Annotated in this window: 57 protein-coding genes and 1 rRNA gene (1 of these 58 running past the window's edge); 9 read left to right on the forward strand and 49 right to left on the reverse strand. The window is 28.5% G+C overall.

What is annotated here, in order from left to right; genetic code table 11:
* Positions 1-230, reverse strand: a 16S ribosomal RNA gene (locus tag CS899_RS06220); the annotation flags it as partial.
* 333 nt (positions 231-563) lie between these two features.
* Between CS899_RS06220 and CS899_RS06225 the strand changes: the two genes are divergently transcribed.
* The gene (locus CS899_RS06225) at positions 564-2,093 is read left to right on the forward strand and encodes an AbgT family transporter (RefSeq protein ID WP_100065321.1); all 1,530 of its coding nucleotides are present in this window, start codon (positions 564-566) and stop codon (positions 2,091-2,093) included.
* A gap of 50 nt (positions 2,094-2,143) precedes the next feature.
* On the opposite strand, the gene pta is transcribed toward CS899_RS06225, so the two are convergent.
* The 9 genes from pta to CS899_RS06270 all read right to left on the reverse strand — a co-directional run bounded on the left by pta (position 2,144) and on the right by CS899_RS06270 (position 10,890).
* Positions 2,144-3,121, reverse strand: coding sequence for a phosphate acetyltransferase (gene pta / locus CS899_RS06230; protein WP_100065322.1), 978 nt, complete (start codon positions 3,119-3,121; stop codon positions 2,144-2,146).
* A gap of 49 nt (positions 3,122-3,170) precedes the next feature.
* On the reverse strand, positions 3,171-3,674 hold the full coding sequence (locus CS899_RS06235) for a DUF4446 family protein (RefSeq protein WP_100065323.1): 504 nt from the start codon (positions 3,672-3,674) through the stop codon (positions 3,171-3,173).
* The gene (locus CS899_RS06240; protein WP_100065324.1) at positions 3,674-4,819 is read right to left on the reverse strand and encodes an aminotransferase class V-fold PLP-dependent enzyme; all 1,146 of its coding nucleotides are present in this window, start codon (positions 4,817-4,819) and stop codon (positions 3,674-3,676) included. The genes CS899_RS06235 and CS899_RS06240 overlap by 1 nt, the downstream gene beginning before the upstream one ends.
* Before the next feature lie 10 nt (positions 4,820-4,829).
* Positions 4,830-5,474 carry a cyclodeaminase/cyclohydrolase family protein gene (locus tag CS899_RS06245; RefSeq protein WP_100065325.1) on the reverse strand — a complete coding sequence of 215 codons (645 nt, stop codon included), beginning with the start codon at positions 5,472-5,474 and terminating at the stop codon, positions 4,830-4,832.
* A 5-nt stretch (positions 5,475-5,479) separates the two neighbouring features.
* The gene (locus CS899_RS06250) at positions 5,480-6,301 is read right to left on the reverse strand and encodes a ParB/RepB/Spo0J family partition protein (RefSeq protein ID WP_100065326.1); all 822 of its coding nucleotides are present in this window, start codon (positions 6,299-6,301) and stop codon (positions 5,480-5,482) included.
* An 8-nt stretch (positions 6,302-6,309) separates the two neighbouring features.
* Complete coding sequence (locus tag CS899_RS06255; RefSeq protein ID WP_100065327.1) at positions 6,310-7,068, reverse strand: AAA family ATPase; 759 nt, start codon at positions 7,066-7,068, stop codon at positions 6,310-6,312.
* Between the two features lie 57 nt (positions 7,069-7,125).
* Complete coding sequence (locus CS899_RS06260) at positions 7,126-7,815, reverse strand: class A sortase (protein ID WP_100065328.1); 690 nt, start codon at positions 7,813-7,815, stop codon at positions 7,126-7,128.
* A gap of 135 nt (positions 7,816-7,950) precedes the next feature.
* Positions 7,951-10,185 (reverse strand): HAMP domain-containing sensor histidine kinase, encoded by a 2,235-nt coding sequence (locus tag CS899_RS06265; protein WP_242491883.1) that lies wholly within the window; start codon positions 10,183-10,185, stop codon positions 7,951-7,953.
* Positions 10,186-10,197: 12 nt separating this feature from the next.
* Positions 10,198-10,890, reverse strand: coding sequence for a response regulator transcription factor (locus CS899_RS06270; protein WP_100065329.1), 693 nt, complete (start codon positions 10,888-10,890; stop codon positions 10,198-10,200).
* Between the two features lie 189 nt (positions 10,891-11,079).
* Between CS899_RS06270 and CS899_RS06275 the strand changes: the two genes are divergently transcribed.
* The gene (locus tag CS899_RS06275; RefSeq protein WP_100065330.1) at positions 11,080-11,694 is read left to right on the forward strand and encodes a DsbA family oxidoreductase; all 615 of its coding nucleotides are present in this window, start codon (positions 11,080-11,082) and stop codon (positions 11,692-11,694) included.
* A 36-nt stretch (positions 11,695-11,730) separates the two neighbouring features.
* Here CS899_RS06275 and CS899_RS06280 read toward each other — a convergent pair whose 3' ends face one another.
* From CS899_RS06280 to CS899_RS06290, 3 genes are all read right to left on the reverse strand, one after another.
* Positions 11,731-12,096, reverse strand: a complete 366-nt coding sequence (locus CS899_RS06280) for a GNAT family N-acetyltransferase (RefSeq protein WP_242491884.1) — start codon at positions 12,094-12,096, stop codon at positions 11,731-11,733.
* A gap of 87 nt (positions 12,097-12,183) precedes the next feature.
* On the reverse strand, positions 12,184-13,731 hold the full coding sequence (locus CS899_RS06285) for an ABC-F family ATP-binding cassette domain-containing protein (RefSeq protein ID WP_100065331.1): 1,548 nt from the start codon (positions 13,729-13,731) through the stop codon (positions 12,184-12,186).
* A 64-nt stretch (positions 13,732-13,795) separates the two neighbouring features.
* The gene (locus tag CS899_RS06290) at positions 13,796-15,610 is read right to left on the reverse strand and encodes a KAP family P-loop NTPase fold protein (protein WP_164995873.1); all 1,815 of its coding nucleotides are present in this window, start codon (positions 15,608-15,610) and stop codon (positions 13,796-13,798) included.
* A 147-nt stretch (positions 15,611-15,757) separates the two neighbouring features.
* Here CS899_RS06290 and CS899_RS06295 point away from each other — a divergent pair, with 147 nt between their 5' ends.
* Complete coding sequence (locus CS899_RS06295; RefSeq protein WP_100065333.1) at positions 15,758-17,413, forward strand: MutS-related protein; 1,656 nt, start codon at positions 15,758-15,760, stop codon at positions 17,411-17,413.
* Positions 17,414-17,444: 31 nt separating this feature from the next.
* Here the strand turns inward: CS899_RS06295 and CS899_RS06300 are convergent, their stop codons facing one another.
* The 24 genes from CS899_RS06300 to CS899_RS06415 all read right to left on the reverse strand — a co-directional run bounded on the left by CS899_RS06300 (position 17,445) and on the right by CS899_RS06415 (position 40,597).
* Positions 17,445-18,404, reverse strand: a complete 960-nt coding sequence (locus tag CS899_RS06300) for an ABC transporter ATP-binding protein (protein ID WP_100065334.1) — start codon at positions 18,402-18,404, stop codon at positions 17,445-17,447.
* Position 18,405: 1 nt separating this feature from the next.
* Complete coding sequence (locus CS899_RS06305) at positions 18,406-19,437, reverse strand: ABC transporter ATP-binding protein (RefSeq protein WP_100065335.1); 1,032 nt, start codon at positions 19,435-19,437, stop codon at positions 18,406-18,408.
* Between the two features lie 11 nt (positions 19,438-19,448).
* Entirely contained in the window at positions 19,449-20,369 is a 921-nt protein-coding gene (locus CS899_RS06310; protein ID WP_100065336.1) for an ABC transporter permease, read from the reverse strand.
* Between the two features lies 1 nt (position 20,370).
* Entirely contained in the window at positions 20,371-21,309 is a 939-nt protein-coding gene (locus tag CS899_RS06315) for an ABC transporter permease (RefSeq protein ID WP_100065337.1), read from the reverse strand.
* Positions 21,310-21,433: 124 nt separating this feature from the next.
* Entirely contained in the window at positions 21,434-23,077 is a 1,644-nt protein-coding gene (locus tag CS899_RS06320; RefSeq protein WP_100065338.1) for a peptide ABC transporter substrate-binding protein, read from the reverse strand.
* 185 nt (positions 23,078-23,262) lie between these two features.
* Complete coding sequence (locus CS899_RS06325) at positions 23,263-24,222, reverse strand: ABC transporter ATP-binding protein (protein ID WP_100065339.1); 960 nt, start codon at positions 24,220-24,222, stop codon at positions 23,263-23,265.
* A gap of 1 nt (position 24,223) precedes the next feature.
* The gene (locus CS899_RS06330) at positions 24,224-25,258 is read right to left on the reverse strand and encodes an ABC transporter ATP-binding protein (RefSeq protein ID WP_100065340.1); all 1,035 of its coding nucleotides are present in this window, start codon (positions 25,256-25,258) and stop codon (positions 24,224-24,226) included.
* Between the two features lie 5 nt (positions 25,259-25,263).
* Positions 25,264-26,136 (reverse strand): ABC transporter permease, encoded by an 873-nt coding sequence (locus CS899_RS06335; RefSeq protein ID WP_242491885.1) that lies wholly within the window; start codon positions 26,134-26,136, stop codon positions 25,264-25,266.
* A complete protein-coding gene (locus CS899_RS06340; protein ID WP_100065342.1) occupies positions 26,099-27,076 on the reverse strand; it encodes an ABC transporter permease in 978 nt (325 codons plus the stop codon). Before CS899_RS06340 ends, CS899_RS06335 begins: the two co-directional genes overlap by 38 nt.
* A 54-nt stretch (positions 27,077-27,130) precedes the next feature.
* On the reverse strand, positions 27,131-28,672 hold the full coding sequence (locus CS899_RS06345) for an ABC transporter substrate-binding protein (RefSeq protein ID WP_100065343.1): 1,542 nt from the start codon (positions 28,670-28,672) through the stop codon (positions 27,131-27,133).
* A 527-nt stretch (positions 28,673-29,199) separates the two neighbouring features.
* Positions 29,200-30,432 (reverse strand): peptidase T, encoded by a 1,233-nt coding sequence (pepT, locus tag CS899_RS06350; protein ID WP_100065344.1) that lies wholly within the window; start codon positions 30,430-30,432, stop codon positions 29,200-29,202.
* Between the two features lie 130 nt (positions 30,433-30,562).
* Positions 30,563-30,745, reverse strand: coding sequence for a hypothetical protein (locus CS899_RS06355; protein ID WP_100065345.1), 183 nt, complete (start codon positions 30,743-30,745; stop codon positions 30,563-30,565).
* Between the two features lie 98 nt (positions 30,746-30,843).
* Entirely contained in the window at positions 30,844-31,110 is a 267-nt protein-coding gene (locus tag CS899_RS06360; RefSeq protein WP_100065346.1) for a hypothetical protein, read from the reverse strand.
* 21 nt (positions 31,111-31,131) lie between these two features.
* Entirely contained in the window at positions 31,132-31,551 is a 420-nt protein-coding gene (locus tag CS899_RS06365) for a hypothetical protein (RefSeq protein WP_100065347.1), read from the reverse strand.
* A gap of 121 nt (positions 31,552-31,672) precedes the next feature.
* Positions 31,673-32,284 (reverse strand): hypothetical protein, encoded by a 612-nt coding sequence (locus CS899_RS06370; protein ID WP_100065348.1) that lies wholly within the window; start codon positions 32,282-32,284, stop codon positions 31,673-31,675.
* Positions 32,285-32,454: 170 nt separating this feature from the next.
* Positions 32,455-32,928, reverse strand: coding sequence for a GNAT family N-acetyltransferase (locus CS899_RS06375; RefSeq protein WP_100065349.1), 474 nt, complete (start codon positions 32,926-32,928; stop codon positions 32,455-32,457).
* 12 nt (positions 32,929-32,940) lie between these two features.
* Positions 32,941-34,242: a DUF1048 domain-containing protein gene (locus tag CS899_RS06380; protein ID WP_100065350.1), complete on the reverse strand. Its 1,302-nt coding sequence runs from the start codon at positions 34,240-34,242 to the stop codon at positions 32,941-32,943.
* A gap of 11 nt (positions 34,243-34,253) precedes the next feature.
* Entirely contained in the window at positions 34,254-34,925 is a 672-nt protein-coding gene (locus tag CS899_RS06385; RefSeq protein ID WP_100065351.1) for a DUF1048 domain-containing protein, read from the reverse strand.
* A gap of 28 nt (positions 34,926-34,953) precedes the next feature.
* Positions 34,954-35,277, reverse strand: coding sequence for a PadR family transcriptional regulator (locus CS899_RS06390; protein WP_100065352.1), 324 nt, complete (start codon positions 35,275-35,277; stop codon positions 34,954-34,956).
* Positions 35,278-35,395: 118 nt separating this feature from the next.
* Positions 35,396-36,076, reverse strand: coding sequence for a CPBP family intramembrane glutamic endopeptidase (locus CS899_RS06395; protein ID WP_100065353.1), 681 nt, complete (start codon positions 36,074-36,076; stop codon positions 35,396-35,398).
* 23 nt (positions 36,077-36,099) lie between these two features.
* Positions 36,100-37,716 carry a GNAT family N-acetyltransferase gene (locus tag CS899_RS06400; protein ID WP_100065354.1) on the reverse strand — a complete coding sequence of 539 codons (1,617 nt, stop codon included), beginning with the start codon at positions 37,714-37,716 and terminating at the stop codon, positions 36,100-36,102.
* 189 nt (positions 37,717-37,905) lie between these two features.
* Complete coding sequence (locus tag CS899_RS06405; RefSeq protein ID WP_100065355.1) at positions 37,906-38,904, reverse strand: S66 family peptidase; 999 nt, start codon at positions 38,902-38,904, stop codon at positions 37,906-37,908.
* A 78-nt stretch (positions 38,905-38,982) separates the two neighbouring features.
* Positions 38,983-39,468 (reverse strand): GNAT family N-acetyltransferase, encoded by a 486-nt coding sequence (locus CS899_RS06410; protein WP_100065356.1) that lies wholly within the window; start codon positions 39,466-39,468, stop codon positions 38,983-38,985.
* A complete protein-coding gene (locus CS899_RS06415) occupies positions 39,461-40,597 on the reverse strand; it encodes a VanZ family protein (RefSeq protein ID WP_164995875.1) in 1,137 nt (378 codons plus the stop codon). Before CS899_RS06415 ends, CS899_RS06410 begins: the two co-directional genes overlap by 8 nt.
* A 132-nt stretch (positions 40,598-40,729) precedes the next feature.
* Here CS899_RS06415 and CS899_RS06420 point away from each other — a divergent pair, with 132 nt between their 5' ends.
* Both CS899_RS06420 and CS899_RS06425 read left to right on the forward strand, forming a co-directional pair.
* The gene (locus tag CS899_RS06420) at positions 40,730-41,281 is read left to right on the forward strand and encodes a biotin transporter BioY (protein ID WP_100065358.1); all 552 of its coding nucleotides are present in this window, start codon (positions 40,730-40,732) and stop codon (positions 41,279-41,281) included.
* 10 nt (positions 41,282-41,291) lie between these two features.
* The gene (locus CS899_RS06425; RefSeq protein ID WP_100065359.1) at positions 41,292-42,278 is read left to right on the forward strand and encodes a biotin--[acetyl-CoA-carboxylase] ligase; all 987 of its coding nucleotides are present in this window, start codon (positions 41,292-41,294) and stop codon (positions 42,276-42,278) included.
* Between the two features lie 13 nt (positions 42,279-42,291).
* Here the strand turns inward: CS899_RS06425 and CS899_RS06430 are convergent, their stop codons facing one another.
* Together CS899_RS06430 and CS899_RS06435 are read right to left on the reverse strand one after the other, a co-directional pair.
* Positions 42,292-43,131 carry a patatin-like phospholipase family protein gene (locus CS899_RS06430; RefSeq protein WP_100065360.1) on the reverse strand — a complete coding sequence of 280 codons (840 nt, stop codon included), beginning with the start codon at positions 43,129-43,131 and terminating at the stop codon, positions 42,292-42,294.
* A gap of 102 nt (positions 43,132-43,233) precedes the next feature.
* Positions 43,234-43,731, reverse strand: a complete 498-nt coding sequence (locus tag CS899_RS06435; RefSeq protein WP_100065361.1) for a hypothetical protein — start codon at positions 43,729-43,731, stop codon at positions 43,234-43,236.
* Between the two features lie 129 nt (positions 43,732-43,860).
* On the opposite strand from CS899_RS06435, the gene CS899_RS06440 reads away from it, so the two are divergent.
* Positions 43,861-44,433, forward strand: a complete 573-nt coding sequence (locus tag CS899_RS06440; protein WP_100065362.1) for a manganese efflux pump MntP — start codon at positions 43,861-43,863, stop codon at positions 44,431-44,433.
* A gap of 69 nt (positions 44,434-44,502) precedes the next feature.
* On the opposite strand, the gene CS899_RS06445 is transcribed toward CS899_RS06440, so the two are convergent.
* The 10 genes from CS899_RS06445 to CS899_RS06490 all read right to left on the reverse strand — a co-directional run bounded on the left by CS899_RS06445 (position 44,503) and on the right by CS899_RS06490 (position 54,429).
* Complete coding sequence (locus CS899_RS06445) at positions 44,503-46,095, reverse strand: putative ABC exporter domain-containing protein (protein ID WP_100065363.1); 1,593 nt, start codon at positions 46,093-46,095, stop codon at positions 44,503-44,505.
* The gene (locus tag CS899_RS06450) at positions 46,088-46,786 is read right to left on the reverse strand and encodes an ABC transporter ATP-binding protein (RefSeq protein ID WP_100065364.1); all 699 of its coding nucleotides are present in this window, start codon (positions 46,784-46,786) and stop codon (positions 46,088-46,090) included. The genes CS899_RS06445 and CS899_RS06450 overlap by 8 nt, the downstream gene beginning before the upstream one ends.
* Before the next feature lie 96 nt (positions 46,787-46,882).
* Positions 46,883-47,710 carry a metallophosphoesterase gene (locus CS899_RS06455; RefSeq protein ID WP_164995876.1) on the reverse strand — a complete coding sequence of 276 codons (828 nt, stop codon included), beginning with the start codon at positions 47,708-47,710 and terminating at the stop codon, positions 46,883-46,885.
* On the reverse strand, positions 47,691-48,062 hold the full coding sequence (locus tag CS899_RS06460) for an ACT domain-containing protein (protein ID WP_100065366.1): 372 nt from the start codon (positions 48,060-48,062) through the stop codon (positions 47,691-47,693). The genes CS899_RS06455 and CS899_RS06460 overlap by 20 nt, the downstream gene beginning before the upstream one ends.
* Positions 48,052-48,516, reverse strand: a complete 465-nt coding sequence (locus CS899_RS06465; RefSeq protein ID WP_100065367.1) for a methylated-DNA--[protein]-cysteine S-methyltransferase — start codon at positions 48,514-48,516, stop codon at positions 48,052-48,054. Before CS899_RS06465 ends, CS899_RS06460 begins: the two co-directional genes overlap by 11 nt.
* Positions 48,517-48,584: 68 nt before the next feature.
* Complete coding sequence (locus CS899_RS06470) at positions 48,585-50,876, reverse strand: xanthine dehydrogenase family protein molybdopterin-binding subunit (RefSeq protein WP_100065368.1); 2,292 nt, start codon at positions 50,874-50,876, stop codon at positions 48,585-48,587.
* A gap of 1 nt (position 50,877) precedes the next feature.
* A complete protein-coding gene (locus CS899_RS06475) occupies positions 50,878-51,324 on the reverse strand; it encodes a (2Fe-2S)-binding protein (protein WP_100065369.1) in 447 nt (148 codons plus the stop codon).
* On the reverse strand, positions 51,302-52,129 hold the full coding sequence (locus CS899_RS06480) for an FAD binding domain-containing protein (protein ID WP_100065370.1): 828 nt from the start codon (positions 52,127-52,129) through the stop codon (positions 51,302-51,304). Before CS899_RS06480 ends, CS899_RS06475 begins: the two co-directional genes overlap by 23 nt.
* Positions 52,130-52,292: 163 nt before the next feature.
* On the reverse strand, positions 52,293-52,955 hold the full coding sequence (locus CS899_RS06485; protein ID WP_100065371.1) for a P-II family nitrogen regulator: 663 nt from the start codon (positions 52,953-52,955) through the stop codon (positions 52,293-52,295).
* The gene (locus tag CS899_RS06490) at positions 52,948-54,429 is read right to left on the reverse strand and encodes a DUF1538 domain-containing protein (RefSeq protein WP_100065372.1); all 1,482 of its coding nucleotides are present in this window, start codon (positions 54,427-54,429) and stop codon (positions 52,948-52,950) included. The genes CS899_RS06485 and CS899_RS06490 overlap by 8 nt, the downstream gene beginning before the upstream one ends.
* A 491-nt stretch (positions 54,430-54,920) precedes the next feature.
* On the opposite strand from CS899_RS06490, the gene CS899_RS06495 reads away from it, so the two are divergent.
* The 3 genes in view from CS899_RS06495 to CS899_RS06505 are tightly spaced (at most 41 nt apart) and all read left to right on the forward strand, a layout consistent with a single transcriptional unit that may run on beyond the window.
* Positions 54,921-55,994 (forward strand): ABC transporter substrate-binding protein, encoded by a 1,074-nt coding sequence (locus tag CS899_RS06495; protein WP_100065373.1) that lies wholly within the window; start codon positions 54,921-54,923, stop codon positions 55,992-55,994.
* A gap of 41 nt (positions 55,995-56,035) precedes the next feature.
* Positions 56,036-57,670 carry an ABC transporter permease gene (locus CS899_RS06500; protein WP_100065374.1) on the forward strand — a complete coding sequence of 545 codons (1,635 nt, stop codon included), beginning with the start codon at positions 56,036-56,038 and terminating at the stop codon, positions 57,668-57,670.
* A protein-coding gene (locus tag CS899_RS06505) for an ABC transporter ATP-binding protein (protein ID WP_100065375.1) crosses the window boundary here: on the forward strand, positions 57,654-57,671 show its start. It continues 927 nt past the right edge of the window; the window shows 18 of its 945 coding nt (coding positions 1-18); the start codon lies at positions 57,654-57,656; the stop codon falls past the right edge of the window. The genes CS899_RS06500 and CS899_RS06505 overlap by 17 nt, the downstream gene beginning before the upstream one ends.

Here is a 57,671-nt window from a genome sequence, read left to right on the forward strand (position 1 = left end):
AATCTTTAACCTCTTTATCATTCGATAATGGGGTCTCATATGGTATTAATCCCGGTTTCCCGAGGCTATCCCTTTGTGTAAGGCAGGTTGCTCACGCGTTACTCACCCGTTCGCCACTTTCCTCTATCAGTCTTCAATCGAAATATCAGTCTAATAGATTCTCGTTCGACTTGCATGTGTTAAGCACGCCGCCAGCGTTCGTCCTGAGCCAGGATCAAACTCTCAATTAAAATGTTTGATCAGCTCTTATCTGCTGACTTCTTTATTTTCTTTACACCGAAAATTATTGTTTGGTTGTACTTCTTTTCTCAAAGTTTTTTACACTTTTCTTTTGTCTAGGTTCTTTCGTTGCACTCTCCGTGACAACTCATTTAGTATACCATGGCTTCAAATATTATGTCAACACTTTTTTGAAATATTTTTCACTTTATTTTATGCTGTTGAAATTCCAACGTTTAACTCATGATGTTTATTTCATTTATTTTATTATGCTATACTATATAGGCTACGACCTATTGTTAGTATAGGTTTATAGCAATAAATGTTTAAGGAGGTTCTTTTTTATGAAGAAGGAAAAAAAAGATGCGCAAGGTTCTAAGTTTTTGAGACGTATCGAAAAAATAGGTAATGCTATGCCTCATCCTTTTATGATTTTCATAATAATGAGTATAGCTATTATGGTAATTTCTTATTTTCTACAAGGTACTTCTGTGGATTTTGTAAATGGTCGTACTGGAGAAAAAGAAGTTGTTGAAGTAGTAACTCTACTAAACAAAGATGGTATTAATTGGATGCTTAATAATATGGTTGACAACTTTGTATCATTTGCTCCTCTAGGCGTTGTTCTTGTAGCTATGCTTGGAGTAAGTATTTCTGAATGGTCTGGTTTAATAGAAACAGCATTAAAGAAGTTGCTTCTTGGTGCAAATCCAAAAATTTTAACTCCCATAATTATATTTTCTGGAGTAATGGCTAATGTTGCAGGAGATGTCGGCTATATAGTTGTTATCCCCCTAGGAGCTTTACTTTTCGCCGAAGCAGGTAGAAACCCTATAGCTGGACTTGCTGCTGCTTTTGCTGGAGTTTCTGCTGGTTTTAGTGCTAACTTATTATTTGGTGCTACAGATGCTCAATTGTCTGCAATTACTCAAACTGCTGCAGATGCCGTAGGTTTAGATGTTAGTATTACGGCAACATCAAATTGGTATTTCATGGCTGCATCAGCTTTTATGATTGTTATTATAGGTACTCTTATCACAGAAAAAATAACAGTTCCAACTTTAGGTAAGTATACTGGAGATTTTGTGGTTGAAAAGTCAGAAGTGACCCCTTTACAATCTAAAGGTCTTAGAAATGCTGGTATTGCCTTACTGTTAATTATTATTGTTATTGCTATTTGTGTTATACCTGAAAATGCATTATTTAAAACATTAGATGATAATGGCGATTTGAGCTTAAAAGCTTTTCTTAGTCAAGGTATTATCGGAATAATATTTTTTGTATTTTTAATTCCATCTATAGTATATGGAATTACTACTAAGAAAATTAAAACTACTAAAGATATGGCGGAAGGATTTACAGAAGGTATGAAGAGTATGGGTGGATTTATATTTTTAGCTTTCTTCGCTGCACAATTTGTTAAGTACTTTGAATACACACACATAGCTACGATAATTTCTGTAAAAGGTGCTCATTTCTTAGAAAGTGTTGGCTTTACTGGAATACCTTTAATTATAGCATTTATAATTTTATCTTCTTTCTTAAATCTATTTTTAGGTTCTGCAAGTGCAAAATGGGCTATAATGGCTCCAATATTTATACCTATGTTGTTCGGTGTCGGTTTAAGTCCTTCACTTGCTCAAGCAGCTTACAGAATTGGAGATTCTAGTACAAATATTATTACTCCTCTTATGAATTATTTTGCTATGATTGTTGTATTTGCTCAAAAATATGATAAAAAGAGCGGTGTAGGGACTATAATATCTACAATGTTGCCTTATTCCTTTATATTGTTAATATCATGGATAATACTTTTAATTATTTTCTATGTATTCAATATACCTTTAGGACCAGGTACATTCATACAAGTATAATTTTAACAAGCAACAAAAAAGCATTGGATTATATCCAATGCTTTTTTATATTATTTTTCTAATGCTTGTGCTGCTGTTATTAAAGAAAGTTTATATACATCTTCTTCGCTACATCCTCTTGAAAGATCAGATATAGGCATATTTAGCCCTTGCAATATAGGGCCTATAGCTTCATATCCACCTAATCTTTGGGCTATTTTATATCCTATGTTTCCAGCTTGCAAGTCTGGAAATATAAATACATTAGCTTTTCCAGCAACATCTGAACCTGGAGCTTTTTTCTCTCCTACTTCTGGTGCTATGGCTGCATCAAATTGCATTTCTCCGTCTATTGCCAACTCTGGAGCCAATTCTTTTGCTATTTTAGTAGCTTCTGCAACTCTTTCTGCTAGTTCGTGTTTTGCTGAACCTTTAGTTGAGAAACTTAACATAGCTACTTTAGGATCTATATCAAATATTTTAGCAGTCTTTGCAGATTCTACAGCAACTTCTGCTAACTCTTGTGGCTCTAGTGTAATGTTAATAGCAACATCTGAAAATAAATATTTGCCGCCTTTTTCTCCAAGCATTAACATGGCTCCACTAGTTCTTGAAACTCCTGGTTTTGTTTTTATAATTTGTAAAGCAGGTCTTACAGTATCTCCTGTTGAGTGAACAGCTCCACTTACAAGACCATCCGCTTTTCCTGTAAATACTAACATTGTACCAAAATAGTTAACATTTTTAAGTTGTTCTAAAGCATCTTCTTTAGTAGCTTTTCCCTTTCTTCTTTCTACAAAGGCATCTACTAAAGATTCGTATTCTTCGTATTTATCAATTTCTAATATGTTTAATCCGGATATATCTAATGAATTTTCTGAAGCAGTTTTCTTTATCTCTTCAAAATCTCCTAATATTATAGGTTCTATTAATCCATCATTTTTTAATTTTATAGCCGCTCCCAAAATTCTTTTATCTTCTCCTTCTGGAAATACTATTTTCATATTTTTACCTTTTACTTTATCTTTTATACTGTCAACTATATTCATTTAAGTCACTCCCATTAATATATTCACGGTAATACTATCATGAAATTTTTTACTTGTCCGTGCTCAACGCCCTATTTAATGCAATTTTTTCGTCGTCAGAAATATCCATTTTGGCTATTCCTTTTTCTATTCTCTTTGAAAAAGATAATGAATTTTCTCTGCCATAAATACTAGTAATCATTATTCCGTTGTCAAAACTATCTAATAACACCAACGTGTAAGATAGCTTGTTACTCAAGTCTGGAAATGCATCATATTTGTGAAAGCCTACTTTCTGTAGAGAATAAGCTAAGTTTTTATTAAGTCGAGTTTGTTCGCCAGATATTTTACCAAGGTCTCCTCTAATAGCTTCTATTTCTTCTGTATGTGCTAGTAGTACTTCTTCAATATTTAATTCCCCTCTACCATTTAGAATATTATCATATCTCTTTTTAAGTCTATTAACTTTTCTATTTACTTGCAAAATTTTAGAGAATGCAACTATCATTAGTATCGTTAATATGATAAATAAGAGAAAGCTAAATGTTTGAACTACTGATTTCAACGCCTCCATTAACGATTCTCCTTTACTATCTTCTTCAAAACTGCTATTGTTTTTTCAATTTCTTTTTCATTGTTAAAATATGAAAAACTAAATCTAGCCGCACCTTTTTCTTGTGTGCCTATTGTTTTATGTGCAAGTGGTGCACAATGAAAACCAGCTCTAACATATATATCATAACCCTCGTTAAGAATATAGGCTAACTCTGAAGAGTCTAATCCTTCAATATTCACTGATACAACAGGACCTTGTCTTTCATCTTTTGAACCATAAACTTTTATTTCTTTTATTTGTTCTAACTCATCTATAAAATAGTTTTTTAATATATTTTCATGGTCTCTTATATTTTTTAAACCTACTTCATTTATATACTCAACGCCTGCTCCAAGCCCAACTACTCCAACACCGTTAATAGTTCCAGACTCTAATCTATCAGGATAAATAGAAGGTTGATTCAATTCCATAGAAAAGCTCCCTGTTCCACCTTCCATGATAGTCTCTATATATTCTTTAGTATTTACATAAAGTCCTCCGGTTCCCATTGGTCCAAATAATGATTTATGTCCAGGAAAACAAAGTATATCTATATTGTCCTTTTTTACATCTATATCTAAATAACCTATAGCTTGAGCAGCATCTACTATATATTTAATATTTTTATCTTTTAAAATTTTGCCAATTTCTCTAGTATTTACTATTGTTCCCGTTAGATTACTCATAGCTGTGGTTACACAAAGATCTGTATTTTCTTTTATAGCATTTTTTATTTCTTTTGGATTTACAATCCCATCTATATTAGCATTAACTATTGTAAGCTCAATTAACTTTTGGCTTTCCAAATGTTTCAACGGTCTAAGTACAGAATTATGCTCCATACTTGTAGTAATCACGTGAGTTCCCTTTTTTACTAAACCTTTAATTGCAATATTTAAACTCTCTGTACAATTTTTTGTAAAAGCCAAGTTTAAAGGATTATCTCCTCCTATAAAGTCTGTTAATAAATTTCTAGTATTAAATATCTCCCTATCCATTTTAAGAGACAATTTATGCCCAGACCTTCCAGGATTTGCTCCAAATTCCTTCATAGCCTCCATAGTCTTTTCATAAACCATCTCCGGCTTTGGGAATGTTGTTGCGGCATTATCAAAATATATCAAAACAGTTCCTCTATTTCATTTCTTTTAATCTGTTGTAACAACTATCCATCATTTCTTTTTGAAGTTCTTTTATTTCGTTAGTATATTTTTCCAGCTTAACTTTTACCTCTTCTTTATAAGCTCCTTCTTCTATACTACTTAAATTAATAATAACGTTTAATAAAACAGCTTCTCCACTCGCTGCAAGCAATAAAGTTCCAGCGCCTTGGTCAGTTATAGCATAAATATTTCCATATTTAGCAAAAGATCTTTGATTTTTCATACAATCTATTATAAGTTCGCAAGTTTTTAGAGGAACGTCCATAGCAACTTTATATCCTTCTTGAATTTTTTGCTTTCTAAAAGTTTTTTCTTCCTCTGTTTCTTTTGGCAATTTATAAGCTTCTAAAACTCCATCAAAAGATTTTGCATCTGCATCAACCATTTTTTTAAGTTCTTCTATAAGGCTATCCATTGTTTCATAGTCTTTTTTAACTTCATTTTTAATAGACTCATCTAAAGATTCAAAAGATTTTTTTCCATAAGTCAAGTTAGCAACCATCATAGTTAAAGCTGCACCCAAAGCCCCTGTATAACCTACTACAGAACCTCCACCTGGCATTTCTTTACTTTTTGTTTTTTCTAAATACTCAACTAATCCCATTTCAATATACATTTTCTCTATCCTCCTATAATTTCTAAAATTCTTTCTAAATCATCGTTGCTCATATAAGTAATTTCTATTTTGCCGCCTCTTTTTTTAGGCTTTAAATCAACTTTTGTTCCTAGTCTTTCAACAAGTCTTTCTTCAAGTTCCTGCTGATATATGTCTTTTGACTTTCTTCTAAATGCAACTTTCTCTAAATCTCTAACATTAGATTGCTTTAAAAGTAATTTTTCAAGCATTTTAAATCTACTATTTTTATCTTCAATAGCAAGTAATGACCTCGCCTGAGTAGAAGTTATGTCTCCTTCTTTCAAATGTTCCAATATTTCTGGATCCAATTTTAACAGCCTTATTGTATTCGCTATGTAAGAACGACTTTTTCCTATTTTTTCACTTAACTCCTGTTGAGTATATCCGTACTCGTCCATCAATTCTTGGTATGCTGAAGCTTCCTCATAAGGATTCAAGTCTTCCCTTTGGATATTTTCAATAATAGAAATTTCTTTAATCTCTACATCGCCTATATCCATAATTCTAACTGGAACTTTTTCCAATTTCGCCAATTTAGCAGCTCTGTATCTTCTCTCTCCAGCTACTATTTCATATTTTTCGTTTTTCTTCCTAACAACAATAGGTTGTATAATACCATATTCCAATATTGAAGTTTTTAACTCTTCTAAAGATTCTTCTTCAAACTCTTTTCTTGGCTGATCTTCCCTTGGAAAAATTTCTTTAAGTTCAAGTTCCTCTATATTCTTTTTTTCTAAATCTTCATCTATAACATTTTGAGGAATTAATGCTTCTAATCCCTTGCCTAGTCCCTTTTTTTTAGCCATTTCATCACCTATTTATTATTCTTAATTATTTCTTTTGCAAGTTTTTCATATGCCACAGCTCCCTTAGACTTGCTATCATAATCAAAAATACTCTCTCCGTAACTAGGAGCTTCTGCTAAGCGAACATTCCTTGGAATAATACTTTTAAAAACTTTGTTTTTAAAATATTTCTTTACTTCTTCCACAACCTCCAAAGAAAGATTGTTTCTTCCATCAAACATACTAATTAATACGCCTTCAACTTCTAAATCCTTGTTTAAAGACTTTTTAACTAGATTTATAGTTTCAACTAACTGACTTACACCTTCTAAAGCATAATATTCACTTTGTATAGGAATTAATACCGAGTCTGCAGCAGTTAGTGCATTTATACTTAAAAACCCTAAAGAAGGAGGACAATCCATTATTATATAATCAAAATCCTCAAAACCCTCTAAAGCATTTTTTAAAACCGATTCTCTACTTGGTGTATTAATAAGTTCTACCTCCACACCAGATAAAGAAGTATTCGAAGGTATTATACTAACATTCTCAGCTTCTGTTTTATATATGATATCTTCTAATTTTACATCATTAATAAATAAATCATATACTGTATTCTCTAAGTTCATTTTATCCACTCCGAAACCAGAAGAACTATTACCTTGTGGATCTAAGTCCATAACCAACACTTTTTTTCCTTTTAGCCCTAAAGCTGCAGCTAAATTTACAACTGTTGTAGTTTTCCCTACTCCACCTTTTTGGTTGAACACACAAATCGCTTTCATAATACCCCCTTTCTCAAATTATTATAGCATATATTAACATTTCAAAATTATCTTTAATTAATTGATTCCTGAATTTATATCTGACTCGATATAATCTTTTACCGTTACTAAATCTCCAAAAACAAAGTATCTATCTCCCGTGTTTTTTCCATCTTTGTAATAACAATTCATAACAGTTACTATTGGGTTTCCTCTTTCTTCTGAAACAGTATCCTCTATTAAATTTACACTAGTTGGACTTACTCTTTGAGTATCATACACCTTATACTCATAAGTTTTAATCTTATCCGTTATTCTTATAATATCTCCTTTATTTACAGAAATTAAATTTCCAAGTAGAGTGTTGTTTTTTGCATAATGACCTGCAATAGAATAGTTTCCTCTACCCATAACCTGATCTTTTTTCATAGTTCCTACCCCTGCTAATAATTCATTATTGCTAAGTCCCTTAAACATCGTTAAATTAGCCTTTATGTTTGGTATAACCATTTGTCCAATAATTAAATCTTTGTTTATTTCTCCTGGATTTAAAATAACCTTGCTAGGAGATATTTCATCAAGATTATCAAAATTAAAATCTCCATCTCCATCTTTGTTCTTATTTAAATCTTCAGCAGATAATGTATTAAAGTCAGTCAAACTAGACTCGACTTTATTTTTAATATACAAATTCATAATTGGTGTAATAGCTAGCGCAAGAACACCTATAATTATTATTAACAATCCAAATACTTTTCTTTTCGACATTTTATAATTCTCCTAAATTTATTCTTTACTATTAATAATATCAAATTTTACTGCTTTTTTATATTATAAACTATATATCTAAATTGAATAAACAAAAAAGAACCTCGTATAGCAGGTTCTTTTCTATTTATATAGTTATTTCTTAAATTTAATACTTACTTTGAACAAATCTCCATCTATATCTATATTAAACTTTCCACCTTGACCTTCTATTAAAGAAGATGCTATTGAAAGTCCAAGACCTGAGCCATCTGTATTTCTTGACTTATCCCCTCTTGTAAATCTTTCCATAAGCTCCTCTGCACTAATATTTAACTCATAAGCTGAAATGTTTTTTATAGTTAACTTAATCTCTTCTTCATCATCTTTTAAATCTATATATACCCTAGTATTTCCTTGAGCATATTTGCAAATATTACCCATTAAATTATCAATAACTCTGTAAGTTCTACTACCATCTAGCATTAATACTACTGGATAATCTGGTTTATTAAATACTATCTCCAAATTCTTTTCTTCGAAATTATCTTTCCATTCTCCTATACCTTGTAAAACAAGTGCTGAAAAGTCTAATTTAGCATATTCAAATTCTATATTGTTACTTGTAGCTTTGCTAATTTGGAATAAGTCTTCTATTAAAACCTTTAATTTCAATGCTTTTTCATGAATTACTTGTGCATATTCTTCTTTTTCTTCTTTTGAAGATTCTTCATCTATTAATATTTTAGAGTAATTTATTATAGATGTTAAAGGTGTTTTTAAGTCATGACTTACATTTGTAATAAGCTCTGTCCTCATTCTTTCAGCCTTAACTTGTTCTTCAACAGCTGTGGTTAAATTATCTCCAATAGTGTTAAAATTATGTGCAATATTTTTAAAGTACGGCATACTTTCGTCTACTTTTACTTCATAATTTCCTTTAGCTATTTCTGCGCTTGTATCGTTTATATTCTTTATATTTTTTACTATATTGTAAATTACTGTATAAGTTAAAGCTATGGCTATTACTCCTAAAATAAACCAAGCTCCTTCTCCTTCAGCTCTAAAAATAATGCTAAAGAAGATTACTACCACTGCCATTGCTAAAGTAACTAATGCAGATCCTACAACGCCTAATGTTCCAACATCTTTAATGTTTCCTTCTATGGTATTTTTTATTTTTTTATAACCGCTAATTATCTTTTTAAATACCCAGAAAGTTAAAGTCTTGTTTTTAATTGTACTGACTATACCATTGTTAAATAAACCTTTTAATAATAGTATAAAGTAGGAAAATATCATTAAACTCATTACTGAAACCAATATAAGCATTATAATAAAAATACTATACTCTGTTCCTATAGAAAGGTAGTAATCAATATAGAATTGATCGGCTGGAATAGTTAGTCCTAGTAAAAATATTATCCCTAAACCAATTATAGAAACATCTATATACCATTTATCCATAAATTTAATATACTTAACTTGTTTCATATTTTCATATTCACTTAAACCATTAAATATTAAAAGTAAAACTATAGCTAAACCTACTCCTGGTAGAAAACCAGCTAGTAAAACTTTTTCTATATTTTCTGTACAGTAAGGATTGTTAACTATATCACTTTTATCTACTGTAAATACAAAATCTGCATTTTCAAGTTTATAAGTTTCTGTATTATATATAGTAACTCTACCCTTTGGATAAATGTATCCAATTCCTTCTTCTTCCAATGTTGATGAATCTTTTATTATATCTGTCTCATATTGAGACCTTATATCTTCCTCTGGTTCTCCTGGGTAAAATGTTCCATATTCATTTTTAGTATATCTAATGTCCGGGTCTTCTGAGTCAATAGAAAAAGTCTCTGCACTTCTCATTTTTTCCATATAATCTTTGTCTGTTGAATTTATAGTTTCAGAATTTTCTTTTTGCATCGTATTCTTCTTAAACCTAAAACCTAGTATTTCTTTCAAATCCGAAGTTACATAATCATCTTTTAAATTATTTTCTAGTAGTTCTACCCCTTCTTTTGTATACTTACCTTTTACAAATACTAAATTACCTTTGTCTTCCTTAATTTTTTCTATATTTTCAAATTTATTATCTGTATAATTTTCTTTAGTTTTTTTATTTTCATAAGTATATTTAATACCTAGGTTAACATTGTTAATCTTTCGATTTGCATGGTATTCTAGGCTTTCAGAAATTTCAAATACCAATCTATCCCTAATATAATCATCTGTTATTTCTTTTTCTGTTCTTTCTGGTTGCATAGAATATATTCCAAATCCTGTAGCTCCAGATATTAAAACTATTAATACAAATGTTAAAATTCTACCCCAACTTGTATATCTTAACTTGTAAAACCAGTTTTTATTTTCTTCTGTCATAATGCTCACCTTTTAATCCCCTTCAAATTTATAGCCTAAACCCCAGGCAACTTTTATATACATAGGGTTCTTTGGATCTATTTCAATTTTCTCTCTTATTCTTCTAATATGAACAGTTACTGTTTTTGAATCTAATGCAGGTTCGTTCCAAATCCTTTCATATATTTCATCTATTGAAAAAATTCTATTTGGATTTTTCATCAAAAGTTCTAAGATATTGTATTCTATAGATGTTAAATTAACCACTCTATCGTCAACAGTTGCAGTTTTCTCAAAAGTATTTAACTTAACCCCTCCAATTTCTATTACTTCATCATCCACTTTTTTTACTTGATAACTGTAAAATCTTCTTATAGCTGAGTTTACCCTTGCTATTAATTCCATAGAGTTAAAAGGTTTTGTAATATAGTCGTCTGCTCCTATATTAAGTCCTGTTATTTTATCCATGTCTTCAGATTTAGCAGATAGTATAATAATTGGAACATAGGTTTTTTCCCTTAACCTCATAATAGTTTCTTCACCTGAAAGATTTGGCATCATTAAATCCATAATTACAAGGTCTATCTTGTTTTCGTTAAATATCTTCAAACCTTCCAAACCATCATATGCTTTAAAAATATTGTAATTTTGATTTTTCAAAAATATCTCAATAGAATTTGATATTGCAATATCGTCTTCACAAACTAAAATATTATAGCTTTTCATATTAACTCTCCTTCTGTATGTATATAATAACAATTTGTTTTTACAAACTTATTTCTAAATTATTAAAAATTTATTAAGAATCTATTTATAGTATAGTACAAGTAATTTAAACTTTTAATTAAAATGTTATCTAAAGTAAAAATAGTGGTATAAATTGAATGTATGTAATTACAATAAGGAGATGACGTAATGAAAAATATTGAAATTCACGTAGATGTTGCATGCCCTTTCTCTTATGCAGGCGGAGAAAAAATGATACAATTTTTAGAAAAGAACAATGCACCTTTAACAAACATTAGATTTAGAAGTTTTCAACTTCAACCAGACGATGATAACACAAAAACAAATTATTTAATGAATCGATTTAAAACTTCTGGTATGAATAGTGTAGAAGAATATAAAGAGTTTTTTGCAAGACTAATAGGAGACCAGATAAAATCAATAGGACTAGACTATAATATAGAAACTGTCATTTCAAAGAATACAATTCACGCACATATGGGACTTCAATATGCAACCATGTTCGGAAAACAAGCAGAGTACTTTAGAAAAGTTACAAGAGGACATTTTGCAGAAGGAAAAGACTATTACGACTTTAATTACCTTGACGCTGTTTTAACTGAATTAGGTTTGGATGTAAAAGATTTTCATAGTAGAGAAGAAGAAATGAAAAACTTAGTAGCTGAAGATATGAAATTAGCTGCTGAAAGAGGAGTTAGGTCTGTACCTACTTTTTACCAAAATGGAATTGTACTAGCTGGAACTGGTAGCGTTGAAGAATTCGAAAAATTTATGTTAGATTAATAATAAAACAAAAAAACGACTTTAAAAGTCGTTTTTTTATTTTATTATATATTCGTAAAATCTCGAGCTTTCTCCCCAAGGATGGTATCCATCACAAATATATTTAAAACCATATTTTTCATAATATCCAATATGACTATTTGATAAGTATAAAGAATTATAACCTAGCTTTTTTGTATCTTCTATACATTTATCTATAATAATTTTCCCAAAAGAATTTCCTCTACTAGCTTCTTCTATATATAATGCACAAATCCAAGGATATAAGTCCATACAACTTATAAAATCATTAGTTATTATTCCACAACACCCAATAATCTCTCCCTTGTCCTCTAACAAATACCATAATGGTATAGGGCTACTAGCTTTTAAACTTCTCCTTAGACAATCATCATAAACCATTAAACTGTCTTTTGTAGCCCATTTATCTTGAAAATACTTACCCCATATCTATATATTCTGGTTCTTTTCTAATATTAATAATTCTCATTATTCTTTAAAATCATTCATATCCCATATTTCTGTAGCTATTTCTTCGTAAAATTCTTTCTCATGAGATACTAGAAATATTCCTCCCTTATACTCTTTTAACGCTCTTTTTAATTCTTCTTTTGCATCAACATCTAAATGATTAGTCGGCTCATCTAGTACAAGTATATTGGTTTCTCTATTTAATATTTTGGTAAGTCTAACTTTAGCCTGTTCCCCACCACTTAAAACGTGAATTTTAGATTCTATATGTTTTGTCATAAGACCAGACTTAGCAAGTGCCGCTCTAATAGCAAACTGCTCCCAACTTGGAAACTCATTCCACATTTCTTCAATACAGGTATTTTCATTTCCAAAATCTTCTTCTTGCTTAAAATATCCTATTTGTAAATTTTGTCCAAGCTCCACTTCTCCAGAAATAGGTTTTATCATACCCAAAATAGTCTTAATTAATGTAGTTTTTCCAAGACCATTTTCTCCAACAATAGCAATTCTGTTTCCTCTTTCCATTCTTAAATTTAAAGGCTTGGTAAGAGGTTTCTCGTATCCTATAACTAAATCTTTAGTCTCAAAAATAACTTTACCTGTTGCCGAATACTCTAAAAACTTAAACTCTGGTTTAACTTTATCTCTAATAAGCTCTATCTTTTCCATCTTATCTAGTTTCTTTTGTCTAGACATAGCCATGTTTCTAGTAGCAACTCTAGCTTTGTTTCTTGCAACAAAATCTTCTAAGTCAGCTATTTCTTGCTGTTGTTTCTTGTAAGCTGCCTCTAATTGTTTCTTCTTTATATCTCTTAACCTTTCAAACTCGTTGTAATCTCCAACATATCTATTTAATTCCATATTTTCAACATGGTAAATTAAATTAATTACAGAATTTAAGAATGGTATATCGTGTGAAATAAGTAAAAAAGCATTTTCGTAATTTTGTAAATACCTTCTTAACCATTCAATATGTTCTTCATCTAAGTAGTTAGTTGGCTCATCTAACATTAAAATATCTGGTTTTTCCAACAATAGTTTTGCTAGTAAAACCTTAGAACGTTGACCTCCTGAAAGGTCTGAAACTTTTTTGTCTAAACCAATTTTATTTATTCCCATACCGTTGGCAATTTCTTCAACTTTAGAATCTATTAGGTAAAAATCTTGATGTTCTAAAATCTCTTGAAGCTCTCCCACTTCTTCTAATAGTTTATTAATCTCGTCTTCAGAAGCAGTTGCCATTTTTTCGTAAGAATCATTTATCTCTTTTTCTATGTCATAAAGATATGAAAAAGCGTCTTGAAGTACATACCTTACAGTTTTATCCATATCTAGTGAAGCATGTTGGTCTAAATATCCAATTCTAACACGTTTAGCCCATTCAATATCCCCATCATCTGGAATAAGCTTACCAGTGACAATATTCATAAAAGAACTCTTACCTTCGCCATTTGGACCAACTAACCCAACATGTTCCCCTTTATTTAAAATAAAATTTACATTTTTTAATATATCTCTACCACCATAACTGTGGCTTAAATTTTTAACAGTTAATATACTCATAAAAAACCTCCAACCTATGAAATTCTATCATAGAGTTGGAGGTTTTAACAGTATTTAATTATGTTTATTCAACTATTAGTTTAATATCATTTTTGTCTATTTTTTCTTCAATATTTGTATCTTCTGATATTTTGTCAAGAATTCTAATAACCATATCTTTCATACTATTACTATTTAAATTTTTACTTAGCATAATTTTTTCATTTTCGTTAAATTTAACTTCAAATTTAGAATACTGCTTCCAAGCTTTTCTTCTGAGTTTTTCTTCTTCAGAGTATTTTTCTAAATCAAAATTCTCCACAAAGTATCTTGCAGGTATATTATTGTATATCTTGTCTTTATTTATAAAATCTTTGTTTTTTTCTGCTTCTTTCCTCAGAGCATCTTGTGAAAAATATTTCAAAATTGCTTTCTTTATTTCTTCTATTTTCCCTATCTCTTTCAAAAACCATATCACACCACTTGTGAAATTATTTTTATCTTCTTTGTCGATACTGTTCTCATTCTTATATTCAATGCCTAAAACTTTGTATCCTTTTATTTTCTCTTTTGCATACAATGAAATATAACCTTCAAATTTTTGTTTTTCCATATTTACTCCCACTATTGAAGAATATGATAAAATTTCATTTAATTTTTCTAAATTGCTTTTTATTTTATCCTCTCCATTTACGCTTAATAAATTAAGTAACATTTGAACATAACTTTTATATCTATTTGTTTTATTTTCATTACCTTTTATATCTATTTCCATTTTTTCTGCTAATTTTGATGTATAATCCTCATCTATTTTCCAAAAAGCAAATTCATTATCAGTACTTTCATTTTCCTCTTCATCAGTTTCTATATAATAATATATATTATCTTCATTTAACATATATGTATACAAATCAGGATATTCATTTTGTAAACATAAAACTGCCATCAATAAAGCTCTCTCATATTCTTTCTCAGTTGAGTTATCTATGTTGCTTATATATTTTAATAATTGAAAGGAATTTCCCATTCTTTTTATAGTTCTAGGATTATTTCCTATACTGGTAACAAAAATTTTTTCAACTATTTTTACTATCTTTTCGTCCTTTATATTAAATAAGTTTTCACTTTTTATAAATTCTGTAATCTTATATAATTCTATAGGCATTTTGAAAGGCACTTGAATTATTTTATCAAAATAATCTTTTGATTTACTTTCCCCAATATCTTCTCCATATTTAATTGCTACACCTTTAGAAACTATTTCATAGTCTATCGCTAAAACAAATATACAACCTTCAACATCCAAAAATAATTTTATTACTTCCAATAATTCTATTGCTTTTCCAGGATTAAGCCTATCTAAATCATCTATGAAAAAAACAACTCTATCACTATTATTCTTTTTTAAGACGCTTTGTATTAAATCTGAAAAGTTTTCTTTTAATTTTTCCATTTTTAAAAAACTATTTTCTTCGCTTAATATTTCATCTACGTCAATATTAATTTTACTTTCAATATAGTTTTTTGAAAGTTTTAGTAAAGTTTTTGTAAGCTCCCTTACCTTTTCTTTATCATTTGTAGTTTCTGATAATTTATATATTAAATTGTTCATAAATGTATACACCAAATCTTTTTCACCATCAAATTGCGAGTACTGCCAAGTATTGAAATCAACCTTAATGTATTTATCACCTAGTTCATTTTTTATTAAATTCATTATAGATGTTTTTCCAGAACCCCAATCTCCCTGTATAGCTAAAGACATTGGAGTATAACAGTTTTTTATAAATTTTGTTAAGCTTTCTACATAATTACCAATACCTAACATATCCTCTATTTTTATATTTTTATCTACTCTTTCACCAATAGGTACATCTACTATCCCAACTTTTTCAACCATATTACACCTCATATAATTTATAATATTATTTCTAATTACCTACTATTATATATCATATTAATTTTATTTAAATATCACTACTATATTAATATACTATGTCAGTTTGCTGTGATATACTATTTATAAATTATATTCCAAGGAGGTTCTATGTATAAATCATTATTTTTAGTAATTTTAATAATCGCAGGGTTTTCTATAGCTCTTTTTATTAAAAATCTAATAAACAAAAAGAGATTAATTAATTTATTCTTTAATGAATTTGGAAACTCTCCTATTAAAAAAGAATATCCTATTAAAGATGTTTCTAATTTTTTAAAATTGTATAACGAATATGAATATAACAATAATTATATTGACGATATTACTTGGAACGACTTAGATTTAGACGATTTGTATAAAGAAGTAAATATTTGCAAGTCTTCTATTGGCGGAGAATATCTTTACAAAGAACTACATAATACAAAGCCAGATTCTAATGTTTTTAATAATAGACAAACTTTAAAAAATCTTTTTAAAAATGAAAAATCACTTTCTGCAAAAGTACTATACTCTTTTAGCAACTTGGGAAAAATTTGGTACACTTCTTTTGCTGATTTTTACTATGGTGAAATTAATGATAATTTTGCAGTAAAAAAATATTATAATATTTTAGCTGTATCACCTTTGTTTTTACTAATATTATCTATTTTAATAAATAAATTATTTTTAATCCTATTTTTAATAAATGTTTTAATTAACGTATCAATATATTTATTAAATTTAAATAATATAGAAGGGTTGTCAGAATACTGCAGATACTTTATAAAAATAATTGTTACATATAGCAACTTAAAAAAATTAAACAATCCTGTTTTGAATAACTATCTTGATGAGTTTTCTGAAAATTTTAGTAAATTTCAAAAATTCAAGTATTTATCTGGAGCTTTGGAATCAAAATATATGACTCTTGAAGAATCTCTTGCAAAAATTTTTAATATGGTATTTTTAACAGGTATATTGACTATAAAATCTCTTTTAATTAAAATAAAAAATCATCAAGAAGCTTTTAGGAAAATCGTAGAGTGCATTGGAGAAGTAGAACTTTCTTTGTCTATTGCAAATTATGAACTTACTTTACCTTATATTTGTAAACCTAAAGTTTTAAATGAAGAAAAAATAGAATTTAAAGATATTTACCATCCTCTAGTTAAAAATGCTATACCTAACTCTTTAAATTTAGACAAAAACATAATTATAACAGGATCTAATGCATCCGGTAAATCTACTTTTATTAAAGCAATTGGCATAAATTTACTGTTTGCTCAAAATACAGGTACTGCATGTGCCAATTCATTTTCCTATAAACCAATATACATAATATCTTCTATGGCTATTAGGGACGATGTCTTAGAAGGCAATAGTTACTTTATGAAAGAGATTTTATCTCTCAAGAGAATTTTAAATAGGATTGAAAATACTTACAGTATTTGTTTAATAGACGAAATTTTAAGAGGTACTAATACTATTGAGAGAATTGCTGCATCTTCAACTATTCTCGAAAAAATATCAAATAATAATTCCTTTAAATTAATTGCTACACACGACATTGAACTTTCTGAACTCCTATCTAAAAATTACTCAAATTTCTACTTTTCTGAAAGTGAAATAGATGGCAAATTGGAATTTGACTATAAAATAAAAAAAGGGTCAGTTGCTACAACAAATGCCATTAGTTTACTTCAACAAGTAGGTTTTGAAAAAGATATAATTGAAAGTTCTAAAGAAAAAGTTAGCAAATACCTCAAAAATAGAAAATGGATATAAAAAAAGACCATTATAAAATGGTCTTTTTCATTTAGTTATATAAATGACATGCTACTTGATGTCCTACTTCTATTTCTTTTAATTCTGGTGCTTCTGTTTTACATATATCCATACATTCTGAACATCTTCCTGCAAATTTACAACCTTTAGGAGGGTTAATTGGTGAAGGAACTTCGCCTTCCAATTTAATACGTCCTCCCTTTTCCATTGTAGGATCTGGAATTGGTATGGAAGATATCAACGCTTTAGTATAAGGATGTAGTGCATTACTATACAACGATTCATTAGTTGTCAATTCTACTATACTGCCTAGGTACATTACTCCTATACGGTCTGATATGTGTTTTACCATAGACAAGTCATGTGAAATAAACAAATATGTTAGTCCCAAAGTTTTTTGTAACTTTTTTAATAAATTTACAATTTGAGCTTGTATAGAAACGTCTAATGCAGAAATTGGTTCATCACATACTATAAATTCTGGATTAACTGCTAATGCACGAGCTATTCCAACACGTTGACGTTGTCCTCCAGATAACTCATGTGGGAAACGAGCACTGTGTTCACTGTTAAGTCCAATAACTTTTAATAAATCTGTTATTTTATCTTCTCGTTCTTTGCTAGAAAGTTCTGGAAAATGAACTTCTATTCCCTCACCAATAATATCTCCAATAGTCATTCTAGGGTCTAAAGAAGCATAAGGGTCTTGGAAAATCATTTGTGCTTTTTTCTTGAATTTTCTCTTATCAACTTTTTGCATGGTTCCAATTTCTTTTCCATCATACTTTACAGAACCTTCTGTCTTTGAATAAATATTAGTGAGTACCCTTCCGCAAGTTGTCTTACCACAGCCCGACTCTCCAACAAGTCCAAAAGTTTCACCTTTATGAATATTAAAGCTAACATTATCTACGGCTTTTAATACTACCCCTTTTTTAATATTAAAATATTTCTTTAAATTTTTTATTTCTATTAATACTTTCTGGCTCATATTATGCATTCCTTTCCCATTCATCTAGCTTTGGAGCATCTTTGTGCAACAACCAGCAAGATGCTGTATGTTCAGGTGATATTTGAGTCAATTCTGGTTCTTGCTCTTTACATATTTCCATTGTATATGGACAACGTTCTGCAAAGATACACCCCTTAAGTTCACGAATCAAGTCTGGTGGAGTTCCACCTAATGAATACAATTCAGTATCAGAATCTGTATCTAAACGAGGAACAGATTTTAACAGTGCAAAAGTATATGGATGTTTAGGTTCTGAAAATATATCTTTTGTTTTGCCTGTTTCAACGACTTTTCCTGCATACATTACTTGAATTCTATCTGCAACATTAGCCACTACTCCCAAATCATGAGTAACCAATATAATTGCTGTATTAAATTCTTCCTTTAATTCCTGCAATAAATCTAAAATTTGTGCTTGTATTGTTACATCTAACGCTGTTGTTGGTTCATCTGCTATTAAAATTTTAGGTTCACACGCTAAAGATATTGCTATCATAACACGTTGACGCATACCTCCAGATAATTCATGTGGATACTGTTTCATTCTTTCTTCTGGATTTGGTATATTAACTTTTTTTAATAATTCAATTGCCTTTTTTTCAGCTTCTTTTTTTGTTGCTTTAGTATGGATTAAAATACCTTCCATGATTTGATTCCCTATTGTCATAGTTGGATTAAGAGAAGTCATAGGGTCTTGAAATATCATACTTACTTCTTTTCCCCTATAATCAAACAGACGTTTTTTACTCATTTTTAAAACTTCTTCATCTTCAAAAAGAATTTTTGAACAGTCTTTTATCTCTGTTGGAGGAACTTTTAATAATCTCAAAATTGCTTTAGATGTAACGGTTTTACCACAACCTGATTCTCCTACTAAAGCCAAAGTTTCTTTTGGTTTTAAATAAAAAGAAATATCCCTTACAGCTTTAACTTCTCCTGCATATGTGTGGAAAGAAACCGTAAGATTCTCTACAGTTAAAATATTTTCTTTATTTGTATTTTCACTTTTCATATTTTCTCCCTCTAATCTCTTAGTTGTGGATCTAAGGCATCCCTAAGACCATCACCAATAAGTGTAAACGACAACATAGTCAAAGCTATTAGTAGTGCGGGGAACACCATTTGATAAGGATAAAAAATAAACTGTTGTTGAGCTGCTGATGCCATTGCACCCCATGAAGTCATTGGAGCTTGTATTCCTATACCTAAATAAGATAAAAATGCTTCTGAAAATATAAATGAAGGAATGCTAAATGATATTGAAACTATAATTACATTCATCGTATTAGGTAGTAGATGTCTTAATATAATATTTTTTGTACTTACACCTAATGTTTCTGCAGCAATTACAAACTCTTGGTTTTTCAAAGATAATAGTTGTCCTCTAACTAATCTTGCTAACTCACACCAGCCCGTTATAGTCATAGCTAAAATCATAGTACCCAAGCTCTTTGAGTCAAGTGCTAGTGATATTATTATAACTACTAGTAAATAAGGTAACGATATTAAAGTTTCAATTATTCTCATCATTATTGTATCTACTCTTCCACCAACATATGCAGCTACTGCTCCATAAATACAGCCTATGATAGCACAAATAAATGCTCCAGCAAGTCCTATAATAATTGAAACTCTTCCACCAACCCATATCCTTGTGAATATATCTCTTCCTAATTCATCGGTTCCAAACCAATGCGCTGCACTTGGACCTTGATTCTTTGCAACTGAATCAACCTGCTCAAAAGAATACTTTGATAGCATTGGTCCAAATATTACTAACAAAATTAATAAACTCAAAACTACTAATGCAGCTAATGCAGTTTTCTTCTTTTTAAAACGCCTCCATGAGTCTGACCAATAAGTTATCTTAGGCCTAGCAATAAATTCACTCATTTCGTTTTCTTTATCTACTCTTCTAAATTTATCTGGACTAATATTTGTCATATTATCTTCCCTCCGTATTCGCTACTCGAATCCGTGGATCTACCACTCCATAAAGTATATCAACTAATAATTGAGAAACTAAAAAAATAGCTGCATAAAAAATTGTCGTTCCAATAATCATAGGATAATCTCTGTCTGTAATGGCAGAAACGTAATAAAACCCTAGACCAGGTATTCCAAATATTTTTTCTATAATAAATGAACCTGTAAACACTCCTGCGATTTGTGAACCTAAAAGAGTAATTACTGGTAATATAGCATTTCTAAGTACATGCTTTCTTATTATGTTAAAATTGCTAACACCCTTAGCCTCTGCTGTTAATACATAATCTTTTCCCATTTCTTCTAGCATATTACTTCTTATATACCTAGCATATGTAGCAATTGTTGCAAAACTCATAGCTATAGTAGGTATTACTGTGTACTTGAAAGAACCCCAACCAGACGTTGGTAAAATTCCTGCTTTTACACTTAGGAAATACTGCAATATAGCCGCAATTATGAACATGGGAACGGTTACTCCTAGTACTGCTATTATGCTAACAACATAGTCTGGCCAAGTATCTCTTTTTAATGCTGCTATAATACCAAATGTAGTTCCAATAACTATACCTAAGATTAGTGCTTGTGCTCCTACTCTTCCAGAAATTGGAGAAGTTTCTTTAATTATCGAACTAACCTCTCTGCCTGGATATTTATATGATGCACCTAAATCTCCTTTAGTTATAGCATTTTTCAAGAATATTGTGTATTGTTCTGTAACAGGTTTATCTAATCCATATTTTTCTCGGTAATTTTCAATAGTCTGTTTAGGTAAATTACGCCCCATAGCTTCTATTGGACTTCCTTGAATATTGTGCATTAAAAAGAAAGTAATAGTTGCAATAACAAACATAGTTATCACCATGTACCCAATACGCTTTAAAATATATTTAAACATTACTTATCTCTCTTTCTTATTTTAATAATATTTGTAAAGATAGCCGAAAAAAAGAGCTAAGGCTTATTCTTATGAAATAAATCATTTTGAAATAGCCTATAACTCATTATTTTCAATTTATATATTATTTATCACTTGTATCAACATACTTAAATCCTTGTGTTGAAAGGTCATTTACTGAAAAGTTTTTAACATACTCATATTGGAAATTTTCTGATACACCATACAATAGTGGAGAAATAGAAGCTTCTTCCAATAATATGTTTTCTGCTTTCTTGTACAATTCTATTGCTTTTTCTGTATCATTTTCTTTTCCACCTTGAATAACTAAATTATCGTACTCTTCATTTACCCATCCGGTATTTACATTTCCTGCATTGCTAAGAAATACACTTAACATTGCATATGGATCGTCGAAATCAGCAGTCCAAGCAAGATACCCAAATTGATAATCACCTTTATTCATCTTTGAAAAGTAAATTGGCCATTCATTAAAGTCTAATTTAACATTTACTCCTAGATTATCTTTATATGATGATTGCATAAATTCAGCATAAGTACGTATTTTTTGACTAGTATCTCCAAAAGAGATAGTAAATTCTATATTCTCTGGAGCTTCAGTGATTCCTAGTTCTTTTAATCCTTCTTCTAAAAGTTTTCTAGGGTCAGATTCTTTTGAAATTGAAACTAGAGGTTCTTCAACTTTAGACCTGTATTCTATTTCTCCAGCATTAATTGTTGGAGGAACCCAACCATAAGCTGGCTTAGCTATTCCATCAGTTACAGCTTCACTGAACTTATCTCTATCTATACCTAGTTGAAAAGCTCTTCTGATTTTTGCATTTGAAAAATATTTATCCTTTGTATTAAAAGCTATATAATCAGCAATTGGACGTTCCAAAGTTTTATTTTTTACTCCTTCTTTGTCCATAAACTTGTCTCTCCACTGAGCTTTATTAGCCATTACAGTTTCAATTTCTCCAGTATCAAATGAATTGCTATATGTATTCTCATCTGATAATATTTTTATATTTACGCTGTCGAGTTTCACTTTGTCTTTATCCCAGTAATTGTCACTTTTAGTTAATTTTACTTCACTGTTGTGTACCCACTCTGATAGTACAAAAGGTCCATTTCCAATGAATTTATCTTTATCAGAACCAAACTGATCTCCATATTTTTCTATAATATCTTTTCTTTGAGGGAACATTATTCTTTGTGTTGCTATTTTTATAAAGTATTCTGCTGGTTCTTCTAATGTAATTTCCAAAGTTTTTTCGTCTATTGCTTTAACTCCTAATTCTTCGACAGGTTTTTCTTTAGATATTACTGCTTGGGCATTTTTAATATTAGTTAATAAAAATCCCATTTCAGCACCTGTTGAAGGGTCTACACTTCTTTTAATACCATAGGCGTAATCTTCCGCTGTTACTTTTTCACCATCTGTCCATTTATTGTCCCTTATTTTAAAAGTATAAACTTTTTTGTCCTCACTAACCTCATAAGATTCAGCACCAGCATTTTCAATCTCTAAACCACCTTCTGAGTTTTCAACTAATCTTACTAGTGGCTCCATTGTGCTTTTTAATACAGCCCAACTGTAAATGTCAGATCCTTTTTGTGCATCTAAAGTACTTGGCTCTGAAACTATATAAGTAGTAAATGAATTTCCATCACCAGACTTCCCAGCTTTTTTATCTCCTCCACCACAAGCTGCCAAACACATAATTATCGTGAGCAACAACGCTCCAATTCTAAACTTTTTCAAAAAATACCTCCTTAATATTTTTATATGAATTTTACATAAGAAAATTTATATTTTACTTTTAATTTAAAATATCTAAAATAATATTAAATTAAAAGTTTTAATATTATTTTAGATATTTTTTATAGATTAATAAAAACACGTCTTATTTTCTTACATAAAATTGATACTAAATTTATCTATGTTTATTATTTATATAAGTGACAAGCTACTTGATGTCCTTTTCCTTCATCTTTCAATTCTGGAGTTTCTGTTTTACAAATATCCATACATTCTGAACACCTTCCTGCAAATCTACATCCAGGTTTTGGATCTATAGGACTTGGAACATCTCCTTCAAGGAATATTCTCTTTCTTTCTAGTCCATACTTAGGTATAGGTATCGCAGATAATAGTGCTTTTGTATATGGATGTTTAGGCTTTTCAAATATATCTATGTAGTCTGCTATTTCAACTATTTTTCCTAAATACATTACTGCAATTCTATCTGATATATGCCTTACTACACTTAAATCATGTGATATAAATAAATATGTTAATGAAAATTCTTTTTGTAGGTCATCCATTAAGTTTAGTATTTGTGCTTGAATACTAACATCTAGTGCAGATACTGGTTCGTCCATTACTATAAACTTCGGTTCTAGTATTAAGGCTCTAGCTATACCAATCCTTTGTCTTCTTCCTCCGTCTAATTCGTGAGGAAATGAACCTGCAAGTCTAGATTCTAACCCTACTGTTTCCATCATTCTATAAACTTTTTCTTCTTTTTCTTTGTTTGTTTTAGCAAGTTTATTTACTACTAAAGGATCTGCTATTAAGTCGAAAGTGTTCATTCTAGAATTTAGTGATGAATAAGGATCTTGAAATACTATTTGCATTTCTTGTCTCATTTTTCTCATATCTGTTTTTGTTTTATAATCTAGAATATTTTGTCCTTCCAATGTAACATTTCCACTTGTTGGTTCATGTAATCTTATTAAGGCACGTCCTACTGTTGACTTCCCACAGCCAGATTCTCCTACCAAACCTAGTGTTTCACCTTTATTAATGTCAAAACTTACATCATCTACAGCATGTAGAACTCCTTTACCAGTATAAAAATACTTTTTTAAATTTTCTACTGATAATAATGTGTTTTTAGTTTCCATACTATTTGTCCTCCTCTTGTACTTCTTCATCAAATAAATGGCAACATACAAAATGTCCTGGACTAACTTCTACATTTTTAGGAAACTCTGTTTCACATATTTTAAGTTTTTTAGTACATCTTGGATGGAATTTACATCCCTTTGGCAAGTTAGATGGATCTGGTGGATTTCCAGGTATAACCATAAGTCTACTTACATCTTCATCTAAACTTGGAATTGAGTTAAATAATCCTAATGTATAAGGGTGTAATGGCTTAGTGTACAAATCTTTTACATTTGCATTTTCTATAATTGTGCCTGCATATATAACCGCTACTTTATCGCAAGTTTCTGCTACTACCCCTAAGTCATGTGTTATTAATATCATTGAAGTATTATACTTGTCTTTTAATTCTTTCATAAGCTCTAATACTTGTGCTTGTATTGTTACATCAAGGGCTGTTGTTGGTTCATCTGCAATTATTAGTTCAGGGTTACATGCTAAAGCCATTGCTATTACAACTCTTTGTTTCATACCTCCACTAAATTGGTGAGGATAATCATTAACTCTCTCTTTTCTAATACCTACAAGATTAAGCATTTCTTCTGTTTTTTCCTCAATCTCTTCTCTAGAGAGTTTTTGATGTATTTCTATCGCTTCTTTTATTTGATCTCCTACTGTCATTAGCGGATTAAGCGAAGTCATAGGATCTTGGAATATCATTGAAACTTTATTCCCTCTTATGTTGAACATGTCTTTTTCTTTGATTTTAAATAAATTTTCTCCATCTAAGAATATTTCTCCTGACACTAACTTTCCTGGAGGTGATTCTATTAACTTCATAATTGAAAGAGCTGTTGTAGTTTTTCCTGCACCTGTTTCGCCAACAAATCCAAGAGTTTCTCCTTTTCCTATTTTCAAACTCAAGTTATTAACAGCTGATACAACTCCTGAGTCAGTATCAAATTGTACACTTAAGTTTTTTATCTCTAATAATTCATTTGAATCTTTCTCTTCTTCTACTACTATGTCTATTTCTTCTATAATCTCTTTCATATTATCTACCTCTTAAGTTTAGGATCAAGTGCATCTCTTAAACCATCACCTAGTACATTTAATGCAAAAATTGTCGTTACAATTGCAATCCCTGGGAATATTGTCATATGAGGATAATCTCTAATAAAAGTTCTTCCTCCTGATAGCATAGCTCCCCATTCTGGTGTAGGTGGCTCAAGACCTAAACCTATGAAGCTAAGACCAGCTGCATTTATTATTGCATATGCTACTCCAAGTGTAGCTTGTACTATTAATGGAGCCATGCAGTTAGGAATTACATGTTTCATTATAATTCTAAAGTTTGAAGACCCATTAGCTTTTGCAGCTTCTATAAATTCCATATCTCTTATTGACAACACCGAAGATCTAACTATTCTAGCATAACCTGGTATTGAAGCTATCCCTACTGCAATCATTAAGTTAGAAAGTCCTGCACCTAAAGCCGCCAATATAGCTATTGCTAATAACGTGTCTGGTATTGACTGTAATATATCTATAAAACGCATAAGTGCATTATCTAATTTTCCACCGTAGTAACCTGTTACAGCACCTATTGCAGTTCCTACTACAAGTGCAATACCTACTGAAATGAAACCTACTTTAAGAGATATTCTTGATCCATACACTACTCTACTGAATATATCTCTTCCTAAATCATCTGTTCCAAAAAAGTGTTTCCCACTTGGCTTAGCAAACTGATTGGATAAATCTTGTTCGGCAAATCCATAAGGCGCTATAAAATCTGCAAAAATTGCTACTAAAATTAGTGAAACAAGAATTATTAAACCAACCATAGCTAGTTTATTTCTTCTCATTCTTATCCACATATCTTTGAGATTTCTAAATCGTCCTCTTTTTTCTATTTTTGAATTTTCCATTAGATGCCTCCAACACATATTTAGTTTTGATTCGTGGATCAACGAATGTATAAAGTAAATCTACAATTAAATTAACAATACTAAATGCTATTGCTACGAATAATACACAACCCAATACCATTGGGGTGTCTCTCATTTTAATTGAATCTACCATAAGTCTTCCTATCCCAGGTATAGAGAAAATAACTTCTGTCATTAGCGCTCCACCCATAAGTTGACCAAATTGTATACCTATAATTGTAATAATTGGAATTAGTGCATTTCCTAAAGCGTGTTTCCAAATTACAACTCCTTCTTTTTGTCCTTTTGCTCTTGCTGTTTTTATGTAATCTTTTCTTATTACTTCAAGCATAGATGACCTTGTCATTCTAGTAATAACTGACACTGACTGTGAACCTAATGCTACTGCTGGTAAAATCATTTGTGCAGGTGTATCAAACCCTGAAGATGGAAGCCAACCCAAGTTTACTGAGAATAGCATTATCAAAAGCAATCCCAGCCAAAATACTGGCATGGAAATTCCTATTAATGCAAATAGCATAGTAATGTTGTCAAAAATCGAATACTGCTTGACTGCAGAAATAATTCCTATTGGTATTCCTAGTAAAATAGCAAATGATATTGCTAAAACTGCTAATTTTAAAGTTGCTCCCGCCCTACTAAAAATTTCTTTAACTACTGGTGCCTTAGAAATATAAGAATCTCCAAGATCTCCTTTAGTAACTATGTCTTTTACATACCTTCCATATTGTACTAAGAAAGCATCGTCTAATCCCATTTCTTTCCTTAGATCTTTTACAGCTTCTTCTGATGCTGCTGGACCTAAAATATTTCTAGCTGGGTCTCCAGGAGTTATGTACAATAGTCCAAAAACTATAAAGCTTACTCCTAGCATTATTGGAATTAGAAATAAAATTCTCTTAAATATATATTTACTCATAAACCCACCTTCCAGTGAAATATTAACAGGGAGAAAATTTCTCCCTGTTTAATATTATTTTTGTTCTCCTTTAGTAACTCTAGTTAACTTATGTGAACCAAATTTACTTACTTGAACATTTTTAACATCTTTATTAGATCCTATTAGTATTTCTTTGAAATGTTCTGGAACCCATACAGTTAATTCAATAACTCTTTCTTGAGCTTGTTTGTAATAATCTGCTCTTTCTTCATCTGTTTGAGCTGCTCTAGCTTTTTCTAAAAGTTCGTCCATCTTTGCATCTTCTAAATATGCATAGTTACCACCTTCACCTTGAGATGATGAATGTAAACAAGGGAACATAAATGTATCAGGGTCTGGTGAATCTGCTGTCCATGCTATTTCAAACATATCTTGTTGTCCATTTTTAATTAAATCATTAAATGCTGACCATTCAAGAACGTTTATACTTACTTCTATACCAACTTCAGATAATTGTTGTTTCATAGCTGTAGCCATATCAACTCTATCTTTGTTATCATTTGTAGATATTGATGTTTTTATTGGAAGTTCAACTCCTGATTCTTTCAATAAAGCTTTAGCTTTTTCTACATCTCTTTTCTTAGGTTTCATACTATCAGCTATAGAGAATTTTAAAGTTGGAGGCATTGGTCCTGTAGCTGTTTCACCAATTCCTAAAAATACTGCATTAACTATTTCATCTATATCTATTGCATATGATATAGCTTCTCTTACTTTAGGATTGTCTAATGGTGCTTTTTTAGTATTAAATCCTAAATAAGTTGTACCATAGTCTAAAGATCTGTGTAATGCTAATTTTTCATTACCTTCAACTTTAGAAACATCATTAGGTGTGATATCCATAGCTATGTCAACTCCACCTGATTCTAATTCTATAGTTCTATTAGTTGCTTCTGGAATTATTCTAAATAATAATTTTTTGTATTGAACTTTATCGCCATGATAATCTTCAAATCTTTCCATTTCCATACTATTAGCTTTTTGCCAAGAAACAAATTTAAGTGGACCAGTACCTACTGGATTTTGTTGATAGCTATCTCCAGCTTCATTTACTGCTTTTTCATTACATATAAATGCTCCTGGATGACAAAGATTTGCTAAAATCGCTGCATAAGGTGCTTTTAATTTAAATTCAACTGTACTATCATCGTTAGCTTTAACACTGTTTATGTCTATCATGTCGTATAAATGCTTAACATTTGGAGCTTCTATCGCTCTTTTTAATGAAAATACAACATCACTTGCTTTTAATTCTTCGCCGTTGTGGAATTTAACACCTTTTTTAAGTTTAAAAATATATGTTAAATCATCTGGGTGTTCCCAATCTTCTGCAAGAGCTGGAACTATTTCATCTTTTTCTTCATCCATCTCTACTAAGCCTTCATACATTTGCTTCATTGCATTACTAGATTGGTTATCATTTGAAGCAACTGGATCCAAACTAATTGCATCTCCACTAAGTGCTACAGTAAGAGTTTCTGATTTTTCAGCTGAGTCTCCTCCTCCGCCTCCACAAGCTGTTAGTGATATAGATACTAACAATAACATTGCTACTAATAAATTTCGTTTTCGCATAAAACATTCCTCCTCGTTATATTTATTTTATGAATTAATCATCATAACGTTTTCAATAATTTTCAAATGCAGAATTATATGTACTTAAAATTTAAAACTATTAAAAATTATCTTATTATCATATTGTTTGCTATTTTTTAATACTAATATTTAAATATACAAAGCTTATGATTACATTCATAAAATATAAATGAAATAAGAATCAACTAAATTACATTTATTTAAGATATTTACTATACCTATTATTCATTTCTCACGGCTTTACTAGTAATTACTTAAGATTTTTATTTAGTTAAGCTTCTTATTTAATCCTCATTTAAATTATAGCAATAAATCCTTTATTGTCAATAATATATCATTTAGCAATACGCAGTAAAAGAATTGTTAGATATTTTTAACTATACTTTCTTTATTTATGCACTAAATTAATATATTTAAATCATTTTTTATCAATTTATGAATCTTTTAATATTAAATTTTTATACAATATTTATTTAAAATAATATTTCAAAATAAAAAAAGCTGAATTACTTCAGCTTTTCATTAGGGTAATCTACTAAATTTTCTGATATTTTCACAATTAATGCAGATGCTAATTTTAAGGAATCAACTGGAATAAACTCAAACCTTCCATGATAATTATATCCTCCTGTAAATAAATTTGGAGTTGGAAGTCCCATATAAGATAATCTGGCTCCGTCAGTTCCTCCCCTTATTGGTTTTATATTAGGTGTTATTCCTATATCTTTCATTGATTTTTCTGCTAAACCAATAATTTCCATATATGGTTCTATCTTTTCTCTCATGTTGTAATAAGAATCTTTTATAGATATATCAATTCTATGCCCATATTTGTCATTTAAAAATTCAACTATATTCTCTATAAGAATTTTCTTCTCTTCAAATTTTTCTAAGGAATGATCTCTTATAATGTAGTTCATCTCTGTTTTATCTACACTACCTTTTATTCCTGTAAGTAAATAAAATCCTTCATACCTTTCTGTATATTCTGGCCTTTCATTTTTAGGCAACATATTCTCTATTTCATTAGCAATAGTTATAGAATTTACCATTATGTTTTTAGCAGTTCCTGGGTGAACATTTCTTCCTTGAATCTCTATGTGTATAGATGCTGCATTGAAATTTTCGTATTCTAATTCTCCTACAGGACCTCCATCCATTGTATATGCAAAATCTGCGTTAAATCCTGCTACATCAAAATGGTCAGCTCCTCTGCCAATCTCTTCATCAGGAGTAAATGCAACCTTTATTTCACCATGTTTTATACTTTGATTTTCTACTAAATATTTCATAGCATCTAATATTTCTGCTATTCCTGCTTTATCATCTGCTCCTAATAAAGTTGTACCATCTGTAGTTATTAGCTCTTTCCCTTTTAAATCTTCTAAAAATGGAAACTCTTCTAGTGACATTGTATATTCTTCGTTTAGTAAGATATCTCCTCCTAAATATACAAATTGTTGTGGGTTTACATTTTTACCTGATAAATCTGGTGCAGTATCCATATGAGCTATAAAACCAATTGTAGGAACTTTTTTATCAACGTTTGAAGCTAATGAACCATAAACATATCCTTTTTCGTCTAACTCAATATTTTCTAAGCCTATTTTTTTCATATCTTCAACTAGAATTTTAGCCAATTCCAATTGTTCCTTGGTACTTGGAACTGTGTCACTTGCTTCATTAGATGTAGTTTCAACTTGTACATACCTTATAAATCTTTCTACTACGTTCAAAATAACACCTCCATTAATTGTATGTTTTTATTAATATCATATTATTTTAATGCTAACATATACAATTCATATTTCCAATTTTTATATTATAAAATATATGTCATTTTAATCTGCAGTTTAAATAAATTCTTATTTATTCTTCTTTATTATATTTAGTAAAATTGATAATAGTTAATGCTATAATAGCAATTATTAATATTATCCACATTATCATAAGACCTTTACTCATGTTCTTAATAGCTATGACTAAATTAAAAAATCCTACAATTATTAAAATAAAATATAGTATTATTTTATTTCTAAAGTCTTTTTCCATATATACCTCTCAATATACACTATGTATATTTGAATTATAGCACAACGTTAATTTTATTTTTAAATAAAAAAACCTTTATTATTAATTAACAATAAAGGTTATATTTCTCTATCTAATATTTTTTTGAAAAGTGATGATATGGTTAATATTAATATAAAAAGCATTATACCAAAAATTATATTTTCACCAATTAATTTTATAGCTGAAAATGTCACTACTGAAATTAATATTAATAGAATAACAATTAAAGATACAACTTTAAATTTACTTGATTTTTTTGACTTTGTATCTTTTTCATGATTTTCTGTAAGAAATCCAACAATATCAATCCCAATATCTAGAACAAATTCTATTAAATCACTCAATTGTTTTCTCCTATAATAAATTTATGCAAGGCAAGCCGTTTCTTTGTAATATAAATATTCACCTACCAAGAATATATTACTTAATTCATTTTTATTCAACCCTCTTAAGATTATTAAATGAATTCTTAACCATTCATTTCCCTCGACATAAATCCCATTATTTTTTCTATTAAATCCTACATGGTAAATATTTCCCTTTGTTTTTAACTCAAAAGTAATAATATCTTCCTTATTTATATAATCTTTCTCATCTCCATACTTCTTAATCATGTTATCTATAACTTTTCTAGTAAATTTTTCATCACTATATAAATTTACTTCATACTTTCCTTGTAAAATTTTAATCATTTCATCTATAGTCTTAATATTTTCTTTTAATTTCCCAATGTTATTTTTAAACAAATATTCATATAAATTTATTTTATTTACTTGCTTTTTCATTTTTATCCCCTCTTTAATATATATTTTAACATTTTTTATGCTTATGAAATTCTAAAATATTTCAACAATTTCTTATAATATGAAAAGGTCTTCCAAGATTTTAATCAAGGTAGACCTTTTTTTAATGATAAATATTAATCCAAGAGTATCCTTTGTTTCCCTTTTCTTCACTAATTTTTGCAACACTGTTTTTAGAAACTGCATCAGAAGTAATAACTTCACCATTCTTTCCCATTACAGATGTTGAATGTATAAAAGGTACCTCATATTCTGAAATAATTTTGTCGTCCTTAACTTTACAATTCCAATCTTCTATCATTTTTAAAATATCAAAATCATTAAATTTATTCTTTAGTTCAATATTTTTATTAGTCACCATCCTATTTCCCTTTACTTCTTCTAAAACGATTTCTCCATTTTCTTCAATTTCTACTATAGCATCAAATACTTCATCGCCTTCTCCTACTGCCTTTACAGTCCAAATATTATTTTTATCCAAATCTTTTAAATGAAAATACTGTTCTGAAAATTTGTCCATATAATCTTTTTTAGCATCTGACAATATAGAAGTAAATTTTTCGTTTCCAAAACCTATATGTGAGAATTTAACTCCTGTATTATTAATAACTGTTAAATTATACCCTTCTGGTTTTTCACAATCAACACCATATATCAAGCAAGTTCCTGCTAATAGCCCTCCTATGACTAAGAATAATCCTATAAATTTTTTCATATCTTCCACTCCTTACAATAATATAATCTATATTAAAGATTGTTATCTTTTGTTGTTATAAGTATTGTATCAATGGAATGTTTCAATAAATCTAAGAAATTCTTACATAATTCTTACAACTATCTTACATTTTTTCAAAAATAAAAAAAAGATGCTAAAAATAACATCTTTTATACAATATAGTACATCGCTGTTGGAAGTATAGGATCTACTTTAGATTTAAAACCTATTTTTCTATAAACTGGCTCTCCCTTAGCCGTTGCATCTAAAGTAATTTTCTCTATACCCAGTTCCTTACTTTTTTCTATTAATTTTTCTATCATTTTTGAAGCTATCCCATTTCCTCTACACTCTTCCTCAGTATGAACATTTACTATGTTTGCAATCTTTCCATTAGCTGCTTCAGGGTGATATAATCTCTCTTCTAAAGTCATATATGCTGTTCCAACAATTCTATTGTTTGATTCTGCAATTATGCAAATTAAAGTATCATTAAGCTTTCTTTCTATTTGAGCTTTTAATTTTTTGTAAACCTCTTCTTTATTTTCTGGTATTTCATAACCTAAAAGTTTCAAAAATTTTATTCTATACTCAGTTAAAAATCCCGAATCTTTCACTTCCGCAATTCTAATACTATATTCCATAATACCTCCAACTTAATTTATAATTCTTTCTATTTTACTATTTATATAAATATGCGAAATAATCCATAAAAGTATAACTATTATTGCTGTAATCGTCAAAATAAAATAATTAATTTTAAGATTTATACTCCAATCTCCTACAAATTTATATACAATAAATCCCATCACTACATAAACAACAAAGATTATACCTACCATTAATAATTTTATTCTCTTTCTATTACTTGGTTGTATTTTTCTTTTTAAAATAGATCTTAGCACTAACAAAATACTCCCTGGAACAATATACAATAATATCATATATACATCAACTTGAGTACTTTTAAATATTTTTGAAAATAATAAAGCCGTTATTATAAAAGTAGCAATTCCTAAAAAACTATTATAAATTATTTCTATAATTTTATCTTTAAAATTAGATTTTTTATAATTTTCTATTACATCATCACAAAATTCTTTTATATTTACACCTATAATATCTACTGGTCTTTCTTCCCTTTCTTGACCTTCTTTTAACATATTTAAAATATCGTACATTATAATTTGCATATCTACATAAGTATTTAACTTTAATCTTAAATAAAATTCTATATCACTAGATATTTCACTATATTCTATATTTAAATTTCTTTTTAGTTGAATATTTTCACTTATAAGCTTAATATAATTAATTCCTTTATTATTGTTAAATAATTTTTCTTCTTCTTTTTTACATAGTAATTTAACGATAATAAGTAGTAACAAAACTATAATTAAAATTAATAAATACACACATATATTCACAGTTAAACTACTCCACATCCCTTCTAAATTAACAATTTTAGGCAAGTTCAAAATTATTAAATATCCTATAACGCTTAAAGTTGTCTTTTTTATTGTAAAAATACGATATAAAATTACAGCAATTACTATAACTAGTAAAAAATTATTCATTATTTTTACATTAAATATAACTAACTTTCTACTTAATCCAATATTTAAAACATAATTTTCTAACATGAACAACATGAAAATTAATATGTATTCCTTGAAAAAATATAAAGCATTAAGTTTTTTGTCTATTTGGGGAGTATCATCATAAATTTTCTTACTATATTTTTTATAATTTACTCCTAATGCAAACTCAGCCGGATTTCCTAATTCTTGATTTTCAAATAATATTTTCAATATAGAGTTTTCTGTAATTATTTTTCTTTTATTTCTTTTGTCATCAAAGTTTAGATATTTAGCTACTTTAAAATATTCATTTTTATAATCAGAATTTAACTTCACCAGTATATCGGTATTTTCTTCTTGATATTTTCTTAAGTTCATGTGCTTTCTCCCTAAAACTTGTATATTATATGCTTTTCTACTTCATCATTAATATATTTTTTTGAAATAAAATACGTTAATATAAACAATACTGCTAGGAAAATTACAATCCAAAGATTAACCGATACTATTTGATTTTTACTTCTAAAAAATATTCTAAGTCCTAAAATTACTAAAATAGCAAATATCAATCCTAAGTTTTTATACTTTCTCATTCTAGGATTTCCATACTTTTTATAAATAAATCTACCTATTAAAAACATTGTAAATAGCAAAAAATAGATTCCTATTATATCTAATCTTACTTTTACTTTATACATTAAAATACTAGTAAAATTTGTTTTTATTCCTGCAAAGGAAAAAATTATGCTCATTAATATTATAGGAGAAATATCATAAAAGAATTCAAATATTTTGTCTTTTAGACTTAGTTCCTTAGAATTTTCTAATACTTCATCACAGAAAACTTTAATATCTGCCCCAATAACTTCTTCAACTGAATATTCTCTTTTTTGATAATCAAAAAACATATTTAATATGTCGTTCATTATTATTTCCGTTCTAAATTGAGATTTTAAATTAGTTTTTAAATAATAATTTATATCATCTGCTACTGATTGATATTTTTTATCTAATTTTATTAATATCTCTTCGTTTTCTGCAACTAAATCAAAATATTTCATATTCTACCTCCTTATTTTAATTACACAATTATTTTTTATTATTTATAATTTTATCTACTATAACTGATAATTCCTCCCAGTTCTCGTAAAATACTTTCAACTGCTTTAAACCTTCGGGAGTTATTTTATAATACTTTCTTCTTGGTCCAACTTCAGACTCTCTATAATCTGCTACTATTAAACTTTTCTTTTCCAACCTCAGCAAAATCGGGTAAATTGTACCTTCAACTATATCTTCAAAACCATATCCTTTTAATTCTTCAACTATTAAATATCCATATAAATCATCCCTTGATATTATCTCTAATACACACTCTTCCAAAACACCCTTTAGCATTTGTGAAGGAACCATCTTCTCACCTCATTTCTAAACTACTTTGTATCGCTTAGTAGTTAACTATATTGTAATACCAAGTAGTTTATTTGTCAAATTCGACAATACAAAAAGCTGTTAGTTAACCTAACAGCTTTTAAATAAATACTATCATTATTAATGATATAAAATTCCATAAAGAATGAAAAACAATTGATGCTACTATATTTTTCCCTGATTTAATATATATTAACGTTAGCCATGGTGTAGTTAACAAATATGATACAATAGATATTGTAAATCCACTATGCATAAAAGAAAATAAAACACAGCTTATAATAATAGCCAATTTTATATTAATTACATTCGATAATTTTCCAATTAAGATATGCCTAAATACTATTTCTTCTATTATTGGTGCTAACAATACTATTGAAATAGATTCCACTATTGGAAAATTATTAAACATATCCTCTACTAGTAGTTGATTCTCAGACTTTGGAACTAAAATAAAAGAATTTATTAATATATCTGTTAAAAATCCAATAATTAATGCTATTAATATTATTCTTAAAGTTTTCTTCCAGTCAGATATAAAGTTACTATAACAATATTTTATATCCTGCTTATACCATATTAATCCTAAAATAGTTAATATTATGAAGCTAATGCTTGACATTAAAAATAATCCCGTACTAATTGATAAATTTAGTGTATTTATCAGTATAGCTGTTGGAATCAGCAAAATTAATTCTAATCCTATAAAGTAAAGCACTAAATAAATAACATCTTTAATACTTATTTTGTTTTCTAATTTTAAATTATTTTTTTCTATCATAAAATTATCTCTATTATTTCAACTTATAGTACAATTAAATATTTTTGTATAGTCATGCCTTCAAATCTGAGTTCTTCTATTAATTTTCCACCATTTTCTACAATTGCCTTTACAGAAGCAATATTATCTTTATCACATGTAATTAACGCTTCATCATTTCCTTTATCTTTAAATTTTTCTAACGCAAACTTAAGTATTTTTTTAGAATATCCCTTTTGACGTTCAGATCTTCTTACACTGTAAACTATATTTCCATTTAAGTTTTCTGGATTATCTTTTAATCTATATCTTAAATTAGCCATTCCAATTAATTTGTCGTCACTTTCTCTTATTGCTAAAAATGTTCTATTTGGTACAAAATCTCTGTCATAGCTTTCCTCACTAGACATAAGCTCGTTGTTTTTTATCCACTCTTCTATATCTTTAAACTCGTGAAGTTTGCCAGACCCCTCAATAAAGTATAAATTTTCATCAAAAAATTCTTTTTTGTATTCTTCTATTTGTTCTTTATATCTTATAGTAGGCCTAACTAATTTAATATCTTCATTTAGTTCTAAATCTATCCAATACCTTTTTCTATGTGTATTTCCATAGGCTATTCTATTTTCAAGTACTCCACCATTATTTTCTATTACTTTAGCAGAATATATATTGTTTTCATCGCAAGTAACAAGAAGTCTGTCAAATTTCTCTCTTTTACATAAAATTATAGCTTCCTTTAAAAGTTCTGTCCCATATCCATGATTTCTTTCAGATGGTAAAATGCTATAACCAATATGTCCATCATATTTAAGTAAGTTCTCATTAAGTCGTTTTCTAATATTTATCATACCAACTAACTTATCTTCCTTATTTATCGCTAAATATGTTGTACCTGGTACAAATCCTTCTGGACAAGTTTCCTCATTTTTCAATTCTTCCATATATTTTAACCATTCATTCAAATTACTAAAATTTTCTAGATTTGAACTACCATGTATAAATCCATCTGCTTGTAGTACTCTTTCTTTATAATCAAAAATTTTTTCTTCATATTCTAAACTTGGCTCTACAAGTCTTATCTTTCTATCATCATCTAATACCCTTGGGTCATAAAAACCTTGGAATTTACTATCTTTATCCACTTCAAGTTCTATAATTTCACAGTTATCTATTTGAGTTTTATATTTCAACTGCTTTATTACTCCTGCATGAGTAACTACTGTAATTTTGTCATATTTCAAATATTTCTTTATAACATTTAAAGCCCTCTCAGTAATATCTTTAAAATCTTCCCAATAAAACTCACAATCTTCTGTATGTACACCTTTATGGATAATAGCTTCTCTTAAAATTCTCCCCATTAGTTCTTTATATTTTATAGAATTATCGTCCTCTATTATCCATTCATGTAAATCAGTTTCAACTTTTATATCTATATTTCTATTTTTTGCTATTATCGCTGCCGTTTCTAAAGCTCTAGTAAAAGGAGATGTAATAACTATTTCGGCTCCTTCAAGTCTAATGTCGTTACTTACATTTTCTGCTTGTTTCCTTCCCTTTTCAGAAAGAGGAGCAATTTCTTTTCCTATTCTAGCAACTGAATAATCCTTTAAATTACTATAATCAGCCTCTCCATGTCTAATTAAAACTACCTTCATCTATACTCTCTCCTAACTAAATAAATTCCATGCTTTTTAACCCAAATATAAAATACTTTATCTATGTTTTTGTAAATATTGAATAAGTTTAGCAATTTTATAGAAAATAAAACTTTGTTAAAATTTTTAGTTTTCTTCTTATGAAATATCTAAACATCTATATTATTATAAGTATATCTAAATAATAAATTATTTGAAACAATTATCTAATAATTTTACAACTTGCTTGTTGCTGTCTAATTCTATATTTGTACCTATTGGCATAGTTAACATAGGATGAGTGTGGCAGCAGTCAAATTCTGCTAAAATAGGAATATCTGTTTCTCTTATAACTTCCATTAGAATTTCGTAAGGTTTTCTACTCGTCCCAAGGTCATCAAATAACTCATGCTTACCTAAAATAATTCCTCCTATTTTTTCAAAAACTCCATTTATTTTTAATAGTGAAAAACTTCTTTCTATAACCGATGCGTCTTTTAACGAGTCTTCTAATAATAAAATATCCCCCTGATTAATTTCTGGCATATATTCACTTCCCCAAATGCCTTCCAAAGTGTTTAAATTTCCACCAATAAGTCTTCCTTTTGCTACTCCCTTATTTACAGTAATTAAACTATTTTCTATTTTTTCTTTACTTCTATTTTGTTTAGCCCAGTCTATAAATTCATCTGTCCAAAAATCTGGCTTAGAGAAAGTGTAAGGAATACTAGTTTTATCTATTAAAATCTCTGAAAAGTACTTATATGTTAAATCTACAAATGGGGAAAGTTCTCCAAATGAAGCTACTAAGGCAGGACCATAAAAGGTATTAATACCTGTCTTTGCATAAATAGCTAGTAATATAGCCGTTACATCTGAGTATCCTACTATAATTTTAGGATTTTCTTTAAATGCATCATAGTCAATGTATGGCAAAATAGAGTTTGAATTCATCCCTCCAATACTTGACATTATAAATTTAATTTCAGGATTTCTTATTAACTCATTTAATTCTTCAGCTCTTTCCTCAATGCTACCTGAACGGTAATAGTCATGTTTATTAGAGAGTTTACCTTCAACAACTTTAAACCCCTTATTTTCTAAAAATTCTTTTCCTCTCTTATATCTTTTCGGATTTTTATATATTCCTGGATTAGAAGGAGAAAAAATACCAATACTATCTCCTATTTTAAGCTTTTCTAATTTCATTTTTTCTCCTTTATTGTAGTTTTCTGTCAATTATACCATAACTATATAAAATTTCCGAAATAAAAAAGAGTTCTTAAGTTAAGAACTCTTTTTGTTATTTATCTTTTCAAGATAAACTATATTCATGTTTTCATTTATGAATTTCTCTTTACCAGTTTCCAAATACCCTAAACTTTTATAAAATTTTACTAATTTATTTTCTTCTTTGATAGTATCCAATTCCCAATGTTCAATACTATTATATAAACTTTCTATTTTTAATAAAATTTGTTTTCCTATCCCTTTGTTTTGATATTTTGGTAGTACAAACATAGGAGCTATTCGTCCTATTCTATTATCTGTTACAATTCGTACTCCACCAACTAGTTCATTTCTTAAATAAATTAAATATAAATAATTATTATTTCTACTTAATTTATTTATTAATCCCTCTAAAGATTCTTTGTATGGATTACCATCATCGTTATACTTATTGTATAAATCTTTAAAACAAATTTTCTGAATTTTATAAAATTCACTTATGTTTTCTTTATTTACATTTACAAATTCTACTAAACTATTCACTTATAATCACCTTTGTGCTCGTTATTTTATCATATAATATGAAATCCTTCTTTCTTATTAATGTCAGCAGTAGAGATACTACAAAAATTAAAAATACCATACTTCCTAGCATATTAACTACATCTTTTATAATAATTAATTTATCATTTTTAGTATTTTCAAGGAATTTAAAAATCTCATCATATCTAAATACAAACAATAGTGTTAAATTTCTAATTATTATTCTAATGTTTTTTACTTTATCATTACTATTTGAATTTACTAATTGAATTTTTAAAATTTTCATTCCTAATGTATTTCCTTGGTGAGTAATAGGTACAATAATAAAGAAGAAAATATACACTGCCATATTCATAGTATAATCTAACGCAAAAATATTTCCTTTTATTCCTAAAATATATCTTAAAAATAAATATGTGGTTAAAACAACTCCAAAATAAACTATTCCTGTAATTATAAAATCTACAAATAAAGATAAACCTCGTCTAATTACTCCTGCTCGTTTACCTTCGCAAATTCTTTTTTGCTCTTTGTCTGTATTTGGTAGTAATTTCTCTATTATTGGTGTAACTAAATACCCCAAACCTGCTCCAAATGTATTTACAATAACGTCATCTATATCAGCGTATCTGTATGCTTTTGGATAAATGCCATACAGTCCTGTATACTGAGTTATCTCATAGAAACAACTTAATAAACACCCAAATAATAAAGTTTTACAAAATGATACTTTAAAATACTTTCTCAAATATATTCCAAATGGAACTGTTAATAAAACATTAAATGCCACAGTGTAAAAACTTGATGATTTTAAAGAAGCAAGCCATGTACTAGTATTTGTTAAACTAAAATTTGTCCTTTCTAAAAAGGTTTCAACAAACAAAAATGGTTTGAAGTTCGGCACTATTGTAGGCATCTTTGTAACTTCTTCAATATCTGGTAAAGGTAAAATAGTCATGAACCAAGCCGTTATCATATATATAATAAACGAAAATAAAACTACACTTCTTCTTACCATAATCCCATTGTACTTTCTATACTGGTATATCATTACTGGCACTAGTATTAAATATATAATAATTAAAGATATTAAAATCCCAGAAATTATTGGTGTTTCATATACTTTCATCTTCATCATCCTTCTAAAAATTTTACCTAGTCTATTATAACAGTTCTTATTTGAAAATCAGTCAACTTTAAAAATTAATTAGTTGACTATCGTTTATTATATTGCTATACTTATAAAAATTGGAGGAAGGAAATGAACTTATCTATAAATAAACTAAAAACTAAAGACTTAACTTTTATATCCATTTTTATTGCAATTATAACCATTTGTTCTTGGATATCAATACCCATAACTATACCTTTTACATTACAAACTTTTGCTGTCTTTGTAACTGTTGATTTACTTGGTACAAAAAGAGGATTTTTAGCTATATTATTATATATTTTGTTGGGAATTATTGGTCTTCCAGTATTTTCAAATTTCAAAGGTGGGGTAAGTAGTATTATTGGACCTACTGGAGGATATATTCTAGGATTTTTATTTACAGCCATTGTTATGGGAATTTTAATAGAGATACTACCTAAAAGAAATATATCTTTAATTTTCTCTATGGTGCTTTCTTTATTGGTTTGTTATGTTTTTGGAACTATGTGGTTTATGTTTTTTTACACTAAGTCTTCTGGCTCTATTACTATTTTTAAAGCTTTATCCCTCTGTGTTTTTCCTTTCATTATTCCAGATTTCGTAAAGATAGGTCTTGCAAGTATAATAATAATAAAATTAAAAAATAAAATTAATTTATAAGGAGTATATTTTGTCAGTTAAAGAAGATGTTCTTTTATTTTTAGAAAATAACAAAGGTAATTATATATCTGGTTCAGATATTTCCATAAAATTAAACGTTAGTAGAAACGCTGTTTGGAAAGCCATAAATTCCTTAAAACTTGAAGGTTATGAAATAGATTCTGTAAAAAACAGGGGATATATGCTTTCAGAAAATAATTTTATTCTTTCTAGTCAAAGTATAAAAAAATATTTAAAAGTTCCTAATTTGGAAGTAGAAGTTTTCAAAACAATAGATTCCACAAACTCCTACTTAAAGAAAAAAGCTGAAAATGGAGCTACAGAAGGAAGTGTTGTAATTTCTGAAGAGCAAACTAAAGGAAGAGGTAGGTTGGGTAAGTCTTTTTATTCTCCTTCTGACTCTGGAATTTATTTAAGTATTTTGTTAAAACCAAAGTTACACGCTATGAAAGCATTATATATTACTACTTGTGCGGCTGTTGCCATTTCTCAAGCTATAGATACTATTTCAAATAGTTCTTCTACAATAAAATGGGTTAATGACATTTTTATAGACAATAGAAAAGTTTGTGGAATACTTACAGAAGCATCTTTCGATTTAGAAGGTGGCGGAATAAACTATGCTATTTTAGGTATTGGACTTAATTTGACAATGCCTTCAAATGGTTTTCCAAGCGATATTAAAAATATAGCTGGAACTATTTTTAATGAAAAAAACTTGATTAATGACTATAAAAATAAGATTATAGCAAAAATATTGAATAATTTTTTCTATTACTACCCTAATATAGAAAAAAAAGAATTTTTAGAGGAATACAGAAATAGATCTTTAATTTTAAATAAAGAAATCTATTTACTTAGAGGAGATTCTAAAGAAGAAGCTCTGGCTCTAGACATTGACGATGAATTTAGGTTAAAAGTCAAAAAGAAAGATGATACTATAGAGTACATCTCTTCTGGAGAAGTTAGCATAAGAAAAAAGTCAGACTATATTTAACATAGTCTGACTTTTAATATATAAATTGTTTTATTTTTTCTCCATCTTCATATCCCATTTGGTACAACTTATCTAATTCTTCTTTCTTTTTACTTAAAGTATCCACTCCAAAATTATCCGATGGTCCTAAAACCAATACTTTATTTTTATATAATTCCCCTTCTAACAGCTCTTCTAAAATTTTATTGTATTTATCTGCTCTGTTATAAATTGCTTCTATCATCTTAGGATATTTCTTTAAAAATACTTTCGATAATTTATCTGATTTTCTTAAATATTTTCTAAAGTTCTTTGGTCTTGATAAAACTATTACAACTTTATCACAACCATCTTCAAAAGCTTTTTTTACTGGAATAGGATCTGCTATTCCTCCATCATAATATCTCTTTCCTTCTCTTTCAAATGGTTTGCTTACTATTGGAATTGTACTAGAAGCTTTAAATAACCAATAGTCATTTCTACTCATATCTTTTTGATTAAAGTATTCTGGTTTTCCAGAAGCTGCTTCTGTCGCAACTACATTTAAATCAGTAGATGATATTTCTAAAATATCGTAGTCTAAAGGATTTTCTCCACCCTCATTGGATAAAACTGAGTAAGGGTAATCTAAATTACAGTATTCTCCATTTTTAAGAAAATTTCTAGTGCTCATATATTCTTTTCTAAATGTATAATCTGTATAAAAAATATAATTTCTTCCTCTTTGTCTAGCAGTATAGGTTCCTAAATTCCCACTTCCTGCTGAAACTCCTAATGCATAATCAAAGTATATTTCATTATCTAAACAATAATCTAAAATTCCAGCGCTGTAAATTGCTTTCATTCCTCCACCGACATCTATTATTCCTATCATTTTAAACTCCAAGTAATTAAAAATTTTTATGTATTATATTATATATGAATTTTTATGAAATAACCATTTTAAAATAAAAAAAGGCATATTTATGCCTTTTTCCTATTTTTGAGCTTCTGACAAAACTATTTCATATACTTCTACCCATCTTACTTCATCTAATATATTTTCTTTTAATTTTCTATCTGCACCTTTTAATAAACCTAAAGTATTAGAATCGCCATTTATAAGTCCTATGGCATATTCATTTAATTTCGGAAAAACTTCTTTAAAAATTATTACTTCGTCTGGCTCTGCCGTTGCTAAATAATTAATTGTAATATTTTTTATTTCCTCTGGTTCTACTGTCATTTGTGCTAACTCAGAAATCCACTCATCTGCTAAAGATACAAGCTCTATTTCATTTTCAACTCTATCTGTTTCTGTATCTCCCACATCTTTTAAAAGCTCCTCAAAGTGTTTTTTATCCTTATCTGTCATTCCCGTTTGTTCTTCTTGATTAACATCTTTAGGTTTCTCTTTAGAATCTTCTTTTCCACTACAAGCTACTAATGCTAAAGCTAAAATAATTATAATTCCAAGAATTTTGAATTTTTTCATAATTCACCTCTTTATACTTAAATACATTAATTTACTACTTCTTCTATTCTATCAGATACTTATACGTTTGACTAAAAAAATTTACCGTGATAACATATAAATTCAATTGAATATCTGAGGGGAGATTTTATGAATTTTTTTGGGATACTTTTATTAGGGGTTGGAGTATCAGCCGATGCATTTGCTGTAGCAATTTGTAAAGGTTTAAATTTAAGGAAATTCTCAATGAAAATCGCAACTATTGTTGCATTGTTCTTTGGTGGATTTCAAGCATTAATGACTTTTTTAGGTTGGGCTTTAGGAACTCAATTTAGTCATTTAATAAAAAGTGTAGACCATTGGATAGCTTTCATTCTACTTGGAATTATAGGTGGAAAAATGCTGTATGAAGCACTGCAACCTACAGATTCACTTTGTAGTATTGAAGAAGAAGAATTAGATTTTAAAGAACTATTTATGCTTTCTATTGCAACAAGCATAGATGCTTTAGCTGTTGGAATATCTTTAGCTTTTATTGGAGTTAATATTGTAATTTCTTCAGCAGTTATTGGAATAACAACTTTCTTATTTTCTTTTGTAGCTGTTTATATAGGCTTCAAATTTGGATGTAAATTCCAAAAGAAAGCAGAAATTACAGGAGGGATTATTCTTATATTAATAGGAGCTAAAATACTATTAGAACACACGGGAATTATTGCATAATAGCTAGTGTAAACTAGCTATTTTTTATTGTCTTAACATAAAAAGATTCACAGACATAGTCTATGAATCTTAATTATTTACAAATTCCATATTTGTATACAATTTTGAACTTAACATTAGCCCTATAAAAGATAATATACTCAACAAAGATATTCCTACTAAAAAACTTCCTAGAGTACTATCTGTCAAATAATATATTAAAAATGTTGCTCCTCCTATAAGTCCTAAAATTAAAAAATCAATTCCTAACATTATAAAATAAGTTATACTCTCTCCTATTTTAGAACCAATTATCTCTCTTAAAATATAATCCATATATAAAATTACCATTTGTACTGAAATGTATATCAAAGTATTTGTAATTATAAAATACACTGGCAATTTAAATATTATATTCACTGGTATAGCTAAAGCTAACGCCTCCAAAACTGTTACTAAATTCTGTAGCAATGTTGCATAAAACATTTTATTCCTAGAGCTATCAGGAAATAAATAAATATAAAAATTATCGTATTCAGCTCTCCATCTTTTTGATTTACTAAAAAATAAACCAAAATAAATTGAAACTATATATGCTGCTATTAATGCCAATCCAAAATCAACTTCTAAATTTTTATTATCCTCTCTTATTAAAAATCCAACTATTGTACTTACCAACAAATAAATTATTACCTTTATATATTTTTTTAAAAAGCTCATCTTTTTAAATTCATCTAATTGCTTGTAAAATATCGCTTTAGAATATGTTCCCTTTTTTGAAAACTCTATATTTTTAATTTTATTTTTCTTTCCAACCCAACTAGCTGAACCATCTCTTTTGCTTTCATTAATTGCCTTGGAGTATTCTTCTGAAAAAGAAAGAGCATCTTCATAATATTCTCCTGTAGATTTCATTCTTAATACTAATCTTAATAAAGTAACAGATGTTAAAAAAGACATTGCTGATGCCAATATATTATATATAGTAGGTTCTATTAATATTAATTTTAAAACACCTATCTCCCAACCAAATATTGGAATAATCATTATTAAGTCGCCACTTAAAAAATCTATCGCATTTGAAAAACTAAATCCTTTATCAAATAAATATTTTACAATCATCCCAGTAAGAGCTAGCAATATGATATATACAAAATATTTTATTCTATCTTTTGTCTTATTTGATAATTTTTCACTACCGTACATTATTATCCCTAAAGAATAATCTATAGTTATAGTAAATACAAATCCTAAAATTGTAATTAAAATCGCCTTTATTAAAGGTATTTTAAATATAAAAAATGCAGCTACAAAAAAACTAGCATACTGTATTGTAGAAATTAATAAAGTTTTTCCCATTGCAAACATAATATTTTGTTTAGGCGAAATTGGTGCGGTAAACATAAAATTAACTTCACTTTCAGTAAAAATTAATCCTTTCCTCTTAAAATAAGATATTATTGATGGCATACCTAAGTATATTGATACTACAGCTATAAAAGCAATATAACCTTTAGGATTATCTAATTTTGCACCTACTACCATATTTTTAAACATAAATGGTAAAAACACAAAGTAAATGGCTAACAATATCATTCCTATTGACTTTATTGGTTTTCTTCTTAAATTTTTTATTCTATTTTTTGTAATAGTTTTAAAATAATATTCAAAAGCTTTATTCATTATCTTCTCCTGTTAAATCAAAGAATAAATCCTCTAAATCTTTATCTCCTATCATATCTTTATAAAACTGTCCTACTATTTTCCCTTCTTTCATTAGAATCATAGTATCCCAAATATCTTCAACCATCTCTAGCATATGTGTACTTATTAAAATAGTACAATTTTTTTCCTTTAGCTCTTTAATTATCAATTTCAACTCTTTTATAGCTTTTGGATCTAGTCCTACCATAGGTTCATCTAACATAATCACCTTTGGTTCTGTTATTAATGCACAACAAATACTAACTTTTTGCATCATACCCTTTGATAGTTCATCCCCTAATTTATCTTGCTTGTCAAATAGTTCAAACCTCTTTAATAAATCATCTATTTTTTCATCATCTATTTTTAATCCATAGGCTTTTGAAATGTAAACTATATGTTCTCTCACTGTTAAAAGTGGAAACATGGATGGAATTTCTGGTATATATCCAAATATTCTTTTAGCATCTATACTTTTATTATCTAAATTATCTATCTTTATTTGACCACTATATTTTAAAAGTCCTGCAATACTTTTTATTGTAGTAGATTTTCCAGAGCCATTTGGTCCTATTAAAACGCCTACTTGTCCATCTTTCACTTCAAAACTTATATTGTCTACAGCTAATACTTTTCGATATTTCTTTGTAATTCCTATAACATCTAACATATAAACCTCCTAGTTTTGTATGTTGCTTATCTCATACACTCATACTATACCATTAAAAAAATAATACTACAATAAATTTGCAGTATTATTTAAAGTCTAATTTATTTCTAAAAGAATTATTTCTGGCTTAGCAAAAATCCTAACAGGGATTAAACTACTTCCTATTCCATAGCTTACTACCATTGTAGTTTCTTTTTCTTTGTAAATTCCATCTGTGTACTCTGGTAAAAAACCTTGGTTAGGTGCAAATATGGCTCCTATAAATGGTATTCTTACTTGTCCTCCGTGAGCATGACCTGAAAATACTAAATCTACTCCTGAATTTACATATTCCTTAAATAGCTCTGGTCTATGTGAAAGTAATATATTAAATTTATCTTTTTCTACTAAATCGTTTAATTTATCTACTAAATGTTTATTTCCATAATAACTAGGATCATTTAATCCTATAATATTTATTTCTGAATTTCCTAATTTAAGTTTATTTGCTTCATCTTGTAAAACAACTACTCCCATATCTTTCATTTCAATTATAAAATCGTCAAATTCTGTTAATCTTCTTTCGTGATTGCCAGTAGAATAATATACAGGTGCTAAATTCAAAAGTTCTTTTAATGTAGCTCTTATTAAATCATAATCTGGAGACCTACTGTTTATAATATCTCCTGTTAACAATATAATGTCTGGCGATGTCTCTTTAACTTTATTTATAAAATAATCTTCTGTTAAAAATTTTTTATTATGATAATCTGATATTTGTAATATTTTAAATCCTTTAACTTCATCTGGAACTTTTCTACTTTGATAGTTAATATTAGTTATTTTTAAACTAAAATTCTGATATATGTTAATTGCTATAATTAGTAATAAAATAATTAATATTATTAATTTAAATGTTTTCATTTTATTTTTTTGATATCTCATATCCATTGTCTTCTAATTCAAGTATTGTTTTGTTTAAACTTTCTTCCTTTATAAATATATAATCTGTGTTAAATGTAGATATTACAAATACTGAAACTTTTATTTTTGCTAAAATATTTGAAATTTCAGCTATTATTCCAACTAAACTAAAATCTAATTCTCCTTCTATAACTAAACCTTTCCAGCCTTTTTCAATATTTATTGTATTCGGAGGAATATCTTCTTCTTTACAAAGAATAGAATTTTCCTCTTTAGTTTTAGCTGTAAAAATATATTCTTTATCTAAACTTACATCAAAAAAATTTTTCACTTTACAAATTACAAAGTTTTCATCTAATACTTTAATCTTCATTTTTTGTTTTCTCCAGTTGTAATAGCTTTTCTTTCATTTTAATTCCTCCACCATATCCTACTAAATTTCCGCTAGCACCAATTACTCTATGACATGGAATAATTATAAATATTGGATTTTTATTGTTTGCTCCACCAACTGCTCGACTTGCTTTTTCATTTCCTATGTCTTTGGCTATATCTTTATAGCTTCTTGTTTCACCATATGGTATTTTTAGTAAACTTTCCCAAACTTTTTTCTGAAACTCAGTTCCTTTGGGTTTGAGAGGTATGCTAAAACTTTTTCTTTTTCCCATAAAGTATTCTTTTATTTGTTTATATGTATCTTTTATTAATTTTGTTTCTTCTAATTTTCCATCAAAATTTTTCTCTTTTTTTATATCTGTTATGTATCCTTTTTCTTCTGCTATATAAATCTCTCCAAATTCTGTTTTATATTTATAATAAGCTTTCATGGTTTACCTCCTTAATTCTTATTATGTTAGACCCATTATATAGAAAAAGAGACTATAAATATAGTCTCTTAAAAATTTAATATTCTTCTTAAAACATCTTCTGGCAGTATTGGCAACTTTCCAAATTGTGTTCCTACTGCATTTAACAATGCTCCATTTATAGCTGGACTTGGAGTATTTACAACTATTTCTCCAATAGATTTTGCTCCAAAAGGTCCTGTTGGTTCATAGCTTTCTAAAAATTCCACCTCGATATTTCCAATATCTTTTCTAGTTGGTATTTTATATTGTAAAAACTCATCTGTAACAAGTTTACCTTTTTCCGAATACACTACATCTTCGTATAATGCTAGTCCTATTCCTTGAACTATCCCGCCTTCTACTTGTACTCTAGCTAAATTTTTATTAATTACCGTTCCACAATCTACTACAGCAACATAGTCTATAACTTTAACTTGTCCTGTTAATACATCTGTTTCTGTTTCTACGAAACCTGCCATGTATGGCGGTGGAGAAACCTCTGAACCAAAGGAACCTGTTCCTATTATTGTTTTCCCATTAACTCCAGCACTTAGCTCCTCTGCTAAATCTTTTAAAGAAATTACTTCTGTTCCTGTTTTTGTTACTATAATTCCTTTAGCTAAATCTAAATCTCCAAAATATATACCAGATTTTTCTGCTGCTTCTTTTAATATATTTGTCTTTAATTTATTTGCTGCCCTTAAAACAGCTCCTCCTGTAACATATACTCCACTTGAAGCATAAGAACCTGGATCATAAGGGGTTATATCTGTATCAGCTGTAATTGTAATAATATCGTCTATCTCACAATCTAGTACTTCTGCTGCCATTTGTGTTAAGACTGTGTCTGTCCCTGAACCGTTATCTGTTGGGCTCATTAATAGTGAAAAGTCTCCCTCTTCATTAAGTTTCATCGTCACAGTAGAAGTATCTACATTAGCTATACCTGAACCTTGCATAGCTATTGCCATTCCTACTGACCTAATATTCCCATTTTTTAAAGTCTTTAAAGGATATTTTTCTTCCCAGCCTATTAATTCTTTTCCTTTTTCTATACATTCATCTAATCTACTACTTAGTATCTCTTTCTCGTATGCTAAAGTTGTTTCTCCCTGTTTAGTTATATTCTTTAGTCTGAGTTCCGTTGGATCCATATTAAGTTTATAAGCTAGACTATTTACGGCTGACTCTATAGCAAAAATTCCTTGCGTTGCACCATACCCTCTAAATGCCGCTCCTGGAACTTTATTGGTATAAACTACAGTACCATGAAATCTTCCAGATTTAAGTTTATTATATAGTGGAAGAGTTTTCTCTCCTACCAAACCTAAAGTTGTGAAAGCATGTTCACCGTAAGCACCTTGATCTGAAATTGCATCTATATCTACAACACTTATAGTGCCATCTTCTTCTGCTCCTATTTTTACATTCACTTTTATTTTATGTCGTGAATTAGTTGCCGAAAAAGTTTCTTTTCTAGAGTATTTTAACAAACATGGTCTACCAGTTTTTATAGTTGCAAATGCTGCATAAATTTCTGTTACAGATGTTTGTTTTCCTCCAAATCCTCCACCTATCCTAGGCTTAATAACTCTAATTTTCGATGAAGGTATTCCTAAAGCTACACTAAGTTGCCTTTTTATATGAAATGGAACTTGTGTGGAGCTTATTACTGTAAGTCTCATTAAATGGTCATAATATGCATAAGATCTATAAGTTTCCATCATAGCATGTGCTTGTGCCTGCATTGTATAAGATTCTTCTATTTTTACAGGACATTCTTCAAATACTTTGTTAGGGTTTTCGCCAAATACTTTTTCTTGCTCCCCTACAACATTTCTAGTTAAATCATATTTAACTATTTCTTGAGGCAATTTAAAAAATGTTCCCTCTTCTTTAGAATGAACCTGTACATCTGATTTGATCGCTTTTTCAAAATCTAAAATAGGCTCTAGAACCTCGTACTCTACTTTAATCATAGACAAAGCTCTTCTGCATATTTTCTCATCTATCCCTACAATTATCGCTACTGGATCTCCTATATAACGTACATGTTTATCTAAAATTAATCTATCATAAGGCGATAACTCTGGATAAGTTTGACCCGCCATTGTAAACTTATTTTGTGGTACATCTTCATAAGTATATATACCTTCTATTCCCACTAAACCCTCTGCTCTAGCTTTATTTATATTTTTTATTATTGCATTTGCATATCTACTTCTCAAAAGTTTTACACAAAGAGCATTTTTTAATGCTAAATCTTCAGTATAAATTGGCTTACCTAAAGTAATTGCTTCACTATCTATTTTTCTTACCTTACTTCCAATATTTCCCATACTATACCTCTAAATACTTTTTAATAGCTCTCATTTGGCTAGCATAACCTGTACACCTACAAAGATTTCCCATTAAGTAGGTTTTTATTTCATCCTCTGTTAACTTTTTGTTCTGTCTTTTTAAAGATATCACATTCATTATAAATCCAGGGTTACAAAAACCGCACTGGTCTCCACCCTCATTTGCTAAAAACTCGCCAAATTTTTTAGCCTCGTCCTGAACTCCTTCTAATGTAGTTATATTCTTACCTAAAGCCCTTAATGTTAAGTATCCACAGGAAAGCACAGGAGTTTCTTCTATCCAAACTGTACAAAGTCCACAACTAGCGGTATCACATCCTCTTTTTACAGATAAAAACCCTAAATGTCTAAGTACATCTATAAGCATACTTTCTGGTTTTATATGTGTTATATGTTCTTTTCCATTAATCATAAGAGATACTTTCATCAAAAACCTCCTGTAATGCTTTTCTTAATAAACCTTTGGATAATTGTTCTCTATATTCTTTTGATCCTCTTATATTTGATCCACATTCAACTTCTTCTACTAATAAATCTCCTGCTTCTTTTACTAAATTATCAAAAGGCAAAATATCAAATTTTTCAGAAATAAACTCTGATGTTTTAATTGCTATTGTAGCTTTCTTCGGTCTTGCTCCTACTACAATATTAAAATCATCTTTTATCCTTGAAACTACTAAGTTTAGAATACAAAAATCCCCTGCGGTAGTTCTTAAACTTGAATAACAAGCAAAACTCTCCTCAATAGGGATTTCTATTTCAATTAAAATATCTCTATTTTTAACTGTTTTTTCCATTTTTATAAAATCGCTTAATTTCATCCAGCCTGCATTATATAGGTGAATTCTAGCATTAAGTGCCAAAAAAACTGGTACTATATCTGAAAATCCATAATTTGCATAAACAGATGCACCAACTGTTGCCATATTTCTCAATTGTTTTGAAGCAATTGTTTCAATAGACTTTTTAATTAAACCATTAGCATAATTTCCTATAAATCCATTCTCTTCTAATTGAGACAACGTTACAGATGCTCCTATAGATATAACTCTGTCGTTGATTTTTATATTATCTAAATGTAAATTTGATAAATCAATTCCAGTTCCCATTTTCTTATTGCTCATTTTCAGAAATATACATCCACCTAAAACCATGTTTCTTTTAGATTTAGATAATATTTCATAAGCTTCTTTTATAGAATCTGGCTGATAAAATTCCCTTAAAGTAAACAATATGCTCCCCCTATATAAACAAAAATAATAACAAAGAAATTATATCATAATTACAGTTATTTTCGCGAGTTAATAATCACTTTATCACTCTGTTTTGTAAACCATAAAAACAGCTTCTGCTTTTTAATAAAAAGGCAGAATTTAGATATCCTGCCTAAATTAATTACTCCTTTACAAGACCTAAAGTATTTTCAACTCCAACTACAAATACTATCCCTTTACCTGGTTTATCAATATTTAAATCTTCCTTTATATTATCTATAATAGTTTGAGTTTTTAAAGAATCTACCAACATTAGTACTATTTCTTTTTCTGGCTCTATAACTATATTAAATATTGAACTTTTTTCATGTACGCCTGAACCTCTTCCATGTATTACAGTAGCTCCTCTAGCTCCTGCTTTATCTGCGGACTTAATTACATCGTCTGCATTTCCTCTTTCTACTATTACAAATACCGCTTGATGGTTCATTTTATCACTCCCTCTTGAAAATTTTTCAACATTTTGTACACATACATTTCCCATTACATTATCCAATGGAATATTAAAAGCTATACCTTTATTTGGTCTTTCCAAATGAAATTTATCTTTTAAAAGTTTGTATAATTCCTCGTTTAATTCATTTGGAATAACCATAATTAATATTTCTTTTTTTATTTCATAAAGTTCTAATAAATGTAAAAGACCACTATTTACTGTTCCTGTTCCATATAATATAGTCCCACCTTTTACACCTATCTTTTTTGATTCATTTAATATTTTACTTGCTCTGCCTTTGTCTACTATAACAATAAATAAATTATATGATTCATCTTTACTATACATTTTTAATACCTTCCTTTTTGGTTTTTAATTTAAACAATAAACCTAATATCATTATTGCAATTATTGGCACCATAGCCACCATAGCTATTACTCCAAAACCATCTCTTAGAACATCTGCTGTAGATGTTGCATCTGCTGCCCCTTGAGTTAAAGCTAAGACAAATGTCGCTGTCATAGGTCCAGAAGCAACGCCTCCTGAGTCAAAAGCTATCCCTACAAATAATGGAGGTGTAAAATAACTTAAGATTATAGCTATAACAAATCCTGGAACTAGCAACATCCATATTTTTAATTCGGGTATTACAATCCTTAACATAGATAAACATACAGCTACAGCGACTCCTATTGACAAAGTTGCAAGTATTATTTTTCTTGGAATATATCCACTAGTTACATCTTCTACTTGTGAAGACAAGACATATACCGCTGGTTCTGCAAGTACAACTACCATACCTATGATTATCCCTAAAACAGGAAGTATAATCTGACTTTCAATGCTTGCCATTTTTTGGCCCATTAGCCTTGCCACATCCAAAAATCCAGCATTTACACCATTAAGAAATAAAACTAATCCTAAGTAAGTGTAAAAAAGACCTATTATAATTCTTATAAACTCTCTCTTCTTTAATTTGAAAATTGTAAAATTCATTAATATAAATAATAAAGCTATTGGTAAGAGTGCTATTAGCGATTCTGGAATAGTATGCTTAAACGTTTGCATTATAGGAGATATTATTCCCCTTACTGGCTCAAATTTTTCAGCTGTTCCCTGTATTTTATCAGCACCCATAACTAGACTTAAAATCATAACTGCAAGTATTGGTCCAGTTGACGCCATACCTACAAGACCAAAGCTATCCTCCTCACTAACACTAGAACCTTTTAATTTAGAAACGCCTAGTCCCATTGCCAAAATAAATGGAGTTGTCATAGCTCCTGTAGTTGCACCTGATGCATCAAATGCTATTGCTTGAAATTCTTCTGATATAAATGCAAATATTATAAATATCAATAAATAAATAAAAGAAAAAATATAGCTAAATTTGACTCTAAATAATATCCTTAAAAATCCAATTGCAATCATTGAACCTACTCCAACAGAAACAACACCTACTATTAAGTTTGGTGCTATTGTTCCTCCCATGGCTGAAGAAACTTGATTAGCTAATATTAAAAGGTCTGGTTCTGCTACTGTTATTAAAAACCCTAGTATAAAACCTAACCCTAAGACTTTAAATATAGTTTTTGACTTTGCAACATACTCTCCCATTACTGTTCCAATTTCTGAAACACCTATTTCTGCTCCCCATAAAAATACACCTAGTCCTAAAATAATTATTATCGCTCCTAATAGAAACCTTATATATAGATCAATATCTACTGGTGCTAATGTGAAATTTAAAATTGTAACTATTAGTGTAATTGGTAGAACAGATAGTGAAACTTCTTTGATTTTATCTTGTAATATCTTCATCTATTCTCCTTCCTTAGTATATATTTAAAAAATTTATAGTTTTTTATTTTTTCTTAGTTTATATATAATTAATTATTTAATACAAATTTAAATTGTTGTAATTGAGAATAATTATTCCTAATTTAAATACTTTTTTTGAATATATAAATATAAAAAATTTCTTAACTTGAATTTATCGAAATAAAAAGTGAAATTATAAAATATTACTTGTTCTAAAATAATCTCATAAATTTTGTTATTTTAGTAATATTGTTTCTAAATGATAAAAGAAACTACTAAAATATTTTTTTAAATTTACCTTTATGAATTTTCATTCTATATTAACTTAACTTTTATTATATCACAAAGATATTTTTCATTAATGTTAAATCGGCTAAATTTAAAACTTTACAAGTTGTTAGTTCTATTAATTAACAAATTAAGCTATTACTTCACATTGATTTTATGCGCAACAAATGATATATTTTATCTATAAATTTTAAGGAGGACTCATGAAAAAATTATCTTTTAAAATATTATCTTTATTATTACTACTTTCTGTTTTTATGGTAGGCTGTGGTAACAAAGATAAAGAAACAAGTACAAAAGACACTTCTGCTGGTAATAGTAAGACTGTAGACTTTGAAGGTAGAACATTAAATGTAGTTACTACATCTGATGCTTATGTAGATTTATTTAACAAATTTGCAGAAAAAACTAACTGTAAGGTTGAATTTTTATCTATGTCTAGTGGAGAGGTTTTAGCTAAAGTAAAAGCTGAAGGTGGAACACCTATGGCAGATTTATGGTTTGGTGGTGGACTAGATGCATTTATGGATGCTAAAAACGAAGGACTTTTAGATTCTTATAAGTCTGATGCAACAGAAAAAGTTGATTCTAAATATAAAGACTCTGAAGGATACTGGTATTCTAAAGGACTTACTGTAGTAGGTTTCTTAGTAAATAACGATGTAATTAAAGATAAAAATTTAGAAATACCTAAATCTTGGTCTGATTTAGCTGATGAAAAATACAAAGGAGAAGTTATAATGAGTGATCCTTCTATTTCTGGAACGAATTATGCTGCTCTTAAAGGTCTTTTAGATATGTACGGTGAAGAAGAAGGCTGGAAATATATTGAAAAGCTAAATGCAAATATAGATTTTTATGGCAAAAGAGGAAAAGACCCTCAAGAAAAGACTTCTGCTGGAGAATTTGGTGTTGGAATTATACCAGTGGACAAATCTTCATTTGATTTAGCAAAAGATAATAATCTTACTGTAGTATATCCTGAAGATGGTATTCCTTGGGTTCCAGAAGGTGTAGCTGTATTTAAAGATAGTAAAAATGCAGATATTGCTAAAGCTTTTATTGACTTCATGTTAGAAGATGCTAATTTAGAAGAATTAGCTAAACTAGATGGAAAAGATACAAACCAAATAATAAAGTCTGGAATAAAAGGATTTGATTTAGGACTGCCAGCCGATAAATTAATAAAAGAAGATCTATCAACTTTTGGAACAAGTAGAGAAACTGTTTTAAACAAGTGGAAAGAAATTGCTGGAAATAAAGCAAGTGTTGAATAATTATAAGGTGGCTTTAGCCACCTTGTTTTTTTGGAGTAATTATGAATAAAAAGAAAAAATCAATTAAATTTTTGGATAAAACCTTAATAGCTTTTATTTCTATAATAGTTGTTTTATTTATCTTATATCCTTTTATAGCAGTATTCAAAGAGTCTTTATTTGAAGATGGAATTTTTAATATTTCTAAATTTTTTGATTTTTTAATTACAGAAAAAAAATTAATTTCAAATTCTCTATTAATGGCTTTTCTTACAGCTATTTTAACAACCTCGGTAACTATTGCAATATCTATCTATTGGTTAATTACTTCTAGTAAGTTTAAAAAGTTAATTAATTATGTATTGTTTTTAACTTTAGTATCTCCTCCTTTTATAACATCTCTATCATATATAAATTTATTCGGTAAAAGAGGTTTTATTACTTATGAACTTCTTGGTTTAAGACTTAACCCTTATGGTTTAAATGGTATTGTATTTATGCAAAGTGTAGGCTTTATATCTTTAAATGCATTAATTTTAATTGGTATTTTAAAAAATATAGATTCTTCAACTATTAATAGCGCTCGTTCTTTAGGAGCAAAGACTAATAATATAATAGTCGATATTATACTTCCTTACTTAAAATCTGGAATAATAGTAGTTTTTATGCTGACTTTTATTAGAAGTTTATCAGATTTTTCAACACCAGCTATAATTGGTGGTTCTTATAATGTACTAGCCACAGAAGCTTATCTAAGTATAATCTCTATGGGAGATATTAACAGGTCTGCTCTAGTAAATTTAGTTTTATTCTTAATCGCAATAATTATATTTTTAATTTTTAGAAATAACTTTAAACAAATTTCTATGAAGTCAGAAGTAAACAATAATTTAAAAATAGATATTAATAAACAAGGACTAATTTTTAATGCCTTTAAAATATTATCGTTCTTTTTTCTGATAATGCTGATTATTCAATATAGTTCCATTTTCCTTTCAGCATTTACAAAGTCTAGAGGAGGAAATCTTTACTTTACTTTTGAAAATGTACTTAATAGTAAACAGTATTTTTCTAGTACTTATACCAGAAGCATTGTATATTCTTTAATAGCTGGAATTGTCAGTAGTTTTTTAGGTTTATTTATTGTATACTACCTTCAAATTAGAAAAATTAAATTTTTTAAATTTATAGATTTTATAGCTACACTACCATATATAGTTCCTGGAACATTTTTTGGTATAGGCTATATTTTAGCCTTTAATAAAGCTCCTTTAAAATTAACTGGAACAGTTTATATAGTTGTTTTAAATCTAATTTTTAAACTTTTGCCTTTTGCTACAAAGACTAATATGACTTCTATATCTCAAATAAACAGAGAGTTAATTAACTCTACTAAAGACTTAGGTGCTTATAGTTTATATGACTTTAAAGATGTTGTTTATCCATTGTCTAAAGAAAGTTTATTTTTAACTTTTGTAAATGGATTTACTTCCTCTATGACAACTATAGGTTCAATAATCTTTTTGATCTACCCATCTCAAAAAGTTATAACTTTGGTATTATTTGATGTTGTTCAAAGTGGTAAATACGGAGTTGCATCAGTCTTGTCTTGTTTGATAATAATAACTTGTTTAATAGTTAATGCTTTATACCATAAATTAATCTCTAAAAGGAGTAGCTATGTTTTTAAAAATTGAC

Source organism: Miniphocaeibacter massiliensis, assembly GCF_900232905.1.
GTDB classification, from domain to species: domain Bacteria; phylum Bacillota; class Clostridia; order Tissierellales; family Peptoniphilaceae; genus Miniphocaeibacter; species Miniphocaeibacter massiliensis.

Bases quoted from the DNA above. Each gene is read 5' to 3' on its own strand.
- CS899_RS06225 (WP_100065321.1), top strand. From the start codon at position 564: ATGAAGAAGGAAAAAAAAGATGCGCAAGGTTCTAAGTTTTTGAGACGT.
- pta (WP_100065322.1), bottom strand. From the start codon at position 3,121: ATGAATATAGTTGACAGTATAAAAGATAAAGTAAAAGGTAAAAATATG.
- CS899_RS06235 (WP_100065323.1), bottom strand. From the start codon at position 3,674: ATGGAGGCGTTGAAATCAGTAGTTCAAACATTTAGCTTTCTCTTATTT.
- CS899_RS06245 (WP_100065325.1), bottom strand. From the start codon at position 5,474: ATGTATATTGAAATGGGATTAGTTGAGTATTTAGAAAAAACAAAAAGT.
- CS899_RS06250 (WP_100065326.1), bottom strand. From the start codon at position 6,301: ATGGCTAAAAAAAAGGGACTAGGCAAGGGATTAGAAGCATTAATTCCT.
- CS899_RS06255 (WP_100065327.1), bottom strand. From the start codon at position 7,068: ATGAAAGCGATTTGTGTGTTCAACCAAAAAGGTGGAGTAGGGAAAACT.
- CS899_RS06260 (WP_100065328.1), bottom strand. From the start codon at position 7,815: ATGTCGAAAAGAAAAGTATTTGGATTGTTAATAATAATTATAGGTGTT.
- CS899_RS06265 (WP_242491883.1), bottom strand. From the start codon at position 10,185: ATGACAGAAGAAAATAAAAACTGGTTTTACAAGTTAAGATATACAAGT.
- CS899_RS06270 (WP_100065329.1), bottom strand. From the start codon at position 10,890: ATGAAAAGCTATAATATTTTAGTTTGTGAAGACGATATTGCAATATCA.
- CS899_RS06275 (WP_100065330.1), top strand. From the start codon at position 11,080: ATGAAAAATATTGAAATTCACGTAGATGTTGCATGCCCTTTCTCTTAT.
- CS899_RS06280 (WP_242491884.1), bottom strand. From the start codon at position 12,096: ATGGTTTATGATGATTGTCTAAGGAGAAGTTTAAAAGCTAGTAGCCCT.
- CS899_RS06285 (WP_100065331.1), bottom strand. From the start codon at position 13,731: ATGAGTATATTAACTGTTAAAAATTTAAGCCACAGTTATGGTGGTAGA.
- CS899_RS06290 (WP_164995873.1), bottom strand. From the start codon at position 15,610: ATGGTTGAAAAAGTTGGGATAGTAGATGTACCTATTGGTGAAAGAGTA.
- CS899_RS06295 (WP_100065333.1), top strand. From the start codon at position 15,758: ATGTATAAATCATTATTTTTAGTAATTTTAATAATCGCAGGGTTTTCT.
- CS899_RS06300 (WP_100065334.1), bottom strand. From the start codon at position 18,404: ATGAGCCAGAAAGTATTAATAGAAATAAAAAATTTAAAGAAATATTTT.
- CS899_RS06305 (WP_100065335.1), bottom strand. From the start codon at position 19,437: ATGAAAAGTGAAAATACAAATAAAGAAAATATTTTAACTGTAGAGAAT.
- CS899_RS06310 (WP_100065336.1), bottom strand. From the start codon at position 20,369: ATGACAAATATTAGTCCAGATAAATTTAGAAGAGTAGATAAAGAAAAC.
- CS899_RS06315 (WP_100065337.1), bottom strand. From the start codon at position 21,309: ATGTTTAAATATATTTTAAAGCGTATTGGGTACATGGTGATAACTATG.
- CS899_RS06325 (WP_100065339.1), bottom strand. From the start codon at position 24,222: ATGGAAACTAAAAACACATTATTATCAGTAGAAAATTTAAAAAAGTAT.
- CS899_RS06330 (WP_100065340.1), bottom strand. From the start codon at position 25,258: ATGAAAGAGATTATAGAAGAAATAGACATAGTAGTAGAAGAAGAGAAA.
- CS899_RS06335 (WP_242491885.1), bottom strand. From the start codon at position 26,136: ATGGAAAATTCAAAAATAGAAAAAAGAGGACGATTTAGAAATCTCAAA.
- CS899_RS06340 (WP_100065342.1), bottom strand. From the start codon at position 27,076: ATGAGTAAATATATATTTAAGAGAATTTTATTTCTAATTCCAATAATG.
- CS899_RS06345 (WP_100065343.1), bottom strand. From the start codon at position 28,672: ATGCGAAAACGAAATTTATTAGTAGCAATGTTATTGTTAGTATCTATA.
- CS899_RS06355 (WP_100065345.1), bottom strand. From the start codon at position 30,745: ATGGAAAAAGACTTTAGAAATAAAATAATACTATATTTTATTTTAATA.
- CS899_RS06365 (WP_100065347.1), bottom strand. From the start codon at position 31,551: ATGAAAAAGCAAGTAAATAAAATAAATTTATATGAATATTTGTTTAAA.
- CS899_RS06370 (WP_100065348.1), bottom strand. From the start codon at position 32,284: ATGAAAAAATTTATAGGATTATTCTTAGTCATAGGAGGGCTATTAGCA.
- CS899_RS06375 (WP_100065349.1), bottom strand. From the start codon at position 32,928: ATGGAATATAGTATTAGAATTGCGGAAGTGAAAGATTCGGGATTTTTA.
- CS899_RS06380 (WP_100065350.1), bottom strand. From the start codon at position 34,242: ATGAACTTAAGAAAATATCAAGAAGAAAATACCGATATACTGGTGAAG.
- CS899_RS06385 (WP_100065351.1), bottom strand. From the start codon at position 34,925: ATGAAATATTTTGATTTAGTTGCAGAAAACGAAGAGATATTAATAAAA.
- CS899_RS06390 (WP_100065352.1), bottom strand. From the start codon at position 35,277: ATGGTTCCTTCACAAATGCTAAAGGGTGTTTTGGAAGAGTGTGTATTA.
- CS899_RS06395 (WP_100065353.1), bottom strand. From the start codon at position 36,076: ATGATAGAAAAAAATAATTTAAAATTAGAAAACAAAATAAGTATTAAA.
- CS899_RS06400 (WP_100065354.1), bottom strand. From the start codon at position 37,716: ATGAAGGTAGTTTTAATTAGACATGGAGAGGCTGATTATAGTAATTTA.
- CS899_RS06405 (WP_100065355.1), bottom strand. From the start codon at position 38,904: ATGAAATTAGAAAAGCTTAAAATAGGAGATAGTATTGGTATTTTTTCT.
- CS899_RS06415 (WP_164995875.1), bottom strand. From the start codon at position 40,597: ATGAAAGTATATGAAACACCAATAATTTCTGGGATTTTAATATCTTTA.
- CS899_RS06420 (WP_100065358.1), top strand. From the start codon at position 40,730: ATGAACTTATCTATAAATAAACTAAAAACTAAAGACTTAACTTTTATA.
- CS899_RS06430 (WP_100065360.1), bottom strand. From the start codon at position 43,131: ATGATAGGAATAATAGATGTCGGTGGAGGAATGAAAGCAATTTACAGC.
- CS899_RS06435 (WP_100065361.1), bottom strand. From the start codon at position 43,731: ATGAAAAAATTCAAAATTCTTGGAATTATAATTATTTTAGCTTTAGCA.
- CS899_RS06440 (WP_100065362.1), top strand. From the start codon at position 43,861: ATGAATTTTTTTGGGATACTTTTATTAGGGGTTGGAGTATCAGCCGAT.
- CS899_RS06445 (WP_100065363.1), bottom strand. From the start codon at position 46,095: ATGAATAAAGCTTTTGAATATTATTTTAAAACTATTACAAAAAATAGA.
- CS899_RS06450 (WP_100065364.1), bottom strand. From the start codon at position 46,786: ATGTTAGATGTTATAGGAATTACAAAGAAATATCGAAAAGTATTAGCT.
- CS899_RS06455 (WP_164995876.1), bottom strand. From the start codon at position 47,710: ATGAGATATCAAAAAAATAAAATGAAAACATTTAAATTAATAATATTA.
- CS899_RS06460 (WP_100065366.1), bottom strand. From the start codon at position 48,062: ATGAAGATTAAAGTATTAGATGAAAACTTTGTAATTTGTAAAGTGAAA.
- CS899_RS06465 (WP_100065367.1), bottom strand. From the start codon at position 48,516: ATGAAAGCTTATTATAAATATAAAACAGAATTTGGAGAGATTTATATA.
- CS899_RS06470 (WP_100065368.1), bottom strand. From the start codon at position 50,876: ATGGGAAATATTGGAAGTAAGGTAAGAAAAATAGATAGTGAAGCAATT.
- CS899_RS06475 (WP_100065369.1), bottom strand. From the start codon at position 51,324: ATGAAAGTATCTCTTATGATTAATGGAAAAGAACATATAACACATATA.
- CS899_RS06485 (WP_100065371.1), bottom strand. From the start codon at position 52,955: ATGTATAGTAAAGATGAATCATATAATTTATTTATTGTTATAGTAGAC.
- CS899_RS06490 (WP_100065372.1), bottom strand. From the start codon at position 54,429: ATGAAGATATTACAAGATAAAATCAAAGAAGTTTCACTATCTGTTCTA.
- CS899_RS06495 (WP_100065373.1), top strand. From the start codon at position 54,921: ATGAAAAAATTATCTTTTAAAATATTATCTTTATTATTACTACTTTCT.
- CS899_RS06500 (WP_100065374.1), top strand. From the start codon at position 56,036: ATGAATAAAAAGAAAAAATCAATTAAATTTTTGGATAAAACCTTAATA.